General features: G+C 40.0%; 55 protein-coding genes (2 of these 55 cut by a window edge). 46 read left to right on the top strand and 9 right to left on the bottom strand.

All coding sequences use genetic code 11. From position 1 onward, the window contains the following. The 4 genes from rnpA to jag all read left to right on the top strand — a co-directional run. Positions 1-150: the final stretch of a ribonuclease P protein component gene (gene rnpA, locus EO113_RS05970; protein WP_062402236.1), read on the top strand. It extends 204 nt beyond the left edge of the window; 150 of the gene's 354 nt are visible here — the last part of the coding sequence; the start codon falls outside the window, past its left edge; the stop codon is at positions 148-150. Continuing rightward, positions 150-377 carry a membrane protein insertion efficiency factor YidD gene (gene yidD / locus EO113_RS05975; protein WP_126941000.1) on the top strand — a complete coding sequence of 76 codons (228 nt, stop codon included), beginning with the start codon at positions 150-152 and terminating at the stop codon, positions 375-377. Before rnpA ends, yidD begins: the two co-directional genes overlap by 1 nt. Positions 378-486: 109 nt before the next feature. Next, positions 487-1125, top strand: a complete 639-nt coding sequence (locus tag EO113_RS05980) for a YidC/Oxa1 family membrane protein insertase (RefSeq protein WP_009353949.1) — start codon at positions 487-489, stop codon at positions 1123-1125. A gap of 10 nt (positions 1126-1135) precedes the next feature. Beyond that, positions 1136-1900 carry an RNA-binding cell elongation regulator Jag/EloR gene (gene jag / locus EO113_RS05985; protein ID WP_127135802.1) on the top strand — a complete coding sequence of 255 codons (765 nt, stop codon included), beginning with the start codon at positions 1136-1138 and terminating at the stop codon, positions 1898-1900. 365 nt (positions 1901-2265) lie between these two features. On the opposite strand, the gene EO113_RS05990 is transcribed toward jag, so the two are convergent. The 4 genes from EO113_RS05990 to EO113_RS06000 all read right to left on the bottom strand — a co-directional run bounded on the left by EO113_RS05990 (position 2266) and on the right by EO113_RS06000 (position 4760). After that, positions 2266-2637, bottom strand: a complete 372-nt coding sequence (locus EO113_RS05990; protein ID WP_038145013.1) for a cupin domain-containing protein — start codon at positions 2635-2637, stop codon at positions 2266-2268. Positions 2638-2726: 89 nt separating this feature from the next. Next, positions 2727-2930, bottom strand: coding sequence for a hypothetical protein (locus EO113_RS08175; protein ID WP_009353953.1), 204 nt, complete (start codon positions 2928-2930; stop codon positions 2727-2729). A gap of 127 nt (positions 2931-3057) precedes the next feature. After that, entirely contained in the window at positions 3058-3246 is a 189-nt protein-coding gene (locus EO113_RS05995) for a hypothetical protein (protein ID WP_009353993.1), read from the bottom strand. A 176-nt stretch (positions 3247-3422) separates the two neighbouring features. Beyond that, a complete protein-coding gene (locus EO113_RS06000; protein ID WP_009353948.1) occupies positions 3423-4760 on the bottom strand; it encodes an MFS transporter in 1338 nt (445 codons plus the stop codon). Between the two features lie 314 nt (positions 4761-5074). Between EO113_RS06000 and EO113_RS06005 the strand changes: the two genes are divergently transcribed. From EO113_RS06005 to EO113_RS06055, 11 genes are all read left to right on the top strand, one after another. Next, entirely contained in the window at positions 5075-5761 is a 687-nt protein-coding gene (locus tag EO113_RS06005) for a Crp/Fnr family transcriptional regulator (protein ID WP_038145028.1), read from the top strand. A 72-nt stretch (positions 5762-5833) separates the two neighbouring features. After that, positions 5834-9508, top strand: a complete 3675-nt coding sequence (locus tag EO113_RS06010; protein WP_127135803.1) for a nitrate reductase subunit alpha — start codon at positions 5834-5836, stop codon at positions 9506-9508. Next, entirely contained in the window at positions 9498-10925 is a 1428-nt protein-coding gene (gene narH / locus EO113_RS06015; RefSeq protein WP_127135804.1) for a nitrate reductase subunit beta, read from the top strand. Before EO113_RS06010 ends, narH begins: the two co-directional genes overlap by 11 nt. After that, the gene (narJ, locus tag EO113_RS06020; protein ID WP_009353985.1) at positions 10925-11449 is read left to right on the top strand and encodes a nitrate reductase molybdenum cofactor assembly chaperone; all 525 of its coding nucleotides are present in this window, start codon (positions 10925-10927) and stop codon (positions 11447-11449) included. Before narH ends, narJ begins: the two co-directional genes overlap by 1 nt. After that, positions 11446-12117: a respiratory nitrate reductase subunit gamma gene (gene narI, locus EO113_RS06025; RefSeq protein WP_009353966.1), complete on the top strand. Its 672-nt coding sequence runs from the start codon at positions 11446-11448 to the stop codon at positions 12115-12117. The genes narJ and narI overlap by 4 nt, the downstream gene beginning before the upstream one ends. A 629-nt stretch (positions 12118-12746) precedes the next feature. Further along, on the top strand, positions 12747-13352 hold the full coding sequence (locus EO113_RS06030; RefSeq protein ID WP_127135827.1) for a hypothetical protein: 606 nt from the start codon (positions 12747-12749) through the stop codon (positions 13350-13352). A 430-nt stretch (positions 13353-13782) separates the two neighbouring features. Further along, positions 13783-15168: a tRNA uridine-5-carboxymethylaminomethyl(34) synthesis GTPase MnmE gene (mnmE, locus tag EO113_RS06035; RefSeq protein WP_127135805.1), complete on the top strand. Its 1386-nt coding sequence runs from the start codon at positions 13783-13785 to the stop codon at positions 15166-15168. A gap of 8 nt (positions 15169-15176) precedes the next feature. Next, complete coding sequence (gene mnmG / locus EO113_RS06040) at positions 15177-17051, top strand: tRNA uridine-5-carboxymethylaminomethyl(34) synthesis enzyme MnmG (protein ID WP_127135806.1); 1875 nt, start codon at positions 15177-15179, stop codon at positions 17049-17051. A gap of 1 nt (position 17052) precedes the next feature. Then, positions 17053-17766, top strand: a complete 714-nt coding sequence (gene rsmG / locus EO113_RS06045) for a 16S rRNA (guanine(527)-N(7))-methyltransferase RsmG (protein ID WP_127135807.1) — start codon at positions 17053-17055, stop codon at positions 17764-17766. A gap of 142 nt (positions 17767-17908) precedes the next feature. Then, the gene (locus EO113_RS06050) at positions 17909-18604 is read left to right on the top strand and encodes a vitamin B12 dependent-methionine synthase activation domain-containing protein (protein ID WP_127135808.1); all 696 of its coding nucleotides are present in this window, start codon (positions 17909-17911) and stop codon (positions 18602-18604) included. Positions 18605-18806: 202 nt separating this feature from the next. Next, positions 18807-21233, top strand: coding sequence for a homocysteine S-methyltransferase family protein (locus EO113_RS06055; RefSeq protein WP_127135809.1), 2427 nt, complete (start codon positions 18807-18809; stop codon positions 21231-21233). 225 nt (positions 21234-21458) lie between these two features. On the opposite strand, the gene EO113_RS06060 is transcribed toward EO113_RS06055, so the two are convergent. Next, positions 21459-21953, bottom strand: coding sequence for a hypothetical protein (locus EO113_RS06060; protein WP_127135810.1), 495 nt, complete (start codon positions 21951-21953; stop codon positions 21459-21461). A gap of 259 nt (positions 21954-22212) precedes the next feature. Here EO113_RS06060 and EO113_RS06065 point away from each other — a divergent pair, with 259 nt between their 5' ends. From EO113_RS06065 to EO113_RS06105, 9 genes are all read left to right on the top strand, one after another. Beyond that, positions 22213-22977, top strand: coding sequence for a ParA family protein (locus EO113_RS06065; protein WP_127135811.1), 765 nt, complete (start codon positions 22213-22215; stop codon positions 22975-22977). Then, a complete protein-coding gene (locus tag EO113_RS06070; RefSeq protein WP_164726342.1) occupies positions 22967-23836 on the top strand; it encodes a ParB/RepB/Spo0J family partition protein in 870 nt (289 codons plus the stop codon). Before EO113_RS06065 ends, EO113_RS06070 begins: the two co-directional genes overlap by 11 nt. Before the next feature lie 11 nt (positions 23837-23847). Next, positions 23848-25065, top strand: coding sequence for a [FeFe] hydrogenase H-cluster maturation GTPase HydF (gene hydF / locus EO113_RS06075; RefSeq protein WP_009353581.1), 1218 nt, complete (start codon positions 23848-23850; stop codon positions 25063-25065). 11 nt (positions 25066-25076) lie between these two features. Beyond that, on the top strand, positions 25077-25598 hold the full coding sequence (locus EO113_RS06080; RefSeq protein WP_127061616.1) for a DUF4446 family protein: 522 nt from the start codon (positions 25077-25079) through the stop codon (positions 25596-25598). A gap of 12 nt (positions 25599-25610) precedes the next feature. Further along, the gene (locus EO113_RS06085) at positions 25611-26561 is read left to right on the top strand and encodes a M23 family metallopeptidase (RefSeq protein ID WP_127061614.1); all 951 of its coding nucleotides are present in this window, start codon (positions 25611-25613) and stop codon (positions 26559-26561) included. Between the two features lie 9 nt (positions 26562-26570). Beyond that, entirely contained in the window at positions 26571-27149 is a 579-nt protein-coding gene (locus EO113_RS06090; RefSeq protein WP_009353587.1) for a cob(I)yrinic acid a,c-diamide adenosyltransferase, read from the top strand. Between the two features lie 63 nt (positions 27150-27212). Beyond that, the gene (locus EO113_RS06095; RefSeq protein ID WP_127061612.1) at positions 27213-28067 is read left to right on the top strand and encodes a hypothetical protein; all 855 of its coding nucleotides are present in this window, start codon (positions 27213-27215) and stop codon (positions 28065-28067) included. Positions 28068-28103: 36 nt separating this feature from the next. Continuing rightward, the gene (locus EO113_RS06100; RefSeq protein ID WP_009353763.1) at positions 28104-28454 is read left to right on the top strand and encodes a GerW family sporulation protein; all 351 of its coding nucleotides are present in this window, start codon (positions 28104-28106) and stop codon (positions 28452-28454) included. 152 nt (positions 28455-28606) lie between these two features. Continuing rightward, complete coding sequence (locus tag EO113_RS06105) at positions 28607-29062, top strand: OmpH family outer membrane protein (protein WP_009353765.1); 456 nt, start codon at positions 28607-28609, stop codon at positions 29060-29062. Between the two features lie 53 nt (positions 29063-29115). On the opposite strand, the gene EO113_RS06110 is transcribed toward EO113_RS06105, so the two are convergent. The 3 genes from EO113_RS06110 to EO113_RS06120 all read right to left on the bottom strand — a co-directional run bounded on the left by EO113_RS06110 (position 29116) and on the right by EO113_RS06120 (position 31334). Then, positions 29116-29397: a DUF1637 domain-containing protein gene (locus EO113_RS06110; protein ID WP_127135812.1), complete on the bottom strand. Its 282-nt coding sequence runs from the start codon at positions 29395-29397 to the stop codon at positions 29116-29118. Between the two features lie 94 nt (positions 29398-29491). Continuing rightward, entirely contained in the window at positions 29492-30145 is a 654-nt protein-coding gene (locus EO113_RS06115; protein WP_127135813.1) for a hypothetical protein, read from the bottom strand. Position 30146: 1 nt separating this feature from the next. Then, complete coding sequence (locus tag EO113_RS06120) at positions 30147-31334, bottom strand: DUF1858 domain-containing protein (protein ID WP_126940984.1); 1188 nt, start codon at positions 31332-31334, stop codon at positions 30147-30149. Between the two features lie 567 nt (positions 31335-31901). Here EO113_RS06120 and sfsA point away from each other — a divergent pair. The 21 genes from sfsA (at position 31902) to EO113_RS06225 (ending at position 55503) form a co-directional block, all read left to right on the top strand. Beyond that, positions 31902-33056: a DNA/RNA nuclease SfsA gene (gene sfsA, locus EO113_RS06125; RefSeq protein ID WP_127135814.1), complete on the top strand. Its 1155-nt coding sequence runs from the start codon at positions 31902-31904 to the stop codon at positions 33054-33056. A 154-nt stretch (positions 33057-33210) separates the two neighbouring features. Continuing rightward, the gene (gene gyrA, locus EO113_RS06130) at positions 33211-35685 is read left to right on the top strand and encodes a DNA gyrase subunit A (protein WP_127135815.1); all 2475 of its coding nucleotides are present in this window, start codon (positions 33211-33213) and stop codon (positions 35683-35685) included. Positions 35686-35934: 249 nt separating this feature from the next. After that, positions 35935-36852, top strand: a complete 918-nt coding sequence (locus tag EO113_RS06135) for a DUF2156 domain-containing protein (RefSeq protein ID WP_052847073.1) — start codon at positions 35935-35937, stop codon at positions 36850-36852. Positions 36853-37039: 187 nt separating this feature from the next. Then, positions 37040-37648 (top strand): LysE/ArgO family amino acid transporter, encoded by a 609-nt coding sequence (locus EO113_RS06140; protein WP_126940981.1) that lies wholly within the window; start codon positions 37040-37042, stop codon positions 37646-37648. Positions 37649-37769: 121 nt separating this feature from the next. Then, positions 37770-38960, top strand: coding sequence for an enhanced intracellular survival protein Eis (eis, locus tag EO113_RS06145; protein WP_127135816.1), 1191 nt, complete (start codon positions 37770-37772; stop codon positions 38958-38960). A gap of 180 nt (positions 38961-39140) precedes the next feature. After that, a complete protein-coding gene (locus EO113_RS06150) occupies positions 39141-42047 on the top strand; it encodes a DUF3427 domain-containing protein (protein ID WP_127135817.1) in 2907 nt (968 codons plus the stop codon). Positions 42048-42058: 11 nt separating this feature from the next. Next, positions 42059-42445, top strand: a complete 387-nt coding sequence (locus EO113_RS06155) for a (deoxy)nucleoside triphosphate pyrophosphohydrolase (RefSeq protein WP_127011167.1) — start codon at positions 42059-42061, stop codon at positions 42443-42445. A 91-nt stretch (positions 42446-42536) separates the two neighbouring features. Continuing rightward, positions 42537-43184 carry a hypothetical protein gene (locus EO113_RS06160; RefSeq protein ID WP_127135818.1) on the top strand — a complete coding sequence of 216 codons (648 nt, stop codon included), beginning with the start codon at positions 42537-42539 and terminating at the stop codon, positions 43182-43184. 134 nt (positions 43185-43318) lie between these two features. After that, positions 43319-44212: a peptidoglycan editing factor PgeF gene (pgeF, locus tag EO113_RS06165; RefSeq protein WP_127135819.1), complete on the top strand. Its 894-nt coding sequence runs from the start codon at positions 43319-43321 to the stop codon at positions 44210-44212. Positions 44213-44484: 272 nt separating this feature from the next. Next, positions 44485-45174: a YggS family pyridoxal phosphate-dependent enzyme gene (locus EO113_RS06170; RefSeq protein ID WP_127135820.1), complete on the top strand. Its 690-nt coding sequence runs from the start codon at positions 44485-44487 to the stop codon at positions 45172-45174. Between the two features lie 14 nt (positions 45175-45188). After that, positions 45189-45692: a cell division protein SepF gene (locus tag EO113_RS06175; protein WP_009353917.1), complete on the top strand. Its 504-nt coding sequence runs from the start codon at positions 45189-45191 to the stop codon at positions 45690-45692. A 16-nt stretch (positions 45693-45708) separates the two neighbouring features. Then, the gene (gene proC / locus EO113_RS06180) at positions 45709-46527 is read left to right on the top strand and encodes a pyrroline-5-carboxylate reductase (RefSeq protein WP_127135821.1); all 819 of its coding nucleotides are present in this window, start codon (positions 45709-45711) and stop codon (positions 46525-46527) included. Next, on the top strand, positions 46517-47302 hold the full coding sequence (locus EO113_RS06185) for an RNA-binding protein (RefSeq protein WP_127135822.1): 786 nt from the start codon (positions 46517-46519) through the stop codon (positions 47300-47302). The genes proC and EO113_RS06185 overlap by 11 nt, the downstream gene beginning before the upstream one ends. 13 nt (positions 47303-47315) lie before the next feature. Then, entirely contained in the window at positions 47316-47795 is a 480-nt protein-coding gene (locus EO113_RS06190; RefSeq protein WP_009353901.1) for a DivIVA domain-containing protein, read from the top strand. A gap of 64 nt (positions 47796-47859) precedes the next feature. Next, positions 47860-48495, top strand: a complete 636-nt coding sequence (locus EO113_RS06195) for a bifunctional precorrin-2 dehydrogenase/sirohydrochlorin ferrochelatase (RefSeq protein ID WP_082717758.1) — start codon at positions 47860-47862, stop codon at positions 48493-48495. Continuing rightward, positions 48464-49750 (top strand): glutamyl-tRNA reductase, encoded by a 1287-nt coding sequence (hemA, locus tag EO113_RS06200; RefSeq protein ID WP_062400922.1) that lies wholly within the window; start codon positions 48464-48466, stop codon positions 49748-49750. The genes EO113_RS06195 and hemA overlap by 32 nt, the downstream gene beginning before the upstream one ends. Then, entirely contained in the window at positions 49747-50685 is a 939-nt protein-coding gene (gene hemC, locus EO113_RS06205) for a hydroxymethylbilane synthase (protein WP_127135823.1), read from the top strand. The genes hemA and hemC overlap by 4 nt, the downstream gene beginning before the upstream one ends. After that, the gene (cobA, locus tag EO113_RS06210; protein WP_009353913.1) at positions 50682-52217 is read left to right on the top strand and encodes a uroporphyrinogen-III C-methyltransferase; all 1536 of its coding nucleotides are present in this window, start codon (positions 50682-50684) and stop codon (positions 52215-52217) included. Before hemC ends, cobA begins: the two co-directional genes overlap by 4 nt. A 13-nt stretch (positions 52218-52230) precedes the next feature. Beyond that, positions 52231-53205, top strand: coding sequence for a porphobilinogen synthase (hemB, locus tag EO113_RS06215; protein ID WP_009353881.1), 975 nt, complete (start codon positions 52231-52233; stop codon positions 53203-53205). Positions 53206-53226: 21 nt separating this feature from the next. Then, on the top strand, positions 53227-54522 hold the full coding sequence (hemL, locus tag EO113_RS06220; RefSeq protein WP_127135824.1) for a glutamate-1-semialdehyde 2,1-aminomutase: 1296 nt from the start codon (positions 53227-53229) through the stop codon (positions 54520-54522). A 165-nt stretch (positions 54523-54687) separates the two neighbouring features. After that, positions 54688-55503 (top strand): sulfurtransferase, encoded by an 816-nt coding sequence (locus tag EO113_RS06225; protein WP_127135829.1) that lies wholly within the window; start codon positions 54688-54690, stop codon positions 55501-55503. A 190-nt stretch (positions 55504-55693) separates the two neighbouring features. Here the strand turns inward: EO113_RS06225 and EO113_RS06230 are convergent, their stop codons facing one another. Beyond that, positions 55694-56893, bottom strand: a complete 1200-nt coding sequence (locus EO113_RS06230) for an MFS transporter (RefSeq protein ID WP_009353873.1) — start codon at positions 56891-56893, stop codon at positions 55694-55696. A 594-nt stretch (positions 56894-57487) separates the two neighbouring features. On the opposite strand from EO113_RS06230, the gene ileS reads away from it, so the two are divergent. Next, positions 57488-57671 carry the 5' portion of an isoleucine--tRNA ligase gene (gene ileS, locus EO113_RS06235; RefSeq protein WP_127135830.1) on the top strand. It continues 2651 nt past the right edge of the window, so 184 of the gene's 2835 nt are visible here — the first part of the coding sequence; its start codon is at positions 57488-57490; its stop codon lies beyond the right edge, outside the window.

Genomic DNA, 57671 nt, shown 5'->3' on the forward strand with positions numbered 1-57671 from the left:
GTGTATCGTCTGCATCAGCATGAATTGCGCGAAGGTCATCATATTGTAGTCGTAGGTCGAGGGTACTTGGCTAATGCTACGTATGAACAGGCAGAGCGTGAAATGATGCGTCTATTCAAAAAATGTAAATTAGTAAAGGATAGAAACTAATGGGTATTAGTAAACTTGTAAATTACTTGTTAATTGGATTAGTTCAGTTCTATCGATATGCTCTATCTCCTTTAAAGCCAAGTACTTGTCGTTTTTATCCCACCTGTTCGATGTATATGTTGCAAGCATTGCAACGGTATGGACCTTTAAAAGGTAGCTATTTAGGCATCAAACGGATTTTAAAATGTCATCCCTTTCATAAGGGTGGATATGATCCTCTGCCATAGCACAGTTTTGGAAATACCTGAGTACCTGTATGGATGAAAAATAGACCATACCATAACGTATATGGGTACACAAAGGTGTATACTACAGAGAACAAAAAAAGGAGTAGGCATGGAAATCTTTCAATATTTAGTAGATTTTATGAGAAGCCTTGTGGAATATTCGTTTTTGGCAACAAAATCGATGGGCTTCCCAAGTTATGGTATCGCGATTATTTTGCTTACCATTGTTATTAAACTTATATTAGCACCGTTGACACAAAAACAAGTGCAGTCTATGAAAGGCATGGCTGAATTACAACCTAAAATGAAAGCCATTCAAGACAAATATAAGGACAATCCACAAAAAGCACAGCAAGAAATTATGAAAATGTATAAAGAATTAGGTATCAACCCATTAGCTGGTTGTTTACCACTTCTTGTACAAATGCCATTCTTGATTGCTATTTTCTATGCATTACAAGGATATCCATATGATCCTCAATATGCACAATTCTTATGGTTACCAAATTTGAGTGATCCAGATCCAATCTATGTATTACCAGTATTGTCTGCGTTGTCTACGTATATTATGAGTAAACAAACATCTGCTAGTGGTAATAATCAACAAGCAAAGATTATGAACATCTTTATGCCACTATTCATTGGCTATATCAGTTTAAACTTTGCTAGTGGATTGGTAATTTACTGGGTAGTTTCAAATCTATTCCAATTAGCACAACAAACATTAATTTATCGTAATAACAAATAGGAGGCTAGGCATGGATTACATTGAAGTGTCAGCAAAAACGATTGAAGAGGCAACTTCACAAGCAACAGCGCAAATTGAATCTCAAGGTCGTGTTGTTACGTCTGTGAAAGTGTTAGAAGAACCATCAAAAGGTTTCTTAGGATTTGGTAAAAAAGATGCTCTTGTTCGCGTATACTTTGAAGAAGGAACAGCAGAGAATATTGCTGTTGCAGAAGAAGTAGTATCAGTTGTGGAAACTGTTACAGAATCAATGGTAGACACTGTGGAAACAGAAACTACTGAAATTCCTGTGGTAGTTGAAGATGGTATTACAAAAGCAGAACAAGATTTCATTGCCGATACAGGTAAAGAATTTTTATTAGGTATGTTTGGAAAGATGGGCTTATCTGTACAGATTGAAAAATTGACTACTAAAGATAAGATTACATTCCAAGTACATGGGGAAGACTTAGGTATTTTAATTGGTAAACATGGTCAAACATTAGATGCTATCCAATACTTAACAAACCTTGTGGCTAATAAAGAAGTTCGCCGTCGTTGCCAAATTGTTGTGGACGTAGAAAATTATCGTTCCCGTCGTGAAGAAACTTTGATTCAATTGGCACATCGCTTAGGTGCTAAAGTACGACGTACACGTCAAAAAATTGCTTTAGAACCAATGAATGCTTTTGAACGAAAAATTATTCACTTAGCATTGCAAAATGAAAAAAATGTCAAAACAGATAGCGAAGGACAAGAACCATATCGTCATATTGTGATTTATTACAAACGATAGACTTCTACTATATATCATCAACTTTTATATTGATGTATATGCATATCTGTAGAGATGACAATAGATGATTTGTGGCATATAGTAACAGATTATCTATAACTATGAAGTGGGCCCTTCGGGGTCCTTTTTCTTAGAAATATAGAAAAAAGCTATGAGTTGAATATATAAAATCAACTCATAGCTTTTTTAGTTTAAGGGGCTGTTTTGTTACAGCCCCTTTTTATATGGTGTATATATTAAAAAGAAATAATATAGTTATTAGGTTTTATATAGCTATTTAGTGGTTCAGTTATATCCACGGTTATTAATTTCCCATAGGGTGATACTGATATTGTCAAGATCAGTTCCTACTGTCTACAGACTCTTTACGGCTCGATGGGGAAATAATCCGCAGGGACGGGGGCAAGGATGCCAACAAAGACAAAGTCCTTCGTGCCTGTATTTTTCATCCCGTGGCACATGCCCTTCGCTGAGACGATGACATCGCCCTTCGCGATGGGGTGCTCCTCTCCGGGGGTAGGGTAAAAGACGCCCTCTCCCTCAATGCAAATCCATATATCATCTGCATTGGCGTGACCGTGCGGCTGAATCGTCTGCCCAGGCTTTATGACCCAGACGACACCGCTCGTTGACTCCGTGCTGTAGATTGGCGTGCGCGTTGCGACATTGCCCGCCTTTGCCACATTTGCCACGCGAAAACGTCGCGTTGCAAAATCGTTTGTGATTTCATTTACCATGATGTTTGCTCCTTTCAAAAATTCGTATTTTATATCGTTTTAGGGTGCTCAGTTAAAGTAATCATCGTCATATCCTTCGCTATTCAACTTCATTTTACAACAAACCAATCCTTATGACAACAATGGGATTTGATATTGTCAAGATCAGTTGACAAATTTTCTTTAGAAGAATACAAATGCTGTAACTCTTTATAGTCTAATTCCTTCAATACAGCATCGAGTAACCGCATAGGAGCTGTTTCTTTTATCATCAACATGCCATAATCCAATGGTAAAACTAGTTGGCGAGGCATTACTAGTTTAGTATAATTAAATTCATTGGTATATTATTTCTTCACATAAAAGGTGGCTTTCCCTTTTCCGTGTCGTTCAATGTACTTTTCTTCTACTAATTGTTTCAACATATTTTCTATGGTGGATTTACTTAGGATTGGAACTGCATTCAATACTTTGAATCTTAGCAATTTCTACTAGTGTATTTAGCACGGCAGGCTTTTGTTGTATAAATAGTTCCTGTTTTCCTTTGTGTTCATGGATCTGTACTAATAAATTAATAATTTCACTATCCCATAGAGTATTTTCATAGAGTGAATAATTAAAGATTTTCATTCGCCTACTCCTTTCTATATTCGCCTAATTATACCATGTTTTTAGGCGATTTAATATTAGAATAGGCGAATCAATGGCAAATTCTAGTAATTTTCAATACAACTGATATTGTACGACAGAATCGTTAAGCACACAAAAAAGCACGGCGTAAACCGTGCTTTTTTTATAAGATTCAATTATACATTCATGTTAGCTGCTTTACGAACATAGAACCAGTAACATACAAATACTGTTACGATGTTGAACGCAAGTAATACTGCAAATGCTGGGTGGATACTTCCAAATGTTGTGTATACATAGCCAAAGATTTTTGGTGTAATGAAGGCACCGTACGCCGCTACAGCTGCTACGAAACCAGCAATTAAGGAAGATTGTAATCCATCTGTGAAGATGTGAGGAATCATACGGAATGTAGATCCTGTTACGAAACCGCAGGATACGAACATTAATACAGTCATTCCAAAGAAAAAGTCGAAGTGATGCATATCCACGCCTACAGCGATTAATACAGTAGTGATACATAAACCAATCAAACCGATGAAAGTAATTTTTGTACCGCTATTGATTTTGTCAGCTAACCAACCACCTACTGGACGAAGGCTGGCAGATACTAAAGGTCCCACGAATGCGATGTGAGCAAATGGAATTTCAGGGAACTCTGTTTTAACAAGTAGACCAAGTGCTGCTGCATATCCAGAGAAGGCACCGAAGGAACATGTATATAACAATGTCATAGCCCATGTGTGTTTGTTGCTAAAAATTTGAGCCAGCGCTTTAGGATTAGGTTTTGCTAGTGGCAAGTTATCCATGTAACGAGTCATGCACGCTAAGATAATTACTAAAGGCACAATCCACATAAACGCCGCGTTGGCTAAGTATACTGCATTGCCTTTAACGATAGCTGGTGTGACACCGAAGATATTACCTAATGTAGCAGAACCCATAGCGAATGGAGCTAAGAAATAGATAACGGAGATCCCAAGGTTACCAATACCACCATTAATGCCAAGAGCGGTACCTTTTTCAGATTTAGGGAAGAAGTTACCGATGTAAGCCATGGAGGAGGAGAAGTTACCGCCGGCTAAACCGATCAAAGCTGTTAAGATCATGAATGTTTCATAAGATGTTGTTGTATCTTGTACAGCATAGCCTAACCATACTACAGGTACTAATAAAATAATTGTAGAAATAAAAGTCCAGTTTCTACCACCTATTAAAGCTGGCATGTAAGTATAAATAAAACGGAATGTAGCACCTACTAAACCTGGGAAGGCAGCCAGTGTAAATAACTGTTCTGTTGTGAAATGGAATCCAGCTCCATTTAATTGTGCTGCGATGGTTGACCATAAATACCATACGCAAAATGATAACGTTAATGCAATGGTAGAAACTACCAAGTTTTGTTTAGCAATTTTTTTGCCAAACTTTTCCCAAAATTCGGGATTTTCTGGTTGCCAGTTCGCAATAATTTCTTTGCGGCTCGCACCCACTTGAGGCATTTTCATCTCTGACATGAGAACACTCCTTTAATCCTTTCAACGTACAACTTGTGATACTTTTTGTATCACAGTAAATCGAAGACACAAATTAGTATAAAAAAATATTGACTTATGCCATACTTTCATTATAATATGTGCCTAAAATCACACACTTATTATATAAGATATAATATAATGTGAATGTGATAAAAAGCACAACTTATATAATTATTAATAAGTTATAATAGTAACATAGCGCAAAATTTAAAATGTAATTGAGAAATTGATATAGCTAAGTTTATATCAACTTCATAAGTATGGGATGTTACTGAAAGATGTATGGTGACAGTATGGAACAGGAGTTAATCAATCAATTGCTAGCATTGCCAGGTGAAGTAATTCATCTGAAAAAAGGAGAATTTTTATTTCACGAAGGCGATAAGGCAGAACATTTTTATATCGTTCAGAGAGGGCGCCTCAGTATTAAGAAATTTGAATCCACAGGACATATTTTTGCATTACGATTAGTAGGTAAGAATAATGTGCTTGGGGAAATTCCTTTGTATGAGACGAATACGAGATCGTATGTATTTAATGCCATTGCAAGAGAAGATTGCTCAGTCTATTGTATACGTTACGATGTATTAGAACCTGCCATTGCTAAGGATCATTCCTTAGCCATTGCGATGATGAAGATTTATACGCTTCATATGCGTCGACAACAAGCTAAGTATAGAGACTTATTATTATACGGTAAGAAAGGTGCATTTTATTCTACATTATTGCGTTTAGCTAATAGTTATGGTATTAAGCGGGATGACGGTATTTATATCGACATTGCATTAAGCAACCAAGAGTTAGCTGAATTTACTGCCACATCACGGGAAGGTTTAAACCGCATGCTAAGTGAGTTACGAAAGTTAGGCTATGTAGCCTATGATAAACACCATCTGGTAATCTGTGACTTTGATGCATTAATCGATTTGCTAGATTTAGATATAGAAACTATCGATCCTAATATTAGCAATATCGAATGATTAAGGTTATCCCCCCTTGCTGTGAGCACTACGAAGGCAAGGGTTTTTTTGTATTTTTAAGGAGGACATGAGATGAGTCTTTTATCTCAAAAATTTAAGTTTCTTCGCAAGAAGGACGTATCTCCAACAGGCCATCAAATCACAGAAGAAGGTGGTCGTGAATGGGAAAATTTTTATCGTGACCGTTGGTCCTACGATAAAGTAGTCCGCACCACACATGGCGTAAACTGTACTGGTTCTTGTAGCTGGAATATTTACGTAAAAAATGGTGTTGTAGCGTGGGAAAATCAAGCAACTGATTATCCTAAAACACCAGATGATATGCCAGATTACGAACCACGTGGATGCCCTCGAGGATCTACTTTCTCTTGGTATTTATACAGCCCACTACGCGTAAAATATCCATATGTACGTGGTGAATTGATCGAGCTTTGGAGAGAAGCGAAGAAAACTGCTAAAAATCCTATCGAAGCATGGAAATCTATTGTAGAAGATCCTGAAAAAGCAAAACGTTATAAATCTGCTCGTGGTATGGGTGGCTTTGTACGTTCGACTTGGGATGAATCTACAGAAATCGTAGCAGCTTCCTTATTATATACAGCAAAAACATATGGTCCAGACCGCAACGCAGGATTCTCTGTAATTCCAGCTATGTCCATGTTGTCCTATGCAGGTGGTGCGCGTTTCTTGAACCTTATGGGTGGTACTCCACTTTCCTTCTATGACTGGTATGCTGATTTGCCGCCATCAAGCCCACAAGTTTGGGGTGAACAAACTGATACACCAGAATCTGGTGACTGGTACAATGCAGGTTACATCATTACATGGGGTTCCAATGTACCATTGACTCGTACACCGGATGCTCACTTCTTGGCAGAAGTACGTTATAAAGGTACAAAAGTAGTCTCTGTATCTCCTGACTATGCAGAATCTACTACATTCTCCGATACTTGGTTGAATGTAAAAGCAGGTACAGATGCAGCGATGGCAATGGCAATGGGTCATGTCATTCTGAAAGAATACTATGTAGATAAAGAAACTCCATATTTCAAAGAATATGCGAAAGAATTTACTGACTTACCATTCTTAGTACGTGTAGAAGAAATCAATGGTGCTTTACAAGCGGGCCGTTTCTTGAACAATCAAGATTTAGGTAGCACAGAAGATGGCGCTGATTTCCACACTGTCGTTATCGATGAAATTACGAATACAGTAGTGGCACCAAATGGTACATTAGGTGATCGTCATACAAATCCTAAAAAATGGAATTTACGTCTTGAAAACCGTGCAACAGGAGAAAAAATCTCTCCTCGTTTATCTGTCATCGACCAACGTGATTCCGTAGCATTAGTGAAATTACCATACTTCGGTGACGAAGCTCATGAAGGTATTATTGAACGTGCTATTCCTGTTATGACAGTACAAACTAAAGAAGGTCCTGTACAAGTAACAACAGTTTACGACTTGATTCTTGCTAACTATGGTATCGATCGTGGTTTAGGTGGTGAAGTGGCGACTAGCTATGAAGAAGACACTCCATATACACCAACATGGCAAGAAAAAATTACTGGCGTGAAAGCAGACGTAGTGATTCGTACAGCTCGTGAATTTGCAGACAACGCAGAACAAACAAAAGGTCGCTCCATGATCATCATGGGCGCTGGTATCAACCACTGGTATCATGCTGACATAATTTACCGTACGATCCTTAACTTGATCATGTTCTGTGGTACAGAAGGCGTTAACGGCGGTGGCTGGGCTCACTATGTAGGACAAGAAAAATTACGTCCTGTAGAAGGTTGGGCTGGCATTATGACAGCGAACGACTGGAGTAAAGCACCTCGTTTACAAAATGGTACATCTTGGTTCTACTTTGCTACAGAACAATATCGTTCTGACTGCATTGACCTAGCAGACCGTGTATCTAAATTAGCCACACCTCGTTACAGACACCCTGGTGACTATAATGTATTGGCTGCGCGTTTAGGTTGGTTGCCGTCCTACCCTACTTTCAACCGTAACTATCAAGATTTGATCAACGATGCTCGTGCTACAGGCGCAGGTACTGAAGTTGAAATTAACCAATACATCGTACAAGCATTGAAAAATAAAGAGTTGAAATTCTGTGTAGAAGATCCTTCTGCGAAAGAAAATCATCCACGCAACTTGTTCGTATGGCGTTCTAACTTAATTGGTTCCTCCTCTAAAGGTCATGAGTACTTCTTAAAATATTTATTAGGTACAAAAAATGGCGTATTAGAAGATGAAGATGCACCAGTACGTCCAGAAGAAATCAACTGGCGTGAAGCTCCTGAAACAGGTAAATTAGACTTGTTGATCGACATCGATTTCCGTATGGCTTCTACGGCGTTATATTCCGATATCGTATTCCCTGCAGCAACATGGTACGAAAAACAAGACTTATCTTCCACAGATATGCATCCATACGTGCACGTATTCCAAGCGGCTGTTGATTGCGCATGGGACACTAAATCTGACTGGGATACATTCCGTACTTTGGCAGAAACTGTATCTCGCGTAGCGAAAGAGTCTGGTTTCACTGAATACGAAGATATCGTAGCACAACCATTGGGTCATGACAGCCCAGGCGAAGTGGCTCAACCATTGGGTAAAGTATTAGACTGGAGCAAAGGCGAATGTGAACCAATTCCAGGTAAAACTATGCCAAATCTTGTACACGTAAAACGTGATTACAGTAAAATCTTTGAAAAATTCATTGGCTTAGGTCCTAATATTGAAAATAAAGTAGGCGCTCATGGTTTAGCATGGGATGTAACAGATGAATATCAATCCTTATATGAACAAAATGGAACAATCGACCAACCAGGTTTCGTATCTCATGGTCGTCCTAGCATCTACGAAGCACGTGAAGCTTGTAATGTTGTGTTAACCTTGTCCTCTTGTACGAATGGTAAATTAGCAGTTCGTTCTTGGCAGGCTATGGAAGAAAAAACAGGCTTAACAGATCTTCAAAAGAATGCAAAAGGTCGTGAAGAAGAACGCATTACCTTCGACGATATGGTACGTCAACCACGCTTTATCATTCCATCTGTGACAAGTACAGGTAAAAATAATAAAGACCGTCGTTATTCTCCATTTACAACATCTACTGAGGATAAAGTTCCATTCCGTACGGTTACGGGTCGTCAATCTTTCTATTGTGACCATGAAATGATGCGTGACTATGGTGAGGCTATGGCGCTTTACAAACCAGTCTTGTCCTACGCACCAGTGAAAGGTGATTATGCACAAGAGGGGGTTCCTCAAATCACATTGAAATACTTAACACCACATCATAAATGGTCTACACATAGTATGTACTTCGATAGCCAACAATTGTTAACATTGTTCCGCGGTGGACAAACAATTTGGTTGAACGAAGATGATGCGAAAGAAATCAATGTCCAAGACAATGATTGGGTAGAAGCTTTCAATAAAAACGGTATCGTTGCAGCCCGTGCTGTAGTATCCCCACGTATTCCTCGTGGTATTTCCTACATGCACCATGCCCAAGACCGTCACATCAACGTACCTGCTGCACAAATTAAAAAACAACGCGGTGGTACACACAATGCACCAACTCACATTCATTTGAAACCGACACATATGATTGGTGGTTATGGTCAATTAAGTTATGGATTCAATTATTATGGCCCAACTGGCAACCAACGGGATATGACTATTGTGGCTCGTAAAATGAAGGAGGTAGATTGGCTTGAAGATTAAGGCTCAAGTATCTATGGTCCTAAATTTAGACAAGTGTCTAGGCTGTCACACATGTTCTATCACTTGTAAAAATACATGGACAAACCGCGAAGGTGCGGAATATATGTACTTTAATAATGTGGAAACCCGCCCAGGTGTTGGCTACCCTCGTCATTGGGAAGACCAAGAAAAATGGAAAGGCGGCTGGACTGTTGGTAACGATGGAAAATTAGCATTGGCTACAGGTTCTAAAACAAATCGTCTGATGAAATTGTTCTATCATCCAGAACAACCTGAGTTGAAAGACTACTTCGAACCATGGACATATGACTATGAAACATTGATTCATTCTGGTCGTAAAAATAACCAACCAGTAGCACGTCCACGTTCTTTGGTAACAAAAGAAAAAATGGAAATCAAATGGGGTCCTAACTGGGATGACGATTTGGCTGGTGGTGAGCACGCTCGCTCTGATGTTAACTTAGCTAAAATGGGCGAAGATATCGTGTTTGACTATGAAAAAGTATTCATGCGCTACTTACCTCGTCTATGTAATCACTGCTTGAATCCAGCATGTGTGGCAGCGTGCCCATCTGGTGCGATTTACAAACGTGATGAAGATGGTGTAGTTCTTGTTTCTCAAGATGTATGTCGTGGCTGGCGCCATTGCGTACCATCTTGCCCATACAAAAAAATCTTCTATAACTGGGAAACAAATAAAGCTGAAAAATGTGTATTCTGTTACCCACGTTTGGAAAATGGCTTGCCACAAATCTGTGCGGAAACTTGCGTAGGTAGAATGCGTTATGTAGGCGTTGTCTTCTATGATATGGATAAAGTAGAAGCAGCTGCGGCTACAAAAGATGATGCGAATATCTATGAAAATACAGTGGACTTGATTTTAGACCCTCATGATCCAGAAGTAGTAAAAGCGGCTCGTGCTGAAGGTATTGGTGAAGCTTGGATTAAAGCAGCGCAAAAATCTCCAGTCTACAAATTAATCAAGGAATGGAAAGTGGGCTTACCATTACATCCAGAATACCGTACATTACCAATGGTTTGGTATGTGCCGCCATTGAGTCCAATCGTACAACGCATTACATCTGAAGTATACTTACCAGATGCAAACGAAATGCGCGTGCCTGTACAATATCTTGCGAATCTATTTACAGCAGGTAATGCAGATGCACTAGCTCGCGTATTACAACGTGTATTAGATATGCGGGAATATATGCGTCGTCGCGATGTAGGTGGAGAGGCTCCTGAGCATCCAATCGATTTAACAGAAGATCAAATGTACGAAATGTACAAATTATTAGCATTATCTAAATACAATGATCGTTTCGTGATTCCTACAGATATCAAAGCGTCTCGTGAAGGTCGTGCAGATATGCAACATAAACGTGGTTTTGCCTGTCCTACAGGGGGATGTCAATAATGAATGATGCTCAGAAAATAGCGCTTATCGCGTCATTTCTGCTTCGCTATCCCGATGCCACTTGGTACGATGAATTACAAGAATGGAAGGGGGACGCAACATCTGTTGCGCACCCTCAACTCCGTCAAGCCTTGGTAGAATTTTTCGACTATGTGGAAGAAACACCTCGTAAAGAGTTTGAAGATCAATATGTGCGTACCTTTGACTTTAGTCAAAATACGAATATGTATTTATCTACTTATGAATTACAAGGTACAGGGGAACAAGCAGAAGAACTTGTTAAATACAAAGCATTTTTCCTTGAAAATGGCTATGACTTACCAAAAGAAATGCCAGACTTTGTCCCAGCTATTCTTGAATTATGTGCGCTTATCGAAGAAGAAAAAGCAAAAGAAATTTATGAATACTGTAAACCAAAATTAGAATATATTCGGGAGCGTTTCATTGAAGCGAAATTACCGTATGCATTCTTATTTGATGTTATTTTATCTGTTGCTAATGGATTGGAGGACGGTGTACTATGAGTTTATTTCTATGGGGCGCACTGCCTTATATCGCTTTCACCTTCTTTGTCGTAGGGACTCTTGTTCGTTTCTTTTACTTTGAAAGAAACTGGACCACAAAATCAAGTCAATTTTTAGAAAAGAAACAATTGCGTATTGCTAACCCATTGTTCCACTTTGGTTTGCTTTGCGTTATCGGTGGCCACGTGGTAGGGGTATTGATTCCTAAAACTTGGACTGCTATGATTGGTATTGATGACCATATGTACCATCAAGGTGCGTTGTATATGGGGGCTGTGGCTGGTTTCCTATTTATCGTAGGATTCTTAATGCTTATGAAACGTCGTTTCACAACACCTGAATTACGTGCTAACACATCTAAAATGGATGTATGGTTGTACTTGTTCTTTACACTAGCTATCGTAAGTGGTATGGCTGGTACCTTATTGAATGCGTCTGGATTCTTTGACTATCGTGTATCTATTGGACCTTGGTTCCGTAGCGTATTGATGGCTATGCCAGACCCATCCTTAATGGAAAATGTTCCTGGTATCTTTAAGTTCCATATGCTATCCTGGATGATTGTGGCTATCGTATTCCCATTCAGCCGTTTAGTACATTGCTTAAGCGTACCATTTAATTACTTAGCACGACCATTTATCGTGTATAGAAAAAGAGACCGTCGCTAGGTCATCACTTGTTCCGCTATGTAGCCTGTGGCGTTCGTAACTGAATATGATAAAGGGAAGAGCACGGCATACCCCCTCTCAAACGGTATTTTATAATGTTTGTTCGGGGGCACGCCGTGCTCTTCTTGTGTTTGTTCAATTTTGTCAGTAAGACCCGCCACAAAGGCTACTACTCGTAACGGTGTTCCTCAGGGGATTCTGTGTTTATGTCATTTAGGTAGTAAGAGAAAGCCACAAGGCTTTCTACGATAAAGGGGTGCTCCTTAGAGTTGTCACTTGTTCCGCTATGTAGCCTGTGGTGTTCGTAACTGAATAATATAAAGGGAAGAGCACGGCATACCCCTTCTCAAACGGTATTTCATAATGTTTGTTCGGGGGCACGCCGTGCTCTTCTTGTGTTTGTGCAATTTTGTCAGTAAGACCCGTCACAAAGGCTACTACGCCTAACTGCGTTCCTCAGGGTCAGTAATATGTAAATGATATGTCTTATCTAATATGAATGCGTAAAAGGTCTGTATATTATGAGAAATTCATACTCTTAGATTCTTTACAATGATAATTGATATTGTTATACTTTAACTGTATAAATTTTTATTTTGGTATTATAGGATAAGGAGTGTCATGTGACGATGGAAAGTTCAGGACAAAAACAGTTTAAGAGTAAGTACCATATTTTAGTATGGATTGCTCTATTATCATTAGCACTGATTGGTATGGTTGAGCATGGATATTATTTACAAAATAGACCTCCATTCAAATGGCAGATTTATTTAGGTTTAATTCCATTTTCATCTTGGGTAGTGTTGACGTATCTTGCGACAAAACCAAAATGGTTTACTACACGTTATAATGTAGGTGAAATGTATAAAGTGCATCGCATTGTAGGTGTTGTAGCTACTGCTATGGTAGGTGTTCATTGGTATGTATATTTTGGTAAGGCTAAAACAGCATTAGGCTGGTGGGGCGGCTACGTAGCTCTTGTAGGGATGTTTATTGCTTTTCTAGTAGGGATTTTATTCCTAACTCCTTGGTTTAAAGGTATCGCTACATCTATGCCTCGTAAAGTAGCTGTATGGATTCATAGATTGAATTTGGTAGCTTTAATTGGTGCTAATATCCACGTACATGGCTTTAAACGATTATCTGCTATGGTTCCATTCTTACAAGTATATGATATTCTTACATATGGGTTAGTGATCTATTACATCTATTGGATGTTCAAGAAAAGAAACTAAGTCGTCACTTGTTCCGCTATGTAGCCTGTGGCGTTCTTAATTGAATAGGGCAAAGGGAAGAGCACGGTATACCCCTCACAAACGGTATTTTATAATGTTTGTTCGGGGCACACCGTGCTCTTCTTGTCTTTGTGTGATTTAAGTAGTTAAGGAACGCCACAAGGTTACTACTCGTAATGGCGTTCCTCAGGGAGTTTTCTCCTATCTATCATTGATGTTACTTTGGTTGCGTGATATAATTTATATAAGGCCACAAGGCCTTTTCTTTTTATGTGAAATGGTATTACTCGATGTCAGGTATGTTTTTTTAGGAGTATCATGAAAGTGTCATAATGATATGTTACTGATACTATGTATATATGGTATCCCTATAAAGGATATGTACTAGATATATCTTAAAACGACGGCATTGATGTAGACAGGAGATACTATGTTTTTAGATGACACGATTGCAGCGATTGCGACGGCTCCAGGGATTGGCGGTATTGGTATTATCCGCATCAGTGGTCCTGAGGCGTGCGATGTTGTGAATCGTATCTTTCACAGTAAACAATCTGTGCCACTGGGTGAGCGCCAGACGCGAACGATCCATTATGGACATATTGTTCATCCTAAGACGGGTAAAACCTTGGATGAGGTCATCGTGGTGTTGATGAAAGGCCCTCATTCCTATACGGCAGAGGATGTAGTAGAGATTCAATGTCATGGCGGTTTTGTGTCAGTCCGTGAAATACTGAAAGTCCTACTTTCAGAGGGGGTACGTCAGGCAGAAGAAGGGGAGTTTACAAAGCGAGCGTTCTTGAATGGTCGCATTGATTTAACCCAAGCAGAGGCCATCATCGACATTATTGATGCGAAGACGGAGCAATCTTTGGAAGTGGCAGTGAATCAATTAGACGGTACCTTATCCAAGTATATTCGCGCCTTACGAGATGAGTTAATCGCTATGATTACCCACTTAGAGGTAACCATTGATTACCCAGAGGAAGATATTGAAGAGGTGTCAGCTCAAGAGGTGCGGACGGGGTTAGCTCCCATCCTAGAGAAGATGGATACTTTATTGGCAACGGCACAGCGTGGTAAATTATTGCGTGATGGTGTGATGGTGTCCATTATTGGTCGTCCTAATGCAGGGAAATCTAGTTTGATGAACGCTTTACTTCGTGAGGACCGTGCCATTGTGACGAACATTCCAGGCACGACCCGTGATAGTATTGAAGAATTTTTAACCATCCAAGGGATTCCCGTACGCTTAATTGATACCGCAGGGATTCGTGAGACCGAAGATATTGTAGAAAGTATGGGCGTTGAAAAAGCACGTCAGTACTTAGATAAAGCAGATGTGGTGGTCCTTGTTATTGATGGGTCTAAACCATTAGAACCGGAAGAACAAGAGTTGCTACAGCTCATTACGAATCGTCCAAGTATTATCTTCTTGAATAAAGCAGACCAAGCGCAATGTGTTAGCAAAGAAGAGATTGCGGCACTGGGGACTTTCACAGAGATTGTCACCATCAGCGCGGCCCAAGGGGAAGGTATGGATGAGATGGCGAGGGTCATTACATCCTTGGTGCAAGGAGGTTCTGTGCAGGCTAGTCATGAGGCGATGCTCAGCAATGTGCGCCACATCACCTTGATGGAACAGGCGAAAGTTAGCTTGGACCAATCCATTCTTGCCATAGATAGCGGTATGCCTATCGATTTAATCGTCACGGACATCCGCGCTGCTTGGGAGCTACTAGGTGATATTACTGGTGAAAGTTTACGTGAATCCATGGTGGATGAATTATTTAAACGATTCTGTTTAGGAAAATAGGAGAATACATGTATTTAGTAGATACGTATGATGTGATCGTCATTGGCGGTGGTCATGCTGGTTGTGAGGCTGCTTTAGCCACAGCTCGTATGGGGCACCGTACCTTGATGGCTACATTGAATTTAGATAACATTGCTCTTATGCCATGTAACCCAGCCATTGGGGGACCTGGTAAAAGTCATCTAGTGTGCGAGCTAGATGCATTGGGCGGTGAAATGGGCATTAATGCAGATGCGACAGCCATTCAAATGCGCATGCTCAATACGGGAAAAGGACCTGCGGTACATTCCTTGCGGGCCCAATCCGATAAAGTAGCCTACCAACGCCGTATGAAAGAAGTTTTAGAAAATACAGAGAACCTCAATGTGAAGCAAATCATGGTTAATGAGTTGCTCATTGAAGAGGGTGTTGTGAAAGGTATTGTGTCTGAATTAGGAGAAGTATACCAAGCCAAGGCTATCATCTTATGTACAGGTACGTACTTAAAAGGCAAGATTATTACTGGTGAATTGGCGTACACAGGTGGTCCTAATGGACAGCGAACAGCGGAATTATTGTCTCAATCTTTATTGAATCATGGCATTAAGTTAATGCGATTCAAAACAGGTACACCAGCTCGTGTCGATAAACGAACCTTGCACACAGAGAATATGGAAATGCAACCTGGTGACTCTCACCATAGAGCCTTCTCCTTTATGTCTGATTGGATCGACCGCAATGAACAAGTATGTTGGTTGACTTTTACAAATCAAAATACACATGATATCATTCGTGGCAATTTACATCGTGCCCCTATGTACACGGGCGTCATTGAAGGGACAGGCCCAAGATATTGCCCATCCATCGAAGATAAAGTGGTTCGTTTTGAAGATAAACAACGCCATCAATTATTCGTGGAACCAGAGGGCAATCACACCAACGAAATGTACGTCCAAGGTATGAGCACAAGCTTACCAATCGATGTGCAATATGCGTTCCTACGAACTATCCCTGGTTTGGAAGATGTAGAAATCATGCGTCCAGCTTATGCTATCGAGTATGATTGCTTAGATCCATTGCAATTGACACCTGCTTTACAAGTGAAGCATATCCAAGGTTTGTATTCTGCAGGTCAAGCCAATGGTACATCTGGCTATGAAGAAGCGGCCGCACAAGGCTTGATGGCAGGTATCAATGCAGCCTTATGGTTAGAAGGAAAAGAGCCATTTATCTTATCTCGCTCCGAAGGCTACATCGGTGTGCTTATCGACGATTTGGTAACGAAAGGAACGAAAGAGCCGTACCGCATGATGACGAGCCGCAGTGAATATCGCTTGTTACTTCGTCAAGACAATGCAGATATGCGCTTAACAGAAAAAGGCTATGAAATTGGACTTGTTAAGGAAGAACGATATAAAGCTTTCAAAGAGAAACAAGGTAAAATTGAAGCAGCTATTCAATTACTAGCGGATACACCTGTAAACCCTAGCGAAGAAACGCAACAAATCTTAGATCGTATTGGTACACCTCGCATCAAAACGGGCATCAAGGCTTACGATTTGGTGAAACGTAACGAACTATCCTATGGAGTAGTGGCAGAGGCATTCGGATTGCCTCGCTACGAAGCGCCGGTGGAAGAAGAAATTGATATTACCATTACTTACGATGGATATATAAAAAAACAAATGGAACAAGTAGAAAAGGTTCGCAAGTTAGAGGCTAAAATTATTCCTCAAGATTGGGATTATACAGCGATGAAAGGTATATCTTTAGAAGCCATTCAAAAATTGAACGCTGTGCGCCCCCATTCCATTGGTCAAGCAAGCCGTATTTCTGGGGTATCTCCTGCGGACATTTCTGTGCTCTTAGTGCAAATTGAGCAGTACTACCGTGAAAGAGGTTAATATGACATTTTCAAACTATGTGAAAGCCCACACCAACACCTATGGGTTGGACCTCACAGATGCACAAATTAACCAACTACAACGGTTTTACGAACAAGTGGTAACTACCAATGAGCACATGAACTTAACGGGTATTACAGAACCAGAAGAGTTTGCCTTAAAACATGTGGTAGATTCTCTATCTTGTTATGACCCTAAGTATTTTACAAAAGGTGCAACGGTCATCGATTTAGGGACTGGTGCAGGTTTTCCAGGTGTTCCCCTAGGCATCTATGATCCGTCCTTGCAAATTACTTTATTTGACTCTTTACAAAAGCGACTCCGCTTTTTAGATGGTGTTATTGAGGACTTAGACTTACAAGGATTACAAACTTTACATGGCCGTGCAGAAGATTTGGCACATCAAGAGTACCGGGAATCTTTCGATCTTCTCACTAGCCGTGCGGTGGCTCGCTTATCCATCTTATTGGAATGGGGACTTCCCTATGTGAAAGTAGGGGGTTATATGGTGGCATTAAAAGGCTCTATCGTGCAAGAAGAATTAGAGGAAAGTAAACGTGCTGTATCCATCTTGGGCGGTGAAATTGTAGAGGTCAAAGAAGTGACGTTACCGACCTTAGAGGATAAACGAGCTATTGTGTATATCAAAAAGGTAAAACCTACGGCTAAGAAATACCCTCGAAAACCAAAAGAGATTAAAATAAAACCTTTATAGCTATGCACTATAACTCATAATAAAATATAGAAAAATGCTTATAAGTTATATCTATGATATACTTAATGAGTACTCTTTACATGTGCGGTCACGTTGTGTTCGCACATGTTTTATATTTGCAATACAAGATTGAGGTGAGACAATGGCAATCTATAACGGACGATTACCAAAACTCAATGAAGATGAAATAAAACGATACTCCGGATTAAAGCATGCGGAGGGATTTCCAGAGCAGTATGTGAAAGAAGCTGCCCTAGAAGTACAATTAGTGGCAGAACCTCGTGGTGTGTACCAATGCTATGATTACGATGTGGAGACACATACAATCCTTAGTAACCCGCCTATGGTGCTGGATGCCACAGGCATCATTCGTCATTTAGGGAATGCTAAAAAAGTATATGTTCTCGCTGTCACAGTAGGAGAAGCCGTAGAAGAACGCAGTTCTGCTTTATTTAAAGAAGGCAAATCTACACTAGGTCTTCTTGTGGATGCAGCGGCTACAACCGCTGTAGAACAAGTGGCAGATCAGGTAAATGAACTCATCGACAGAGAGGCAAAAAAACAAGGTTTTAAAACGACATGGCGCTTTAGCCCAGGCTATGGCAATTGGCCTGTCACAGTACAACAAGAATTTGCTAAGATTATTAAGACAGAAGAAATTGGATTGACGGTGACAGACACAAGCATGCTATTTCCACGTAAATCAGTAACGGCTATTGTGGGCTGTCAAACAGTAGATGAAGAAGGACCAAAAACACAACGAGGTTGCACATCTTGTAGCCAAGTAGAGTGCGCATCTCGTAAGTTGCCAGAGAAGGGGACGACGTCGTGCATTTAAACAAACGTATCGTTTGTGATAGATAGTACTGAAAAGGTATCCTATGTGGGATATCCTTATGATAGTTATACTTTTTTTAAATAATAAATTGATGTATAGATAAGTAGCGTGATGTACTGATACTGGGGAAGAGTATAGTCATCGTTATACGAAGTATATTGCCTTGGGCGAGCAATGTGCCTAATACATAAGTGAGGGACATATGGTATATATTATAGATGGCGGCATGGGTACCATGCTGCAAGCGGCAGGTCTTGGTGACGGGGCTTGTCCAGAATTATTTAACGTAGAACATCCGGACGTAGTGGAGCATATCCATGCAGAATATTTACGTCACGGTAGTGATATTATTACGACTAATACCTTTGGTGGGACAGCATTAAAACTGGATGAATACCAACTAGGTCATCGTATGGATGAAATCAATCGTGCTGCTGTGAAAGTAGCACAAGCAGCTCGTGATAAGATTAATCCGAATGCAAAAATCGCAGGTGATATGGGTCCTAGTGGTCGTTTTATGGCGCCATTAGGGGTGGCTCAATTTGATGAGATTTATGAGACTTTCAAAGACCAAGCAAGAGCCCTTATCGATGCAGGGGTAGATTACCTGATTATTGAAACGATCATCGATATCCAAGAAATGCGTGCTGCCTTGTTGGGGGCTAAAGATGCTCGTGATGAGTTAGAAAAAACAAAAGAGGATGTAAAAATTATCTGTCAGTTCTCTTTCAGCGAAGATGGACGTACTATTACAGGTACACCACCAGAAGCAGCAGCTATCTTGATGGATGCTATGGAAGCAGATATCGTAGGTATTAACTGTTCCTTAGGACCTGAACAATTATTGCCTCTGGTAGAACGCATGGCAGCAGTAACGAACTTGCCAATTAGTATTCAGCCGAATGCAGGTATGCCACAACTCGTAGGGAAAGAAACTATCTTCCCATTAGGACCAGAAGAGATGGGCGAATATGCACCTCGTTTCCTCGACGCAGGGGCAACGTATTTAGGTGCTTGTTGTGGTAGTACTCCAAAACACATTGAATCTATTGCCAAAGCGGCACGAGCACATACACCGGCAGAACGACCACATGTAGAACCGTTTACGGCTTTCACAAGTCGTACTAGCGTAGTGAAAGTAGGTTTGCAAGAAAAACCAATCATCATTGGGGAACGTATTAATCCAACAGGCCGTAAAGTGTTAGCAGAAGAAATTCGCAAGGGTAGCTTCTTAATGGTAAAAAAAGATGCTTTAGCCCAAGTAGAAGCTGGGGCAGACGTGTTGGATGTTAACATGGGTGTCACAGGTGTTGATCCAGGGGAAACGATGAAACGAGCTATCGAAGAATTAACGATGCTTGTGGAGGTTCCTTTATCCATCGATACATTGGATCCAGTGGCAATGGAAGCGGGCTTGAAAGCCTATCCAGGTCGTCCATTGTTGAACTCTGTGAACGCAGAGCCAGAGCAATTGGAAGCAGTATTACCATTGGCAAAACGCTATGGTGCAGCGTTATTATGCTTGCCATTAGGTAAAAAAGAATTACCAGAAACGGCAGAAGAGCGTGTGTCTTTAGCAAAAGAAATTGTCTTAGAAGCGTACAACTATGGATTGCGATCAAATGACTTATTGCTTGACCCATTAGTATTGACCTTAGCAAGTAGCCAACATGCAGCAAGAGAAACATTAAAAACATTAAAACTTTATGCAGAAACTTTTGGATTCCCAACAGTGATGGGTTTATCTAATATATCCTTTGGCTTGCCACAACGGGCGTACTTGAATGCACAATTCTTGACGATGGCATTGAGTAACGGTTTGACTTGTCCTATCATGAACCCAATGAATGAAATCGTACGAAAAGCTTTCATTACAGGCCGCACATTTATGGGCTTTGACCCAGCTGCAGCGGATTTTATTGCTGAATATGGTGATGACGATGAAAATGCAGTGGTGACGAAAAAGGTAAAAGCTACAGCAGAAGCCTTCCATAGTGATGATCCTATTGAATGCATTAAACATGCCGTAGAACAAGGGGAAAAAGAGGCGGTTGTGCCATTGGTAAAGGAAGCCTTAGCACAAGGCCTAGATCCACTAGAGGTGACTCGTAGAGGTTTATCCGATGCTATGGCAGTAGTTGGTGAAAAGTTCGGCTCTGGTAAAGCGTTCTTGCCACAAGTTATGCTAGCAGCAGAAACGATGCAAGCGGCTTTCACAACGATCAAAGAAGTGCTGCCAGAAGGAACAGCAGAGAAGAAAGCGACGATTATCTTAGCTACGGTAAAGGGTGACATTCACGACTTAGGTAAAAACATCGTGTCTGCTTTATTAGAAAACAATGGGTACCAGATCGTGGACTTAGGAAAAGATGTATCTCCAGAAGAAATTGTAGCAGCGGCAAAAGAGCATAATGCCCCGATTATTGGGATTGCCTCTTTGATGACTACAACGATGCCGATGATCAATGAAACCATCGCAGCCATCCGTGAATCAGGTGTGGATGCGAAGGTACTGGTAGGTGGAGCTGTATTGTCACAAGCCTACGCAGATGAAGCCGGGGCTGACTCCTATGCCAAAGATGGTATCTCCGCGGTGAATATAGTGAAAGGCTTATTAGGTGATGAATAGTTAGCATACTATAACATTTAGTAGGCAGAATTCTCAGAAGAGTTACTCCATGAGATGAGGTATCTAGAAGGATTAGATGGCTTAAAATTCTTTATAAAAATATATAAAAAGGAACATGGCAGAAGAAATGCCATGTTCCTTTTTATTTGTATGTAGATATGCGTTGAATACGGACTCCACCGCACGTGTATTGTGATTAACCTGTAGGATGTTTCACGTGAAACATTACTGAGAAATACCGCTGAGTATTTTAATTCTTATGATAGAATTTCCGTTTGTAATAAACTCGATTCCTTTTCTATAATCGTAAGTTGGCATATACACGCCATAAAAAAGAACGTGAACGCCTTCTTTATTATATACCATACTAGGTTGACCATGTTTTGTATAAATGTCTGCTATACTATCTCCGACAGTGATACCTCTAGCAGTGACAGCATCTCGGTTGTCTATAGTTGTCATTGTTGTTTCCGGAAAGTGTTTGTTACTTACATGGAAGGTGATGCCTCCGTAAATTACTCTATTTGGTTTAAGAGCAGTAGGACCCCCCAAACTTTTATAAATAGCATCGGTAGTAGATCCTGCAGGGATACCTGCTACTACTAAGTCTGTTGCTGGTAGTTCATTTCCTTTTACATGCATCGCTTCTAATTGTGAAGTGGAAAAGAGAGAGAATAAAAAGGCGATAACAAGTATCCAAGGACGTAGTTGTTTCATCATGAGCCTATCCTTTCATAGTTACTATAAATCATATGAAAATCGTACTGTATATAAAACTATTTGTCAATGATTAAAAGTGTCTATATAGTGAGTTCATAGAGGGATTGTTTCACGTGAAACAATTAATTAGATAGAGGTCATAATGTTTCACGTGAAACATAAAAAATATATAAAAAGATGAAGAAATCCCCATAGCTTTCATATAAAATACAAAAATATATGTTATAATGTGATAAGACTATAAGAAAGAGGTGAAATAATGGCTAGAATTATTGCCGTAGCTAACCAAAAAGGTGGCGTTGGTAAAACGACAACTGCTGTAAATTTAAGCGCATCTTTAGCCGTAGAGGGAAAACGAGTACTCTTATTAGATTTAGATCCTCAAGGAAATGCTACAAGTGGATTAGGAATAGATAAAGAAAGCATTGAACAAGGCGTATATGAAATGCTTGTAGATGATGTATCTATTACAGATATCATAGAATCTACAGTAATAGATACCTTGCAAATTGCGCCAACAACGATAGATCTAGCTGGGGCTGAGGTGGATTTGGTAGCTATGGAAGATAAAGGTTATACTTTGAAACAGTGTATAGCACCTATCGTAGAGGACTATGATTATATCCTTATAGACTGCCCACCATCTTTAGGTATGCTAACCATTAATGCCTTAACCGCTTCTAATAGCGTGTTAATTCCTATACAAACAGAGTTTTATGCTCTAGAAGGGGTTAGCCAATTAATTAAAACAATCGAACTTGTACAAGACGAATTAAATGAAGATTTGGAACTAGAAGGTGTGGTTCTTACTATGTACAATGGACGCACCAAACTAGCCGTACAAGTGGCAGAAGAAGTAACAAATTACTTTGGAGAGTCTGTATATACAACAACAATACCACGAAATGTGAAATTGGGAGAGGCTCCTAGCCATGGTTTACCAGTTGTTATCTATGATAAACGATCCAAAGGAGCTGAAGTATATTGTGCTTTAGCGCGGGAGGTAATAGAACGTGGTGCTTAAAAAAACAAAAGGTGGACTTGGTAAAGGCCTAGGGTCTTTTGGATTGTCTGGTTCTTTTAAAGATGGTCATAAAAGTGGCTATGAACTGGATATTACTAAAATACGACCTAACCCGAATCAGCCTCGTAAACGCTTTACAGAAGAGGATATGGAAACCCTAGTGGCATCGATTCAGGCTCATGGATTAATTGCCCCTATTGCGGTTCGCAAAGTAGATGATTATTATGAAATCGTAGCTGGTGAACGTCGTTGGCGTGCGTGCCAACAAGCGGGATTGACTAAAATTCCTGTGGTGGTGCGAGACTACACGACAGAAGAAGTGAGTGAAATTGCTCTAGTAGAAAATTTACAGAGACAGAACCTAAACCCTATCGAGGAAGCTTTTGGGTATCAATATTTAATGGATACTTTCAAAAAAACACAAGAAGAAATTGCTACTATTGTAGGTCGCAGTCGTTCCTATGTGGCCAATATTGTGCGATTATTACAATTACCAGAGTTTTTACAAGAGGAATTGGAAGTAGGGGCGCTAACAGTGGGTCAGGCTAGACCTTTATTGGCATTAGCTGAAGAACATTTGCAACTACAAGCGCTGGAACGCATTAAGGAAAAAGGCTTAAATGCTCGTCAAATAGAACAACTTGTGAAAGAACTACAATCTGGGAAGAAACGTTTGACATCTACACAACCAAAAGCAACGGCGGAGTTACGAAAGTTAATGCAGAGACTCAAACATAGTTTAGGTGCTCCTGTAGATATTCGCTTAAAGAATACTAAAAAAGTGCAAGGTACTATTGAAGTTTCTTTTAAAAGTGAAGAAGAACTAATGCGTTTAATTAGCTATATTGAAGGTGAATAGAAAGGAAGTCTATGGTATTAGAAACAACTAAAGGGAATCGCTTGCACATAGGCTTTTTTGGGCGTTGCAATGCAGGTAAATCTACTCTGATTAACACGCTGACAGAGCAACAGATTTCCTTGGTATCTCCCATTGCGGGGACTACGACAGATCCAGTGTCTAAAGGGATGGAATTGTTGCCCTTGGGCCCAGTGATGATTGTAGATACAGCGGGTATTGATGATACATCGGAACTAGGTTTGTTACGGGTAGACAAAACGAAACAAGTATTATCAACGATGGATCTAGCAGTGTATATGATGCGTACTGATGTTGAGCCGATTCCGGAAGATATAGAGTGGTTACAACAATTAGAAAGTAGACATATTCCTACCTTAGTAGTGATTAACGAAGTAAAAGGATGCAAGGGATCTGATTTTATTAAATCCCATGGGGAATTACAACCTTATACATCACAGGTCATAGTAGCAGACGTGAGTGATAGTACAAGCCGAATGGCATTATTAGAGGCATTAAGTAAATTAAAACCAGTTGATGAAGAGGTACAATCTTTGTTAGGTGGTTACATTGAAGAAAAGGATGTATTTGTCTTAGTATGCCCTATTGATGAATCAGCTCCTAAAGGTCGTATTATTTTGCCACAAGTGCAAATGATTCGTGAAATTTTGGATCATCATGGTATGGCTATGGTGTGCCAAGTAGAGGAGCTGGCCACTACATTGCAGCAATTGCAGAAATCACCTAAATTGGTTATTACTGACTCCCAAGCCTTTGAGGCGGTGAGTCAAATTGTGCCAAAGGATATAGCTTTAACAAGCTTTTCTATTTTGATGGCACGATTTAAAGGAAAATTAAAAGATTTAGTGGCAGGTGTACATGCTATAGAGCAATTGCGAGCGGGTTCACATGTATTGATCAGTGAAGGCTGTACACACCGCCAACAATGTGAAGATATTGGAACAGTAAAAATTCCAAGATGGCTAACAGCAAAAGGCTACACAGACTTACAGTTAGAGTGGACCAGTGGTGGACATTTTCCTCATGATGTATCTAAGTATGATGTTATCATTCATTGTGGGGGGTGTATGTTGACACGTCGAGAGGTGTTACGACGTATTGATGTAGCCACTGTCCAAGGGGTGCCAATTGTTAACTATGGTGTTTTGATAGCCTCCTTACATGGCATCTTACAACGTGCTATACAGCCATTTGAACATGAATTAGAATAGAAAGGATTATTGTGTTAGAACAACTATTACCTTGGTTACCATGGATACTAGGAAGTATTGTTTTATTGTTAGTATTACATGCGTTCAGTTTACATATACGAGTAAGTCGCCTTACCAAACGGTATCGATATTTTATGGATGGAGAAAATGGACAAAGTATTGAGCGACGTCTTGCTATTGAAGTGAAAGAATTACGAGATATGGCAAGTACTTGGGAAACCATTTTATCAGAACAAAAAGTGATTCAATCTACACAAGCACAAACATTTCAGCATATTGGATTTGTGAAATATAATGCTTTTGAAAATATTGGCAATGAATTGTCCTTTTCCTTGACGTTATTAGATGGAAATTTCAATGGTATTGTCATCTCTAGTATATATGGACGAAATGAATCACGTATTTTTACAAAACCAATTGTAAATGGTAAAAGTTTAGCCAGTCTTTCACAAGAAGAGTTAGCTAGCTTGCAATCTGCTATGGGACAACGAAGCAATGGAGATGTGTTAGCAAGTTCTTCTGTGTCAGCATAGAAAGGATGTTATATGCAAATACCTAAGTGGTTGCAGTCACATCTGAAACAAGATGGTAATGACTGGAATTTGCAGTTTACAAAACAACAAATAAAGACGATAGCCATTATATTAATTGCCATTTTAGTTATCTTTTTGGGATTTGGTATCTGGGGGATAGCGCGACAAGTAGAAGTGTTGCAATTGCGCCAAGAAAATCAATTACAAAAAGAGCAATTACGATTATTAGACCAAAAAGTAGAAGTCTTGGATAAAAAAATGAAAACTCTTGATGAGCTAGATCAAAATATTAGAAATATGATCAAAGGCACAGAGTCTGGTACACTGCAGAAAGCAGATGGAACCACCCAAAATAAAGAAGAGAAAGAGGACCCTTCTCCCAAAAGCTCAAATAAGACTTTCACAACAACTCATCTATCTGCACGTATATCTAGCTTAGATCGTCAAGCACAACGTCGTATGGTATCTATGTATACCTTATATAATGTGCTAAGAGAAGGGGTAGGCAAAGATATTAGAGAATTACAATCTTTGCTAGCCATGGAAGGAGATGCTAGTGATGCTAATAGCCACATGCCATCAATCTGGCCGGCTAAAGGCGTCATCAGTTCTACCTTTGGGGCGCGACAAGATCCTGTTTATGGTGGTGGTGCCTTCCACGAGGGGTTAGATATTGCTAATGATACAGGAACAACAATAGTAGCTACGGCGGCAGGTACTGTAACTTATGCAGCCTATGCTGGAGGGTATGGCAATTTAATAGAAATTGATCATGGTAATGGATTTATTACAAAATATGGGCATAACTCAGCACTCTTAGTACAAGCGGGAATGACTGTGAAAAAAGGACAATCCATTGCACTTATGGGTAGTACTGGTAAAAGTACAGGTAGTCATGTTCACTACGAAGTGAGGGTGAATGGTGTGGCTACGGATCCATTATTATTTTTGCCCATTCAATAGGAGGCAATTATGAAATCCTATGTACAAGTTTATACAGGTGATGGCAAAGGGAAAACAACAGCAGCCATCGGCCTAGCAGTGCGTGCTGCAGGAGTAGGAAAGAAAGTGCTACTACTTCAATTTATGAAATCTAAGGTGTACTCAGAACATGCTGTATTAGATCAATTAGACCCTATCACAGTAGAAACAGTAGGAAAACCTTTTTTTATTATTCCTGAAGGCATGAAAAGCGATGAAGAGTTGCGTCGATGGGGAGATGATGTAGTCGTGTTTCCTAAGGGGCAGCCGCCACAAGAATATAAGGATTTGATTCACATAGGTCAAGAAAGAGCTCTACAGGCTGTGGCAACAGGCGATTTCGATATTGTTATCTTAGATGAATACAATATGGCTTTGTTTTTTGGATTAATTGAAGAAGCAGAAGGGCGTGATCTCCTAGCAGCTCGAAATCCAAATGTAGAAGTGGTATTTACAGGCCGTGGTGCCCCACAATGGCTTCTTGACGAAGCGGATTTAGTCACTGTCATGGAGTCATATCGTCATTATTATGATCAAGGCGTAGAAGCACGTCTTGGTATTGAGCATTAAGGGTAAAGAATGTTATAATTTAAGTATTAACATCGTATAACATACTGAAAGGTAGGTGGTATCGTGTCACTATGGATGATTCTATTGCTATTGGTAATAGCTGTCATCATAGCCATTCTATGTATTCCTATCACATATAGTCTGAAAGTAAGTTCACGCAAGCCCTATGAATTTGACTTCCGATTAGAATGGATGTACCGAGTGTTAAAGGTGCATCTCGCCTATAAGCAAGGCCATTCCTTGTTTAAGGAAGTTTATGTATTAGGGTCTATGAAAGTCGGCTCTGCCCGTGATTACGAGGATTGGTTAAATCGTAGGGTAAAAGAAGAGCTAGATCCCTTAGCGACAGACGACGAGCAAGATGATGTAGACACAAAACACGTGGAAGAAGAAAGAGATCCGTATCCATTATCTGGATATACGGGCCCAGAGCCAGTAACATCTGTACGATTTGATGCGAATGGACATGTCTTGGATTCAGTAGATTCTACATCACCACAAGAAGAAACGACGGAAGAGAAAGAAGATACAAAAGATTTACCAACATTTTGGTGGTGGAAACATGTATCAAACCCTAAACTCTATGAAGCACTGTTTATAGTTAGTAAGCAATGTGCTAGTCATGCTAGTCCTAGAGTATTCCGATTAGAAGGGGATTTTGGAATTCCTAAACCCTATGAAATGGGTCTCATTACTGCAACAGCCTATACAGTGTGCCCCAAACAAGTGGAACAGGTTAATTTCACTTATACGGAATTTGCCTATACAGGTAGTTTAGAAGTAAAAGGACATATGCAGCTAGGTGTATTTGCTTTCTATGGAACTCTATTTATAGTAAAAAAAGCAGTTAGAGAGTGTCTACTGGACAGCGTAAAAGCATTTGTACAGTATCGACGTCGTAAGCAAAGTGCAAAATAAAAACTTTCAGAAGTTGAAGAATAGTAGGAGGTCATGATGGATACTAAACTTACAAACTTAAAAGACAATTTAGAGCCTTTATTTGAGCAATTTAAAGAAATGATTCGTGTAGAAACAGTAGTGGGTGAACCTGTGCAGTTAGGGGATACTACGATTGTACCATTTGTGGATGTATCCCTTGGTTTAGGGGGATGCCAAAAAGCTGGCGGTGGCGGAGCAAAAGTTGAGCCAACAGCTGTGCTTGTAATCAAAGGGGAACGCATTGAATTATTCAATATTAAAGGATCTGCTAAATATACTGGCTTTGATCGTTTAATCGGCATGGTTCCAGAAATTATCAGTAAATTGAAAAAAGAAGAATATGTCTATGTAAGTGAGGATAAATAATAATTAACTTATCATATGGATGTGTAGAATATATTTCATTTAGATTTCATATATATAAAGTATAGTAAGGGGGCAAGGTGATTTGCTAATTGGAAATAACTTTGCTATACTAGATAAATAGATGAAAATATTTCTCACAGGGAGGCTTATACATGAACTTAACTAAAAAGATTGCAACTTTAGGTGCACTAGCTGTAGTTGGTGCTTTCACAGTATCTAACGCTGCTAATGTAGGCGTAATTAACGAAGAAGCTATCTACACGGGCTATAATGGCTTTGGTGCTATCCAAATGCAAATTGATAAATTACGTGCTGAATACGGTCCTAAATTAGAAGGTGAATTCAAGAAACTAAATAACTTTAAAACAGATGCAGAAAAACAAGCATATTTTGATAAAAGTGTTCGTGGCATCCAAGAAAAATATAATCAAGAAGAAGCAAGTGTATTAGCTCCATTGGATAAAAAAGTAGCAGAAGCAATTCAAGCTATTGCAAAAGAAAAAAATATCGATGTATTAGTGGCTAATCCAACATCTGCTGGCGCTGTTAAAGAAGGTAATCAAGTTATCGACTTAACTCCAGATGTAGTAGCACGTATCAACAAATAAGATATAAAGAAAACCCTCAGATCGCAAGGTCTGAGGGTTATTTTTATATTGGCTTATTTATGAATTAGGTTCACAATGAACTCGCTATCTTCCACCAATGTAGCTTGGATATAGTTGTTGCCATCGAAGTGCAATACTTCCCCTGGTGTTAAGATATGGGATTCCGTTTCATTAAGGAATACGTTCACTTTACCTTTTACCACAGTGAAGATAACGTTAGCCTCTGGATGATTGTGTTTTTCCACTTTGTCACCAGCGACGCCGCCTTTTTTCACGATTTTGTAGTTTGAGCCATCAAAAATTAAACCTAGTTCTTGTTTTACAGTTCCTGCCATAGTAGAACCTCCTATTCTGGGGACTTTCACAGTGGTGAAAGTCAATCACTGCAGCGAATGTGCTGCCATATATAATATAAAAAGGATAAGCTACTTAGCTTTTAGCAATTGTATATACAGGAATATCACCATCAAGGTTTACGTTGAACGCAAAGTCCGGTGCTACGTGACTGACGAAGGCACTGAACCATGCTTGGAAGGCAGCGGCCATAATAATTGGATTCACGCCCGCTGTTTTCCAATAAGAAATTTGATTTTGGTGATTTCCGTACCAACTAAAGGTAGTTTCGGTTTGCTCGATCACAGTATCGCTTGGGTCACAAGGCATACCATTTACATAGTAGTCTTGCATCACAGTGTAGATCGCTGGTGCTGTTTGAGCTGTCAGTTTTTCTTTCGCTTCTGTACCGCACATGGCACCTTGTTTGATAAAAGCTTCTAATACAGCGTCAATGCCATCATCGCCACCACAATCAGTTAAATCTTTGATAAAAGTAGCTTCACGAACAGAAGATGTTTGTAATTGGTTGTGTAACCAGCCATGAATATTATTATGGTCAATGATACGATCCAACTGACGATCTGGAGGAATTGGTTTTCCATACAAATCGATAGCGGTTGCATATAACTCATCTGCTAAATCGTCGAGGCGAGTGTGTGCCTCTTTTTTAATCAATTGTTCGCGTTCAGCGATAAGCTGAATTTTTTTGTATAACCAGAAATGAATGTGTCCCAGTACTGCTGACATGTTAAGCTCCTTTTCGTGCGACTTCTAATTTGGAAACAAGTTCATCCACATCCATGCCGTGAATGCTAGCGGCTTGCCATAATGGTTCCCCCGTGGAGGAAGGACAGCCTAGACAACCCATACCGATGGATTGCAACACAGGCACCGTTTGTGGATACATATCTATAATATCACGAATGATGGAATCTTTTGTAATAGCAATTTCAGATACATTGCGACCTGCATTGAGTTTTGCTACTAATTCATCGATGTCCATGCCGTGGATATTTGCCGCTTGCCATAGAGGTTCCCCTGTGGAAGAAGGACAGCCTAGGCAGCCCATTCCCATGGATTGTAAAATAGGAATCAATTCTGGATATACGTCGACGATATGACGAACGATAGTATCTTTTGTAATGAGTTGTCCAGGTGAAAGTGGAGTAGCTCCTTTGTCGTTAGCAGGTGCAGTAGCTTCTGTAAGTCCTGCATTGCCTTGACCTGGTAATTTGACCACTGGTTCAGCGGATGCTTTAGCAGCAGATGTTGGGGAATCCACTGTATCTAACACAGCAGCTCGGAATGCGTCGAGACCGATGCGGTCAATGAATTGGCCGATACGCTCGATTTGGGCATTTTCTTTGTAGTAGGCAATCATGCGATCGATGATAGTGAGTACTTCTTCTTCAGTAGCTACTTCTGTGATTAAGTCGCCTAAGCGTGGATGAGCGCCAGCACTACCACCTGCATAGATCTGCCAACCCTGATCGTTGCCGATAACGCCGATATCTTTGGTAATCGCTTCGGAGCAAGAGTTAGGACAGCCAGATACGCCAATTTTCATTTTGGACGGCATTTCTTTAGAAATGTATTTTCGTTCTAATTGCATACCCAAGTGAACACTGTCTTGTTTTGCCCGTTTACAGAATGTTGTACCAGGGCAAATTTTTACAGAACGCACACGATTGGATACAGTGTGTGCTGGTTCCATACCTAGCATTGCCCATGCTTTGTCCACATCTTCTGCATTTAGGTTGGTAATCATGATGCGTTGTGCACCTGTAATCTTTAAAGTTGCGTGGAATGTGTTTGCCACATCGATAAATTTTTGTAACATTTGTGGTTGTACGAAACCACCAGGTATGCGAGGGGTAATCGCATAGGTGCGTTTTCCATTACGGATACGCTGTAAATTGCCTGCCACTTGTGCCATGTGTATCTCCTTAGTATTGAGTAAATGTTGATAATTTTTATGTATGTCAAAGTTATGAAATATTATATATGACTAGGCGAAAGCCTATGCTCTTAGTATACTATAAGAAGTGAATCTTGTATGTAGCCGAGGCAACTGTTTTTATTCACAAATAATACACGGCTTATACACTGAAAATTTAAAGTTACACACAGAATTATCCACAAAAAGTGATTAAGTTAAGAGAAAAATAAATGTAAAATATAGTTAGTTACGTATTACACACAGAATATACACAAGATAATCACATGGTTATCCACAGTTCGGTATAATAGTTGCAATACTTAGAAGTTGCACACAGAGTATACACAAGATACCCACAGAATTATCCACAAATAGTGTATATATGGTTGGTAAAAAATATTTATAGAGTGTTTTATTTAAGTTAGTTATAGCATATTAGTATGTGGTTTAATTTATATATAAATAGTTGAAAATACATTAGCTAAATACCTTATGAAGCCCATAAGTGTTATAAGGAATTCACTATTGTATATGAAGTGATAGAAAAGAAAGATAAGGATATATATGAAAGTATTATATGAAAATGTACAGACTGCTACCTTTGTAGAGAGACCTAATCGATTTGTGGTCCATTTAGAATTACAGGGACAAATCATAGCTGCTCACTTACCGAATCCAGGTCGTATGTGGGAACTTCTTTTTGTAGGGGTGAAGATGTATGTGGTGCATCATCCAAAAGAAGGTGCGAAAACACAATATCGTGTCATCGGTATTGAACGAGAGGGTGTTCCCATTATGTTGGACACTAATTATTGTAATGACATGGCAGAGTACATGATCGAGGAACAACTGATCCCTGGATGGGAAGAATGGCAAGTGGTACGACGAGAGTACACAGTAGGTCATAGCCGCTTTGACTTATTGCTCACTAATGATAAGGGTGAACATTTTTTACTGGAAGTAAAATCTTGTACACTATTTGGCGATCAAGGGGCGATGTTTCCTGATGCGGTGACAGAGCGAGGTCGAAAACACTTACTACATTTGCAAGAGTTACAGCAAGAGGGATATCGTACGGGGATTCTATTCTTAGTGCAATGGGGACGAGCTCTGTGGTTTTCCCCAGACTTTCACACGGATTTGGAATTTACTAAGACATTTATTGAGGTGGCACCACAATTAGATTGGAAGGCCATGGCATTACAGTGGACTTCAGATTTTCACAGGCCTACGGTGGTACGAGAGTGCCTGTACAATGATGTGGTTGTGCGCATAGAAGCGGAGGACCGAGGCGATTACCTCATGGTGTTGCAGGTGGAAGAGCCAGTGACCTTAACTATCGGAAGTAAAGGAGACATGTACTTTGAATCCGGTTATTATGTGTATGTAGGGTCAGCGAAAGCCAATTTAGAAAAACGTATTGAACGTCACAAACGGAAGCGGAAAAAGAAACATTGGCATTTAGATTATTTGCGAAGTGTTAGTACTGTCATTGCTGCGTTACCGATTCGTAGTTCCAGTGATTTAGAATGCGAATTGGCGAAGGCGATGAAGGCTATTAGCGTAGACGAGGTGAAAGGCTTTGGCTGTAGCGATTGTCATTGTGATTCACATTTATTCAAAATGGATGTGAATCCTATCCATGATGAACGATTTATGATCGAGGTGGTAGAGCAATTTCGTATGAATCGATTGAATACGATGATGTTGGACAGGTAGCTATAAATCTGTGAGAATATTTATTCAATATATACGTTCACAAGTGTTTATATTTGAGCATATTGAAATTTTTGTGTAAAAAGATAGAAAAAAAGTGCATAAAATGGTATAATAATTTAGTTAATAGGTTCGTTTTTAAAAATGAGGTGATACAATGGAGGAAAAGGCTTGGAGTCATGGCAAGATTGTGCCAGTCCAAATCGATAAAGAAATGCGTAGCTCCTACATCGATTACGCCATGAGCGTTATCGTTATGCGCGCCCTTCCAGATGTACGTGATGGGTTGAAACCTGTACACCGTCGTATTCTATATGCGATGCATGAAACAGGCATGACACCGTCGAAACCGTACAAAAAATCGGCTCGTATCGTCGGCGACGTACTTGGTAAATACCACCCACATGGTGATAGTTCTGTGTATGATGCAACGGTGCGTTTAGCCCAAGATTTTAATACAAGATATCCACTGGTAGATGGTCATGGTAACTTTGGTTCCATTGATGGCGACTCCGCAGCGGCTATGCGGTATACAGAAGTTCGTATGTCTCGTATTGCTACAGAAATGCTAGCAGATATCGAGAAGAAAACAGTGGACTTCATGCCGAACTATGATGAATCTTTGGAAGAACCAACCGTGCTTCCTGCAAAGATTCCAAACTTGTTAATCAATGGTTCCGCCGGCATTGCCGTTGGGATGGCAACGAACATTCCTCCCCACAACTTAGGAGAAGTGGTAGATGGTCTAGTGATGCTTATCGACGATCCAGAGGTAGATGTGAATCAACTGATGACAGCTATCAAAGGCCCAGACTTCCCAACAGGGGCGTCTATCCTTGGCCGTGAGGGCATAAAAAAAGCCTATGCCACAGGTCGTGGTAGCATCAAAATGCGTGCGAAAGCTCATATTGAGGCTATGACGAAAGGTAAACACCGTATTGTGGTCACAGAAATTCCGTACCAAGTGAATAAAGCGCGCTTAATTGCAACCATTGCAGATTTAAGCCGTGATAAAGTGGTGGACGGCATTACGGCCCTTCGTGATGAAAGTGACCGTCGTGGTCTTCGCATCGTCATCGAATTGCGTGCAGACGTACAACCAGATATTGTGTTGAATAAACTATATAAACATACACAATTACAAGATACATTTGGCGTAATTATGCTAGCATTGGTGAAAGGCCATCCAAAAGTATTGACTTTGAAAGAAGTACTAGGTCATTACTTAACGCACCGTCAAGAAGTGATCGTACGCCGTACAGAATTCGACTTGGCGAAAGCAGAAGCTCGTGCCCATGTATTGGAAGGTTTGTTGATTGCTTTAGATCACATTGATGAAGTGATTCATACTATACGTAGTTCTCAAACTACAGATATTGCTCGTGCCGCTTTGATTGAAAAGTTCAGCCTTACAGAAATTCAAGCGAACGCTATCTTAGATATGCGGTTAGCTCGTTTAACAGGTTTGGAACGCGAAAAAATCGAAGAAGAACATGCAGCATTGTTAGTGTTGATTGCAGATTTAAAAGCAATCTTAGCCTCCGACGAACGTCAACGTGAAATTATCAAAGAAGAATTGATTGCCATGAAAGAAAAATATGGCGACAAACGCCGTAGTGAAATTACGATTGATACGTCTGACTTCGATGTAGAAGATCTAATTGCTGATGAAGAAATGGTTATCACATTAACTCGTCAAGGTTATATTAAACGCATGAATGCTAATGTGTATCGCAACCAACATAAAGGTGGCGTAGGCGTTGTGGGAATGAAAACAAAAGATGATGATTATGTAGCACAAATTATGCATGTGCGTACACATAATACATTGTTATTCTTCACATCCACAGGTCGTGCGTACCGTTTAAAAGCCTACGAAGTGCCAGAAGCATCTAGTCGTAATTCACGTGGTACAGCCATCATTAACGTATTACCTCTTAATGTAGGGGAAACAGTGACGAACATGATCGACTTAGAACGCATCTCTAGCGATGTGAACTTGTTTATGGTCACAAAACAGGGCGTTGTAAAACGTACGGCTATTGATGAGTATCGCAATATTCGTCGCGGTGGTTTGAATGCAGTGGCATTGGATGAAGGAGATCAGTTAATCTCCGTAGGATTAACCTATGGTAACCAAGATGTATTGCTAGGTACGAAAAAAGGTATGGCTATTCGCTTCCATGAATCTGATGTACGTTTAATGAAACGAGCAGCTCGTGGTGTGAAAGGTATTAATCTCAATACTGGTGACGAAGTTGTAGGCGCTAGCATCATCCACGGCACTGGCGAAGAATGCCAAGTCTTTACTATCAGTGAAGAAGGATATGGCAAACGCAATGTGGAAAGCTCCTATACAGTACAAAAACGTGGTGGTAAAGGGACGAAAAACTTTAAAATCACGGAAAAAACTGGTGAAGTAGTGGCCGTAGAAATCGTGAATGACAACGATGAAATGATGCTTATTTCTGAACAAGGCAAAATCATTCGCTTTGATGTAAATGATATTGCGGTGAAGAAAAGTAAAGCTATTTCTGGCGTGAAAACACAGAACTTAGATGAAGGAGATAAAATTGCCTCTGTAGCGGTTATCTCTGGAGAAGAGTTAAAAGAAGACGAAAGCTTGTTTTAATATCGGCTTTCTTGCCATTCTTAATTGAGTAGAAGGGAAGAGCACGACACATTCCTCTGCAAACTGATTCAGTGGTTAGGTTTGCTCCGGAACATGTCGTGCTCTTCTGTCGTTTGTGGAATTTTGTCAAATAAGGGAGCAAGAAAGACCAATTCTACAATGGCGCTTTTTCTGCATTGAATTTTATCGATGAATAGCATATAATAGTAATGTTATATCATAAAATCAGAGTATTAGGAGGCGAGTCCTATTTTAGACTTTAAGCGTTTTACCTTAGAAGATAAGCCCCGTATTGATGCGTACTTTGGAGAGCATCATTATGAAGCGTCAGATAATAGTTTTACTACATTGTTTATGTGGCAAGATATTTATGGCATTACTTGGGCAGAAGAAGAAGGTGTGTTATTTATTAAAGGTGGTGGAGTGACAGAATCTCCATTTATGTTACCACCGTTTGCTGGAAAAGATGCCAAGTTTGTAGATGGATTACAAATGGCGAAAGAGTGGTTCAAAGAGAACCAAATTCCATTTTTATTAAAAGGTGTTAATCCAATTATGATGGAACGGATGCAAAAGTTGTGTCCAGATTGTTATGAATTTACACCTGATCGTGATAACTTTGAATATATCTATCGTACAGAAGATATGATTACCTTAGCAGGTAAAAAGTTACGTCAAAAGAAGAACCATTTAAATCAATTCCGTATGCAATATTCTAATTATGAATATATGCCAATTGATGAGAATACAATTCCTTTATGTCGTGAAGCGGCAGAGCAATGGGTGGAAACACATCATGAAGAAGGCATTGAAGATGAACTAACAGCTATTAATTTACTCTTTGACCATTGGGATGCATTGGGCCTTGTAGGTGGTTGTATTAAATTGTTCGGACGAGTAGAGGCTTTCACCATTGGAGAAATGTTGAATGAACATATGGCGCTGATTCATATTGAGAAAGCAAATCCAACCATCCGTGGTTTATATCAAGCCATCAATAATGAATTTATTCGTCATGAGTTCGTAGATACACAGTTTATCAACCGTGAAGAAGATATGGGATTACCAGGGCTTCGCATGGCGAAAGAATCTTACAACCCAGATCATTTTGCTGAAAAATATGATGCTCGTTGTATCAAACAAGGCGCCTGTGAGGATAACGTGTAGCGAATAGTATATAATTCCTAGGGACATATGATAAGTTCCTAGGAGTTTTATTTTCTTTCTGACCAAGGAATCGTTTGTTTTTGCGATGTGGCCTTGCGTTCGCTTGCTGATACTGTGCAAGACCCACGTCAAGGTATATAATGACTAGATAGTAACGGGATTGATGTAGAGAATGAAAGGAGCCAATATGACCTATTTTTGGGAAGGCTTACTGATTGGGTTTGCTGTGTTGGCGCCCATAGGGATGCAGAATCTATTTATCATTAATACAGCACTGGTACAAAAGGTATCACGTATTATTACTACCATTCTAATCGTGGCATTTTTCGATCTTACCTTAAGTGTATCGGCGTTTTATGGCATTGGTGCTATCTTTGATATATGGCCTTTTTTGAAAGGCATCGTACTTCTTTTGGGAGGAGCGGTTATCTTTTACATGGGCTATACCGTGTTTAATTCAGAGCCGAATGTATCTCATGTGGATACGAATGTGACAATTTGGAATATTGTGACTACTGCCTTTGCGGTGGCATGGCTGAACCCTCAGGCACTTATCGATGTGACGATGATGTTCGGTGCTGTGAAAGCCAGCATTCCTGAGGAGTCATCCATCTATTTCTTACTGGGATACATCGTGTCTGCTTTTGCTTGGTTTGGAGCATTATCGACTATTATTCACAAATTAGCAAAGCGTATCAAAATTTCGCAACTCGTATGGATCAACCGTATCTGTGGATTGATTTTATTCGGATATGGAGCAAAATTGTTTATAGATGGAGTATTGCTGTATATATAGTAAACTTTCAGAAAAGAAGTGCATAAAGGGTCTAGCAGTAGACCCTTATTTTTTTATATAATACTAATATAAAGTATTCGAACTATTTTCAATGTACCATAACGATGGAAGAGGGATTATTTTGAAATTTAGAATAGCAAAAGATACGGACACAAAAGATGTAAAGCGTTTGTGGGCCTATTGTTTTGAGCCAGAAGGTCATCCATTTTTTAACTATTATTTTGATACTGCTTATGAACCAGAAAATACGATGGTTGGTATCGATCGTAGTTATTTGGTGAGTACCGTCCATTTACGACAAAATATTATACGTGTTCGTGGTGTGGACCTGCCTATGTCTTACATGGTGGGAGTTGCCACAGACCCTATTGTACGTCGTAGTGGGGTAGGCAAGAAATTACTGAAATCAGCATTAGGAGAATTAAAACAACGTGGACAAGGAGTCACTATTTTAATGCCATCGTATGCTGGGTTTTACCAAAAATATGGATGGGATTTATATGCTCATCAATGGGTACAAACCATGAAGCTAGATAATTTGGCCCCACTAGTAGAAACTACAGATAAAACGATGTCCTTTGGGATGTTACGGTCTCCACGGGAGTGGAAACGTTTAGCAGGAGTATATGAGACATATACCAAACCATTATCTGGCTATGCTGTGCGTAAAGAAAAAGAATGGGTTCGCTTATTAGAATCTATTTTTGCAGAAGGCGTGCAAGTAGGGTATGTGAAAAATGATTCTGGACAATTAGAGGGCTATTGTTTTTATCGCTTAGGGGAACCTGAGATTGCTGTGACAGAATTTGTGTATACTACGCGTCGTGCGCAAAAAGCATTGATGAACTTCTTGTACAACCATCGCTCCCAAGGTGACAGTGTACGGTGGAATGAAGGTATGCTGGATCAAGGTTATATCTTTCATCCTAACGGAAAAGTAGGACACAGTACTATGCCTTTTATGATGAGTCGTATTGTAGATGTCAAACTAGCTATGGAAAGTATTCCTGTACCAGTAGCATTAGAAGGGGCTATTCAGTTCGGTGTGAAAGATCCATTATGTGAGTGGAACCATGGTACCTATGTAGTGTCTTATAAAGAAGGTAAGGCGCAAGTAGTAAAACATAAAGAGCATGTAGATATTAATGCTAAATTAGTATTCTCTGTAGGTGCTTTGAGCTTACTTCTCATGGGTCGTATGAGTGCTACAGAACTTGCTTTTGAAGAAAAATTAGAAGGACCAGATGATATATTAGAAGTATTGAATCGGGCCTACCCAAGACAAAATACATATATAAATGAATGGTGGTAAGATACTTTTTAAAGTTGATACAATCACCATAAAATAAGAAAGAACGCTATGCATTTCTTGACAAGCTATGAGAATATTTTAGTTTGCTATAGGATGTGTAGTGTTCTTTTTATTTTTCTATTGATCTTATGTATAAGAGCTGGTACAGTGATCTTATATACATGTATATAGGAGATAGAGATGAGTGCGATAAATTTTACGAAATCATTACAATATAGTGGACCAGAGTTTGTATCGAATAATGCAGAAGAAGGGCGGAAGGTAATTTCCGCTATAGAGAGCGAATTAAAACGGTGTGAATCCTTTTTTATCAGTGTAGCCTTTATTACAGCAGGTGGATTAAGTCCATTATTAATGACGTTAAAAGAGTTGGAAGGAAAAAATATTCCAGGTCGTATTTTGACAACAAATTTCTTGATGTTTAATGATCCTAAAATACTAGACAAGTTAAGTCAGTTTAGTAATATAGAGCTCCGCATATTTGATGCACAAGGATCTGATGTAGGTTTTCATACAAAAGGATATGGATTCCATTTAGAGGATGAGTTTACTATTATCGTGGGCAGCTCTAATATGACGCTCCACGCATTGACAAGAAATAAAGAGTGGAATGTGCATTATAGTTCTCATAAGCAAGAATCTTTTGTGATGTCTGTCTTAGAAGAGTTTGAAAGCTTGTGGGCAGCAGATGAGACAAAGACTTATGTAGACTATATTGATACGTACAGAATGTTATATGAGCAATATAATGATTCTACTAAAAAACAATTACCAGCGGTGGTAGATACAAATATAAATGAATCTAATCAAGTCCCAAAAGTATTACAGCCGAACAGCATGCAGTCCTATGTGATGGAAAGGTTTACAGAGTTGTATCAATCAGGTGCTAATAAAGGATTGTTGATTTCTGCCACAGGAACAGGTAAAACTTATGCATCAGCCTTTGCTGTCAGTAGTGTAAAACCAAAGCGAGTACTATTTTTAGTGCATCGTGAACAGGTAGCGAGACAGGCGATGGAATCGTATCAACGGGTAATTGGCGACTCTGTGACATATGGTGTGTTATCGGGTGCAGCAAAAGGTTTTTCTGAAACCTATTTATTTGCGACCATGCAGATGATGTCTAAGCCAGATTGTTATGAACGATTTTCCCCTACAGATTTTGATGTGATTGTTATCGATGAGGCACATCGAGCAGGATCTGAAAGTTATCATAGAATTATGGAATATTTCAGGCCTAAGTTTTGGTTTGCTATGACTGCTAGTCCAGAGCGTACAGATGATTTCGATATTTATAAGCTATTTGATTATAATATTATTCATGAAATACGATTACAACATGCATTAGAGGCAGATTTACTATGTCCATTTCATTATTTTGGTATCGGACAATTATCTGATGGCATCACAACCTATGAGGGTGATGAAGCACAGAGCATTTTTGCCAATGAATGGGATTACCAAACAAGAGCTAGATTAATTCTAGAGCAATGTAATTTTTATGGATATTCTGGAGAGCGAGTAAAAGGGTTAGTATTCTGTCATAGTATTGAAGAAGCACAAGAGTTATCCAAGGCTTTTAATCAACTAGGGATGAGAACTATTAGTTTAAGTGGTGCAGATTCGCAAGAAATTCGGGAAGAGGCTATTCAGCGATTATCAGGACCGGATGCGAATGATGCGTTAGATTATATTATGACTGTAGATATTTTTAACGAAGGTATCGACATTCCAGAGGTCAATCAAGTTGTTATGGTTCGTGGTACAGAGAGTCCCATTGTGTTTGTGCAACAGTTAGGTCGGGGACTGCGTCGTCATAACAGTAAAGACTACGTGGTCGTTCTTGATTTCATTGGGAATTTTAACAATAACTTTATGATTCCTGTAGCACTATCAGGAGATGTAAGTCATAACAAGGATAGTTTGAGGTATTATGTGCAAGAAGGGACGCGAGTGATTCCGGGCGCATCCACGATTCATTTTGATGCGATTGCTCAAGAACGTATTTTTAAATCTATTGACACAGCTAAATTAACACAGATTAAACATATTCGACAAGCCTATAAAAACTTAAAATATAAATTAGGTCGTATTCCTAAATTGATAGATTTTGAAAACTATGGAAGTATCGATATTTCATTAATCTTTAATAGTAATGCAAAAACATATTATAAGTTTTTGGTAGACTATGAAAAAGACTACACGCATAGGTTTTCGTCGGTAGAAACGAAAATACTAGAGTATATAGGCCAGTATATGGTACTTGGCAAGCGAGTGCATGAACTCTATGTATTGGAAGGCCTATTGAAAGGTGAAGTTAATCCACTGATGTATATGAGAACACAGTTACTAGGATTAGGTATTCCTTGTACAACTCATACGGAAAGAAATATCATCAATTTATTTACAGGTCAGTTTAAGACAGGATCCTCCAAAGCTGGATTTAAGGATGCCCTGTTGTGCGATGAAGTGGTAGATGGATTGCAAATATCAGCGGTATTCCGTGAAGCTTTAGAAAATGAAGGGTTCCGTGATATGGTCGAGGACTATGTGAAAGTGGGCTTTCAAAGAAATCAAAAATACTATAGTCAAAGATATGAGGAAGCCTCTTTTACGCTGTATCAAAAATATACCTATGAAGATGTATGCCAGTTAATGGAGTGGGAAACTAGTATCGTACCATTAAATATTGGTGGTTATAAATATGATGAGGCTACCAAAACATATCCGGTATTTATCAATTATGATAAGGGCGAAGATATTGCAGATACTATTAGATATGAAGATAGATTATTATCTCCACAACAATTAATTGCTATTTCTAAAAGTGGTGTGGACCTTAGTAACAATTTGGTACAAAAAGCGTTACATGCAAAAAAAGAAGGTATTACTATGCATTTGTTTATCCGAAAAAATAAGAATGATGAAGATGGGGCAAAAGAGTTTTATTATTTAGGTCATATACATGCAACAGGGGAAGCAGAAGTATTTACCATGCCAGGTACAACGAAAAAAGCCGTTCGTATTATGTATGATTTGGAAACTCCGATACGTGAAGATTTGTACGATTATTTTGTGAATCATTAAAGGAGATATGGATGAAGACGATAGAAGTAGTAGCGGCAGTTATTTTGAAAGATAACCAAGTATTAACTACACAAAGAGGTTATGGAGATTTACAAGGACGTTGGGAATTTCCAGGAGGTAAAATTGAGTCTGGAGAAGATCATAAAGCAGCTTTATCTCGTGAGATACAAGAAGAATTAGATGTGCAGATTACAGTAGGAGATTTTTTAACAACCGTAGAGTATGACTATCCTAACTTTCATCTTATTATGCATGCCTATCAATGTGAGTTATTAGGAGAATTTCATTTACAAGAACATAGTGCAGCTCGTTGGTTAAACTTAGAAAACTTATATGATGTAGATTGGTTAGAAGCAGATTTACCTATCGTGGAATGTGTGAAAAGTTTAATTGCTTAGGTAGGACGTATAGAGGTATAAATGATATACTAATAATTAAATATGACAATATTAGAATAGTATATGATTCACAATGAAAGAGAGAGAGACCATGAAAAAACTAACTACATCTATTCTAGTAGCATTATTCAGTGTGACCATCTTCACACCAACCCATGTAGAGGCGAGTTGGTTGTCTAAAACGTGGAAAAAGGTTGAAAAATCATGGAATGAAGCGGGGAAACAAAGTGGTTCTACTGGAATGAGTGGAACATCTACGAGTGCGATTCGGTTGCCACAACGGTCGGAGTATCCGAGTAGATATAATCCAGGTCAAATTGTAGGTCAAAGACCAGATATGCAAGATCTTATTATTGCAGGTGTACCAGTGGGCGCTCAATATAGTGAAATACGAAGTGCTTTAGGTGCACCGACAGAAGAAAAAATGTATCAACCAGGTGTCTTTGGTGTTCGCAATATATTTATGCGATATGGTGGGATAACGTATGAAAGTGTTCATGGAAACTTTGATAGGGCAGGTTTAATTACAGTGGTGAATCGTGATGCTATAACTTACAGGGGGATTGCAGTAGGCGATTCGTTAGAAGCAGTGTATAAGGCATATGGTAGGCCTACCCATATTAATAGCAGAAATGATTGGTTCTACGGAGCTTTTATATGGGCATCAGATGCCAAAAGCGGTATTACTTTTGAAAATGATGGAGAAAAGGTAACTAAGATTAGGATTATTAATTCCTAAAAAGATGCTTATCAAGTTTATTTTCGTAATCTACATCTGAAATTAATAAAGTAAATTCTCATTTAATCTATTATGAATTATAACATCTAAATTCATAATGTATATTATTCAACCAATACACAAGAGGTCCCAGCATGAACACAACTAAATCATTCCAAACTTCCTCCTCTCTTCATCACACACCATTTTCTCAGGATAGCTCCACCAGTATTACCTATGAATACAGTCCGTTGTTAGAGGGGTTTCCCCTCGCTCATGGTGTGACTTACCGCTATGGTGGTGTCAGTGAAGGTAACTTTAATAGTTTTAACATGGGTCTGCATGTAGGTGATGATCCGAAAGCGGTGGCAGAGAACCGCAAACGCTTAGCGCAGGTGTTAGGTGTGGATTCAAATCATTTGACTTGTGGTGAGCAAGTGCATGGGGTAGGAGTGACGAGGGTGACGGAAGAGCTGGTCGGTCGAGGTGCTTTCAGTTGGGAAGACAGTATCCCAGACAGTGATGCGATTCATACGAATTTGGTGAATGTGCCACTCTTGTTGCTCGTGGCAGACTGTGTGCCTGTGCTTATCTATGATGCGGTGCATCATGCGGTGGCGGTAGTTCATGCAGGTTGGCGTGGTGCCATCGCTCACATTGTGGAGCGTACGATGGATAGTATGCACGATGCGTACGGAACGTTGCCATCCGATTGTTACCTCTTCATCGGTCCCTCTATTGGAGAAGACTCCTTTGAGGTGAGTGAAGAGATTGCTGAACAATTTCAACAGGATATGGGTAATTTGGGACTTTCACAGGTAAATGCAGTCGTGCGTTATCTCCAACGATTAGAACAAGCGACACCTACTCCACATATAGATCTGAAAGGATATATTGCAGCTTGTGTCGTACAAAAAGGTGTGCCTATAGATCAAGTGATTCTGTCTGCTACGGACACGATGATGACAGAAGGATGCTATTCATACCGAGGGGATGCAGGCAAGACGGGACGAATGGCTATGTTTGCAGTATTACGAAATCAAGGCTAATAGATGCAAGAGTTTCAATAGTTTTGTATATCTTAAGACCTTGTGTAGAACATGAGTAATACAGAATTTAGAGACACATTCTTAGGTATTGTTTGAGAATAGAATAAAAAATTATGACAAAGAATAAGAAAATCTTAAGAACTAGGCTTGAAATCATGCTTTTTCTATGTACTTTTCTTATTCTTTCGTTTATAATAAAAAAGATAAAGTATTATTTATTTTGTGAAGACCTTTCAGAGTGAAATGTAACGACGAAAAAAGGACTGACATATATGATTGCAACAGCATTACATAACGTGCAAGAACGCATAGAAGCGGCTAAGGCACGAGTGGGGAGAAGGGATTCTGTTACACTTGTAGCAGTAACGAAGAATCATCCTGTAGAGGCTGTACAAGAAGTAGCTCAACTAGGTGTAAGAACTGTAGGCGAAAATCGTGTACAAGAAGCAAAAGAAAAAATGGAACTCTACCAGGGACCGGAACTCCAATGGCATTTAATTGGACAATTACAAAACAATAAAGTGCGTAATGCAGTGGGTAAATTTTCTTTAATTCATTCAGTTCATAGCGTGAAATTGTTGGATGAAATCCAACGTATTGCTGCTAGAGAAGGACTTACACAAGAAGTATTACTACAAGTGAATGTGGCACGAGAAGAAAGCAAGTCTGGGATGGATGTGGAAGAGTTTCCAACCATACGGGAATATGCCAAATCATTACCCAATGTACGGGTAAAAGGGCTTATGTGTATGGCACCATTTTTTGATGATCCGGAAGAGGCTCGCCCTATATTTAGAGTCGCTCACGCTTTATTTGAAGATATGAAACTTCATTTTAATGAAGGTCAGATTGAATATATATCTATGGGGATGACCCATGATTTTGAAGTAGCAATTGAAGAAGGTGCAAATATTGTTCGTGTAGGAACAGCAATATTTGGAGAACGCCACTATAATGAGTAATGGAGGAATTAACGATGGCACTGAAAGATAGCTGGAATTCTGTAAAAAGTTTTTTTGGTAGTAATCAAGATGATCAATATGAATTTGATGAATATGATAATGAGATGTATGAAGAAGAGTCTCAACAACCAGTAGTAACAGCACCAGTAGCAGGTGGCAATGGACCAGTAGCATCTGCAGCACGACCAAAAACAGGAGGATATAATACAGTGGCACAACGTTCTAGCGGTATGAAAGTAGTCATCGTAGAGCCAAAAGCATTCGATGATTCTGAAAATATTACAAATCAATTGCGCGATATGCGTCCAGTAGTGATTAACTTTGAAAACACAGACCCTCATGAAGCAGCACGTATTGTGGACTTTGTAAGTGGTGCTACATTTGCATTAGATGGCAAATTAGAAAAAATTGGCAAAGATATTTTCATCTGTGTACCAGTGAATGTAACTGTAGATTATACAGATAAAGAGTACACAGAAATATCTGACAAATTAGCTTGGAAAGAACCACAAGCCTAAGCATTAGGAGGTAGCCATGCAAAAAATACTACTAATTGGTGTAGGATCGATGGGTGGTGCTATTTTACAGGGGGCTTTGGAACAAGGTGTTTGGGGTCCTGAGGAAGTAGATGTACTAGTGCGTCGCAGTGAGCAAGCATCAGAATTAGAGCGCACATTAGGTGTAACAGCCTTCACGGACTGTGATGCTATACCTGCTTTTGATGAGTACAGAACCATTGTATTTGGCGTAAAACCTCAAGTCTTACCGTCTCTTATGGAAGAGGTGGGACCACAAATCGAGGCGAGAACATTATGTATTTCCATTGCGGCAGGCATTACATTGGATACATTACAATCCTTTGCATCCCATGTACATTGGTTACGAGTTATGCCGAATACTCCAATTTTGATAAAAGCTGGCTTTACAGCGATTGCTAGTAGTGAACAAGTGACACCAGGTGAGCGAGAACAAGCTTTGCGCATTTTCGAAGCCTTAGGTGAAGCCGTGGTATGTTCAGAAGCTGATTTAGACCGTATTGGCGCTCTAGCAGGGGCAGGTCCAGGCTATATGTATACCATTTTAGATGCTATGGCAAATGCAGGTGTTCGGATTGGTCTCACTAGGCCATTGGCGTTGCAAGCGGCGGTACAGACGATGTATGGCTCTGGCTTGATTGCCTTAGAAACAGGCGCTCATCCAAGTGTGCTTAGGGATCAAGTGACATCTCCCGGAGGTACGACTATAGCAGGTATTGCAGCCATGGAAAAAGAAGGGTTGCGTTCTTCTATTATGGAAGGCATCTTAGCTTGTTATAAACGGTCAAATGAAATAGGAAAACAACGTGAAAGATAAAGAAAAGTTAATTCGATATTTTGAAGCATCTGGTAATGGCGAAGAGGCTAGACGTATGATTGATCTAGCGGAGCAAGTACAAGCAGGCCGACCTTACCGTGTGACAGATTTTATGTCACCTGCAGGCCTTGTCATTGCAGATGCAGTAAAAGCGAATTTTGGTGGTATTAATATCATTTCTAGTGGTGGTTACGAAGGGGCAGAACGCCTTCGAGTGGCCTTTGTGGACCCTCACTTTCAAGGAACAGTAGACTTACAAATTGCGGTGTTGAAAGTATCTTGGGATCCACGATTCCGATTATTGACACATCGTGATGTGTTGGGTTCCTTAATGGGACTTGGTATTGATCGCACTCATTTTGGAGATATTATCGTCACTAGTGGTGGGGCGCAGGTAATCGTAGATGCAACGATAACAGATTTTGTGATTCAAAACTTTACAAAAATTGCTATGGTCACGGTTACAGTATCACGGATGGAATTGAGTGAATTACAACCGAAAGAAGAAAAAATAAAAGAAGTGCGAACTACTGTTGCGTCTATGCGGTTGGATTCTATAGCTTCTTCAGGTTTTAGTACATCTCGTACAAAAGTTGTGGAGGCCATTAAGGCAGGATTAGTACAAGTGAATTGGCAACCTGCGAAAGGACCAGCGCAAGAAGTAAAAGAAGGAGATATTATTTCTCTTCGTGGCAGAGGTCGTATGCAAATAGAAAGTATTACCGGCACGTCTAAAAAAGGGCGTATTGGAGTACATCTAAAACGATTTATGTAAGGAGGCTGATCCTATGTTAACACCAATGGATATTCATAATAAAGAGTTTGGAAAAAGTATTCGTGGCTTTGATTGCGATGAAGTAAACGAGTTTTTGAATGAAGTGGTACAAGCTTATGAAATCTTGTATCGTGAAAACCGTGAAATGACTGATAAAGTAGAGCAAATGGAAAAACGTTTGAATCAATATGAATCAACGGAAGAAACTATGCGCAATACATTGGTGCTTGCTCAAGAGACTGGTGAAAATGTAAAAGAGGCAGCTCGTAAAGAGGCTGATTTAATTTTACAGAATGCGGAACAACAACGATCTACGATTTTAGAAGATGCCAATCGTGCGTTGCGAGAAGCAGAAGCTAAATATGCTACCATTGCGAATGAAATGGCCGTGTTCCGTGCAAAAGTAGAATCAATTTTAACAGCGCAACTACAATTATTAGATGGCATTGCTTTAGAGGAAACAAAACCTGTAGAGACAGAAACAGAAGTATAAGGTGAATTTCGGCTTGAGTATTCAAGCCGTTTTTGCCATTGTAGAGACATATAAGGATAGTAGGATGATAACAGTTGGACTTTCACTTAAAGACAGGCCTTGTCTTGTAGTCGGCGGAGGGCAAGTAGCGCTGCGTAGAATTGAAAAGTTAATAGACGAAGAGGCATCTATTATAGTAGTCAGTCCTGATGTATTGCCTGACATTGTAACATACCATAAAGCAGGTGTATTACAATGGATAGAGAAGCCTTATAGGTCAGAATATATGGTAGGGCAACAGTTTGTCATTATTGCTACGGATATTCCTGCTGTGAATGCGCAAGTCATGGAAGATGCTCAAGAAGTACAAGCTTTCATTAATCGGGCTGATGTGAAAGATGATTCTACTTGGGTATTCGGCAGTGCTACGGAGATTGGTGATTTAGAGATTTCTATATTTACCAATCAAGTGAGCCCACGAGTGAGTCGCTTGCTTAGACAGGATATAGAAACCAGGTACGGCATATTAGCCGAGTGGTTACCTCAGATTCGTCTATGGAGACAAGAATTACAGCATATATTAAATACGCCAAAAGAACGAGAGCAGTTCTGGCGTACAAATTTAGGAGAATCGGAGTTTATACAAATATTAGAGGGTCAAGGAGACTCAGTGAAGGAGAATATTGTACATGCAATTAGTCGTATTAGGTCTGAATCATAGAAGTGCACCTGTAGATGTACGAGAGAAATTTTCTTTTTCCAAAGAAGCTCTCGATCATGCTATGGATCACATCTATGCTCATGAAGAAGTAGAGGAATGCGTCCTTTTATCGACGTGTAACCGCACAGAACTCTATGTCGTCCTAAATGACATGGAGAATGTAAAAGAATATATGATACGTTTACTACTGCATCTGAAAGGTGAAGAAACGGTAGACGTAGATGAGAAATGGTTTTTCCTGTATGAAGGGAAGGCATGTATTTCTCATTTATTTAGAGTAGCATCTAGTTTAGATTCTCTTGTGTTAGGAGAAGGTCAAATTTTGAGCCAATTAAAAATGGCCTATATTTCTTCCTATAGTAAGGGATTAACAGCATCTGTATTTAATATTATTTTCCAAAAAGCCATTGCTGTAGGGAAACGTGTGCGTACGATGACGGGGATTGCGAATACGCCAGTATCTGTTAGTTATACAGCAGTCAATTTAGCGGAAGATAGTTTAGATATTCCTATCAGTGAGGCAAAGGTTCTCATTTTGGGAGCTGGTCAAATGAGTGAGCTCACAGCTCGTCATTTACAAGCTAAAGGGGTAAAGAGTATTTTCGTGTCCAATCGGACGTTCAAAACAGCAGAAGAATTGGCAAAGCAATTCAATGGTAAAGCCGTTGATTTTGACAATTTTGTAGAAGAAGCCAAAGTAGCAGATATTATTATTACATCTACTGGTGCACCTCATTATGTGATTGAATGGGAAGAAGCGGAAGAAATCATGGATGGCCGTGGTGGTAAACCAATTGTCATGATCGATATTGCTGTTCCCCGTGATATCAACCCAGATGTAACAGAAATTCCCGGAGTGTATTTGTTTAACATTGATGCCTTAGAAAGTGTAGTAGAAGCGAATAAACACCAACGAGAAGAAGAAGCTCGAAAAGCAGAGCCTATCTTAGAAGAAGCCTTACAAGAAATTGAAGAAAAATTACAATATTTATCGGTTCGTCCTATTATGGTCTTGCTTAGTGAAAAAGCAGAAGCCATTCGTAAACGTGAAGTACATCGCGCGATGGCAAAATTACCTAATGCCACAGAGCTAGAACGTAAGATTATTAGCAATATGTCCCGCATGTTGGTACGTAAATTATTGCGTGATCCAATGATTCATTTTGGTGAAGTAGCGGGTAAAGAAGAAGAGCGAGATTATTGGAAGTTATTCCAAGATATGTTTGCTTTGGAAGTGGAGGACGACACACTATGAGAGACATAATTCGTATAGGCACCCGTAGTAGTGCCCTTGCTTTATGGCAAGCCAACTATGTAGCAGATACATTGCGCAAACATTACCCACAGTGCAAGGTGGAGTTAGTCCATCACAGTACGAAAGGTGATCGTATTTTAGAAAAACCATTGGCTGAAATCGGTGGTAAAGGTTTATTTACAGAAGAGCTAGAAGCATCTATGCGTGATGGTAGCATCGATTTGGCTGTACACAGCTTGAAAGATATGCCTACAGAATTGCCAGAAGATTTGGTACTAGGTGCTATTACAGAGCGTGAAACACCATGTGATGCTTTGGTATCACCAAAATATAAAACGCTAGATCAACTACCACAAGGTGCTAAGGTAGGGACTAGTAGTTTACGCCGTCAAGCACAATTGTTGAATCAACGACCTGATTTGCAGATTTCTGTACTTCGTGGGAATGTGCAAACGCGATTGAACAAATTAGAAACAGAAAACTTTGATGCCATTGTATTAGCAGAGGCAGGGTTAAAACGATTGGGGCTGGAATCTGTTGTTACACAGACTTTCACTAGCGATGAAATGATTCCTGCTGTGGGTCAAGGGGCATTGGGCATTGAATGTCGCAAGGATGATACAGAAATGCTAGATATGTTATCTGTATTGCACGATGAAAATACTATGTGGGCTACTCGTGGAGAACGTAGTTTCCTTCGTCAACTCGAAGGTGGTTGCCAAGTACCGATGGGGGTACATGGGACGATTTATAAAGGACAATTAACGTTGAAAGCTATCATTGCTTCTTTAGATGGAAAAAATTGTTTTGAAGGTGAATTGTCAGGACCAAAAGAAAAAGCAGATATGTTAGGTCGTAACTTGGCGAAAGCTCTCTATGAAGAAGGGGGTAAAGCCATCATTGACGATTTAGTAGAAAGAGGAGTATTGAAATGACAGGCATTGTATATTTAATTGGTGCCGGACCGGGTGATCATAAATTAATCACTCTAAAAGGTAAGGAATGTATTGAAAAAGCAGACGTTATTGTCTATGACTATTTAGCAGATGCTCATTTCTTGTCCTATGCGAAAGAAGGAGCAGAGATCATTTATGCAGGTAAAAAAAGCAACAATCATACGATGCATCAATGGGAAATCAACGAACTTCTTGTAAAATGTGGCTTAGAAGGTAAAGTAGTGGCTCGTCTTAAAGGGGGCGACCCTCTAGTATTTGGTCGTGGTGGTGAAGAAGCGTTGGCTTTGGTAGAAGCGGGCGTGCCATTTGAATTTGTACCTGGTATTACATCTGGTATTTCTGCACCAGCCTATGCTGGGATTCCTGTCACCCAACGTGCCATGGCGACGTCTTTTGCTATTGTTACAGGTCATGAAGATCCAACAAAACCAGAATCTGGTATGAATTGGGATGGCTTAGCCAAATCTGTGGATACGATCTCCTTTGTGATGGGTATCTCGAATTTGCCGAGCATTGCCACAAACTTAATCAAATATGGTCGTCCTAAGGAAACTCCAGTGGCAGTCATCCGTTGGGGAACAAAACCAATCCAAGAAACGTTGGTCTCTACATTGGAGCATGTCGTAGAAGATGTAGAAAAAGCGCAATTGAAAGCACCAGCTATTGTTATCGTTGGGGAAGTAGTATCTTTGCGGGAGCAATTACGTTGGTTTGATAATAAACCATTATTTGGTAAAACTATCGTGGTCACACGAGCTCGTAGTAAAGCTAGCGCCTTATCTGAACGATTACTAGAATTGGGGGCCCATGTCATCGAAGCATCTGCTATCAAAACACAGGCATTACCTCGTACAGAGGAGATGGACGTGGCTTATGATAGCTTATCTTCCTACGATGGATTAATTTTTACATCTGCCGAAGGGGTGCGGTTCTTCTTTGATGGTTTATTAGACCGTGGCTTAGATAGTCGTGCGTTAGGTTCTATGAAAGTATGTGCTATCGGCAGTGCTACCGCAAAATCTTTATTAGATCGAGGCATTCGTGCGGACATCGTGCCACCGAATTACCAAGCGGAATCTGTGGTGGAAACCATTACAGTAGAACAGAGTCGTGTATGGCCAGAACGAGCGCTAGGCGATTTGCGCTTTGTGCTAGTACAACCAAAAGTGGCACGCGACGTGATTTATAAAGGACTTTCACAGGCAGGATGTGATGTGACGGTATTGCGTTTGTATGAAACGGTACAAGATACGTCCCATAAAGAATATTTAGAAGAAGCCTTGCGAGCAGGTGAAGTAGATTACATTACGTTCACAAGTTCTTCTACGGTGACGAATACAAAAGATATGCTTGGCTCCGATGCAGTGAATTTATTAGGAAACACGAAGGTTGTTTGCATTGGACCGATTACAGGTGCTACCTGTGTAGAAGAAGGGATTCAACCAGATTTAATTGGTGAAACTTTTACAATCCCTGCGATGGTGGATCTAATCTTGAACGATTGCAAATAGAAAGAGGCATAATATGGAATTACGAAATCGACCAAGACGATTGCGCATCAGCCCAGCTATGCGTGCGTTGGTTCGTGAAACAACATTACAAGTAGAAGACTTAATTTATCCTATATTTATTGTTCCGGGAACAGCGGTGAAAGAAGAAATTTCTTCCTTACCAGGACAATATCATGTGTCCGTGGACGAGGCTGTAAAATTGGCGAAAGAAGCCTATGACTTAGGTATTAAGGGAGTCGAAATTTTCGGCATTCCTACTTACAAAGATGAAGATGGTTCTTCTGCGTGGGATATGGAACAACCGGTACAGCAAGCAATTATGGCGATCCGTAAAGAAGTGCCAGAGTTGATCGTGATTTCCGACGTATGCCTTTGCCAATACACATCTACAGGTCATTGCGGTCATGTGGAACATCATGAAGTCATTAATGATGCTACGTTGCCATTATTGTGTAATGTAGCAGTGAGCCATGCGAAAGCGGGTGCTCACATGGTGGCACCATCTGACATGATGGATGGACGTATTGCTGCGATTCGTGAAGCCTTAGATGCAGCGGGATTTAGCCATGTATCCATCATGAGTTATGCGGCGAAGTATGCATCCGCCTATTATGGACCATTCCGTGATGCGGTCCATTCTGCACCGGGATTTGGAGACCGTAAAGGATACCAAATGGATGAGGCCAATCGTTTAGAAGCGTTGCGTGAAGTGGAACAAGATATCATCGAAGGGGCGGACATCATTATGATTAAACCAGCTCTATCCTATTTGGATATTGTACGCGAAGTACGGGATAACTTCGATTGTCCTTTAGCCGTTTACAATGTCAGCGGTGAATATGCCATGATTAAAACAGCAGCGGCAGCGGGGTTGGTAGATGAAAAACGCATTACTTTGGAAACCTTGCTATCCATGAAACGAGCAGGAGCAAAGATGATTATTACCTATCATGCCCTGGATGTGGCACGTTGGCTACAAGAAAAATAGTGTGGAAATATAGGAGCCATTATGTTTAGTTTAGAAAAATCAAAACAAGCCTTTACAGAGGCTCGTACATATATGCCGGGTGGTGTGAACAGTCCCGTTCGCTCTTACCGCAGTGTAGGGGGCAATCCTCCTTTTATCAGTTCTGCTAGCGGATCTCGCATTTACGATATTGATGGCAATGAGTACATCGATTACGTATTGTCTTGGGGTCCTATGATTCTAGGTCATGCGAACCCTGAAATTGTAGCATCCATTTTGGAAGCCATCCCTCGTGGTACTAGTTATGGAGCACCAACACTACTTGAAACAGAAGTGGCGAAAAAAATTCAAGCTTTCTATCTATCTATGGAAATGGTACGCATGGTGAACTCCGGTACAGAATCTACTATGAGTGCCTTGCGTTTGGCTCGTGGCTATACAGGTCGTGACAAAATTGTGAAATTTATCGGCTGTTACCATGGTCATAGTGATAGCTTACTAGTAAAAGCTGGTTCTGGCTTAGCGACCTTTGGTGTGCCTGACAGTCCAGGGGTACCAACTGGTGTGGCAGAGGATACGATTACATTGCCGTACAATGATTCTGATGCAGTTCGCCAATTGTTCGAGGCTCATGGTGAAAGCATTGCAGCCATCATCGTGGAACCAGTAGCAGGTAATATGGGCTGTGTACCTCCTGTGGAAGGATTCTTGGAGACTTTGCGTGAAGTAACGACAGAGCACGGTGCAGTCCTCATCTTTGATGAAGTGATGTGCGGATTCCGCTCCAGTTCTGGAGGGGCACAAAAATATTACAATGTCATTCCAGACTTAACATGCTTAGGTAAAATCGTAGGCGGTGGCTTACCAATGGCGGTATTCGGTGGCAAGAAAGAAATCATGTCTTCCATCGCTCCATCCGGTCCTGTGTACCAAGCAGGTACCTTGAGTGGTAATCCGGTAGCCATGGCGGCAGGTCTTGCTACCTTGTCTATGTTGCAAAAATATCCGAATGCATTCCGTCAAGTAGAGGAATCTACAGAAGCCTTATGCCAAGGATTAGAAGCAGCAGCGAAAGAAGTAGGTGTACCTGTAGTAGTACAACGAGTAGGATCTATGTTTACTCTCTTCTTCACAGATAAAGCAGTGCATAACTTCGATGACGCCAGCGCTTGTGATATGGAAGCGTTTAAAACATTCTTCCACTACAACTTGGAACGTGGCATCTATTATGCAGCCAGCCAATATGAAAGCAACTTCTTATCTACGTGCCATAGCGATCAAGATTTGGCATACACATTACAAATTGCAAAAGAAGCGTTTCAAGCTATTAAAGGGTAATATGAGTATTAACCTTTCTTATGAAGAGTAATGAAAACCGATAAAAATTAATAGTATGTCATAGCATACATGTATGAATAGAAATGCCATACACATCGAAACTAATCTATGTTACACTAGATTATATAGAGTGTATGGCATTCTTTTAATATAGGAGGTGTAATGATGAGTGTTTTAATTTCTCCGAAAGAATTACATGAACAATTAGATAGAGTGGTGGTCCTCGATGCTCGTGGCTTTGATGCCTATACAGCAACCCACATTCCGGGATCCTTTGCCATCGATATGGATGCACACATGAGTGGTTCTTTAGGCGTACACGGTGGTCGTCATCCCTTGCCAGACATGGCTGTCTTAGCAAATCGTTTGAGCGAATGCGGTGTGACCATGGATTCTCACATCGTGGTGTACGATGCGTGGATTTCCTTTACCGGTCGGTTGCGGTTCTTGCTACTATACATGGGTTTCACCAATGTGAAAGTCCTAGCTGGTGGCATTGAACGTTGGCATAGGGAAGGATACCCATTGACGCAAGAATCTACACCTACTATGGCAGATTCAAAACCGTTGGCCTATACATTACAAGACCATTTAGTGATGAGCCGTGATGAAGTGTTACACGCTAGCCAAACTGACAGTCATGTCATCATCGATGCGCGGGCTCCACAGCGATATGATGGATCGGTAGAGGATACGATGGATGGCATGACGGGACATGTACCAGGAGCAATCAATCATTTCTATGAATGGGGATTTACAGCTGATGGTGTACGTCCCATTGCAGAATTACAAACAGCGTATGGTGACTTAACTAAGGTGGAAAAACCTATCGTTGCCTATTGTGGTTCCGGTGTGACAGCAGCAAACTTAATGATTGCTTTAGCAGAAGTGGGTGTGGAACCAGCTATGTATGTAGGCAGTTCTAGCGATTGGGTGACTTATGAAGGGTTCCCGTTGGAAACAGGGGTTAATACATTATAGGTTTACACTGTCAGTATAGTAGATAGTGATTCAAAATGTTTTCAATATAACACGATAAAAAACAGAGGCCTTGATGATAGGACCTCTGTTTTTATATTCTATGTATTTTGTCATATGTGCATCATCATAAAGCATATGTAATGCATAGTATATAGGATGGAAAATTATCTTGTAGTTTATAAGAATAATGCTAATGACTGGCTGTTGTAGTGCGCCCTAATGTTACTTTCAAGAAGACTCCTGTTAATGCAATAATCATACCTGTTACGATAAACATGGTACTAAAACCCCATTGCGATACGATGGCTGAACCACCTACAGCGCCCATAAAGTAGCCGAAGAATAGAGTGGACTGGTTGTAAGCAAAAATTTGTCCAGCTAAATGTTTTGGTGTAATACTCGCAATATAGGTGTTGATTCCTGGCAATAGTCCGCCTAATCCAAAGCCTAGTAAAAATCGAATGATACATAAGACGATAATAGAATCTGTAAAGGCTTGTGGAATTGTCAGGCATCCTACATAAATAAAACTTGTCCAAAGAATGAATTGAGGGCCTAATTTGTCGATGTAGCGACCGAGTACAGAGCTAGCTAACATTTGAGCAATCCCTGTAGATGTGAAAGCTAAACCAGCTAGTAATGCGATGTGTTCGTGGCCACGGCCTACAATATGTTGCACGAATACAGAAAGTATAGGAGCTGATGCCATGGTAGTGAAGGCAAAAATGAAAGAAGCGATAGATACGAAGATAAGACCTTTCCAATTGGAGATAGATTGTTGTAAGTCTTTGAAAGAAGGAGCTGGGCCCTTTACTTTAGGAGTAAAGTCTTCTTTTATGAATAATAAGGAAGATAAAAAAGCTATGCCTAGTAAAGCGGATACGACAAAAAAAGCATACCGAATACCAAAGGTACTTCCCATATAACCACCAATCATAGGTCCTAATAAGGAGCCTCCTAAGTTGGCAGCGGATAATAGACCTAAGGCCCAACCAGTTCTGGACTCTGGAGTTTGGGTGGCTACTAACGTAATGGATCCAGAAAAAAATCCAGATACCATACCATTTAGAATGCGGATCATCACAACATGTTCAGGGCTTTGTGCGAATCCAAGAAGTGCATTGGTGACCATCATTCCAAAACTAGCTCGTAGTAAAATTAATTTTCTTCCTTTTCTATCAGCTAGTTTTCCCCAAAAAGGTGAGACGAGGGCCACCATAAGATAGGTGACACCCATGGCGATACCAGACCAATTGGCAAGAGATCCTTGATCGTGGACTCCTAGGTCCTGTAAATATAAGGGAATGAGGGGAGCTGCTTGACTGAGCCCCACCGATGCCATGAAGGCCCCGAATAAACAAACGTATAAGGTGCGTTTCCAAAGTTCCATACTGACTCCTATGTACGTGTAGGTGACCCTACTATAAAATTCCAACTATGTATGTATCTATGGTAGCATATCGGTGAGATTTATTATACCCCTAATCTAGGTATACCTCTAATAGTTTCTTGTAGGATTCCGAGTAGATTTTTATACATATGGTTCTAGCATTTATGATGTATGAGGAAGTACGACCGTTTGACTATATAATAGTGTCACAGTCAGAGGATATACGTTTCTAACATGGATAGAATGTGATTGGGTCTATTGCAACTACTCTGCAGATAGTATATAATTGTATCTGTATTTGACAACGATATATGTTAATACGTTGATAAAGACGGTCATGCAAGGTAGCTCCGAGCGAGTGAGGGATGGTGAAAGCCTCATGGGTGAATGCATGGCGGATCACTTTTGAGTATATGTTGGGGAGCCCGTACTGGGGGTACTCACATCGGTGGACACCGTTATATGTTTGAGCGATGATTCGTTGGGGGTAACTTTCACAAGAATCATCAGTAGGGTGGTACCACGGATTTGCATTCGTCCCTTCGGGGAGCGGGTGCTTTTTTTATTGAGAGGAGAAATACAATGTCTAATGAAGTGGATTATGGTAAGACCTTGCACTTGCCTGAAACAGAATTTCCTATGCGCGGTAATTTGCCAAAGCGCGAACCAGAATTTATCAAGTTTTGGGAAGATAATAAAATTTATGAAAAACGCTTAGCGAAAAATAAAGGTAAAAAATCTTTTATTTTGCACGATGGCCCTCCCTATGCGAATGGTA

The sequence above is a fragment of the Veillonella sp. 3913 genome (genome assembly GCF_003992235.1).
Taxonomy (GTDB): Bacteria; Bacillota; Negativicutes; order Veillonellales; family Veillonellaceae; genus F0422.

Excerpts from the sequence above, each read along its gene's own strand:
- yidD (WP_126941000.1), top strand. The coding sequence starts at position 150 with ATGGGTATTAGTAAACTTGTAAATTACTTGTTAATTGGATTAGTTCAG.
- EO113_RS05980 (WP_009353949.1), top strand. The coding sequence starts at position 487 with ATGGAAATCTTTCAATATTTAGTAGATTTTATGAGAAGCCTTGTGGAA.
- jag (WP_127135802.1), top strand. The coding sequence starts at position 1,136 with ATGGATTACATTGAAGTGTCAGCAAAAACGATTGAAGAGGCAACTTCA.
- EO113_RS05990 (WP_038145013.1), bottom strand. The coding sequence starts at position 2,637 with ATGGTAAATGAAATCACAAACGATTTTGCAACGCGACGTTTTCGCGTG.
- EO113_RS08175 (WP_009353953.1), bottom strand. The coding sequence starts at position 2,930 with ATGCCTCGCCAACTAGTTTTACCATTGGATTATGGCATGTTGATGATA.
- EO113_RS05995 (WP_009353993.1), bottom strand. The coding sequence starts at position 3,246 with ATGAAAATCTTTAATTATTCACTCTATGAAAATACTCTATGGGATAGT.
- EO113_RS06000 (WP_009353948.1), bottom strand. The coding sequence starts at position 4,760 with ATGTCAGAGATGAAAATGCCTCAAGTGGGTGCGAGCCGCAAAGAAATT.
- EO113_RS06005 (WP_038145028.1), top strand. The coding sequence starts at position 5,075 with ATGGAACAGGAGTTAATCAATCAATTGCTAGCATTGCCAGGTGAAGTA.
- EO113_RS06010 (WP_127135803.1), top strand. The coding sequence starts at position 5,834 with ATGAGTCTTTTATCTCAAAAATTTAAGTTTCTTCGCAAGAAGGACGTA.
- narJ (WP_009353985.1), top strand. The coding sequence starts at position 10,925 with ATGAATGATGCTCAGAAAATAGCGCTTATCGCGTCATTTCTGCTTCGC.
- narI (WP_009353966.1), top strand. The coding sequence starts at position 11,446 with ATGAGTTTATTTCTATGGGGCGCACTGCCTTATATCGCTTTCACCTTC.
- EO113_RS06030 (WP_127135827.1), top strand. The coding sequence starts at position 12,747 with ATGGAAAGTTCAGGACAAAAACAGTTTAAGAGTAAGTACCATATTTTA.
- mnmE (WP_127135805.1), top strand. The coding sequence starts at position 13,783 with ATGTTTTTAGATGACACGATTGCAGCGATTGCGACGGCTCCAGGGATT.
- mnmG (WP_127135806.1), top strand. The coding sequence starts at position 15,177 with ATGTATTTAGTAGATACGTATGATGTGATCGTCATTGGCGGTGGTCAT.
- rsmG (WP_127135807.1), top strand. The coding sequence starts at position 17,053 with ATGACATTTTCAAACTATGTGAAAGCCCACACCAACACCTATGGGTTG.
- EO113_RS06050 (WP_127135808.1), top strand. The coding sequence starts at position 17,909 with ATGGCAATCTATAACGGACGATTACCAAAACTCAATGAAGATGAAATA.
- EO113_RS06055 (WP_127135809.1), top strand. The coding sequence starts at position 18,807 with ATGGTATATATTATAGATGGCGGCATGGGTACCATGCTGCAAGCGGCA.
- EO113_RS06060 (WP_127135810.1), bottom strand. The coding sequence starts at position 21,953 with ATGATGAAACAACTACGTCCTTGGATACTTGTTATCGCCTTTTTATTC.
- EO113_RS06065 (WP_127135811.1), top strand. The coding sequence starts at position 22,213 with ATGGCTAGAATTATTGCCGTAGCTAACCAAAAAGGTGGCGTTGGTAAA.
- hydF (WP_009353581.1), top strand. The coding sequence starts at position 23,848 with ATGGTATTAGAAACAACTAAAGGGAATCGCTTGCACATAGGCTTTTTT.
- EO113_RS06085 (WP_127061614.1), top strand. The coding sequence starts at position 25,611 with ATGCAAATACCTAAGTGGTTGCAGTCACATCTGAAACAAGATGGTAAT.
- EO113_RS06090 (WP_009353587.1), top strand. The coding sequence starts at position 26,571 with ATGAAATCCTATGTACAAGTTTATACAGGTGATGGCAAAGGGAAAACA.
- EO113_RS06100 (WP_009353763.1), top strand. The coding sequence starts at position 28,104 with ATGGATACTAAACTTACAAACTTAAAAGACAATTTAGAGCCTTTATTT.
- EO113_RS06105 (WP_009353765.1), top strand. The coding sequence starts at position 28,607 with ATGAACTTAACTAAAAAGATTGCAACTTTAGGTGCACTAGCTGTAGTT.
- EO113_RS06110 (WP_127135812.1), bottom strand. The coding sequence starts at position 29,397 with ATGGCAGGAACTGTAAAACAAGAACTAGGTTTAATTTTTGATGGCTCA.
- EO113_RS06115 (WP_127135813.1), bottom strand. The coding sequence starts at position 30,145 with ATGTCAGCAGTACTGGGACACATTCATTTCTGGTTATACAAAAAAATT.
- EO113_RS06120 (WP_126940984.1), bottom strand. The coding sequence starts at position 31,334 with ATGGCACAAGTGGCAGGCAATTTACAGCGTATCCGTAATGGAAAACGC.
- sfsA (WP_127135814.1), top strand. The coding sequence starts at position 31,902 with ATGAAAGTATTATATGAAAATGTACAGACTGCTACCTTTGTAGAGAGA.
- gyrA (WP_127135815.1), top strand. The coding sequence starts at position 33,211 with ATGGAGGAAAAGGCTTGGAGTCATGGCAAGATTGTGCCAGTCCAAATC.
- EO113_RS06140 (WP_126940981.1), top strand. The coding sequence starts at position 37,040 with ATGACCTATTTTTGGGAAGGCTTACTGATTGGGTTTGCTGTGTTGGCG.
- EO113_RS06150 (WP_127135817.1), top strand. The coding sequence starts at position 39,141 with ATGAGTGCGATAAATTTTACGAAATCATTACAATATAGTGGACCAGAG.
- EO113_RS06155 (WP_127011167.1), top strand. The coding sequence starts at position 42,059 with ATGAAGACGATAGAAGTAGTAGCGGCAGTTATTTTGAAAGATAACCAA.
- EO113_RS06160 (WP_127135818.1), top strand. The coding sequence starts at position 42,537 with ATGAAAAAACTAACTACATCTATTCTAGTAGCATTATTCAGTGTGACC.
- pgeF (WP_127135819.1), top strand. The coding sequence starts at position 43,319 with ATGAACACAACTAAATCATTCCAAACTTCCTCCTCTCTTCATCACACA.
- EO113_RS06170 (WP_127135820.1), top strand. The coding sequence starts at position 44,485 with ATGATTGCAACAGCATTACATAACGTGCAAGAACGCATAGAAGCGGCT.
- EO113_RS06175 (WP_009353917.1), top strand. The coding sequence starts at position 45,189 with ATGGCACTGAAAGATAGCTGGAATTCTGTAAAAAGTTTTTTTGGTAGT.
- proC (WP_127135821.1), top strand. The coding sequence starts at position 45,709 with ATGCAAAAAATACTACTAATTGGTGTAGGATCGATGGGTGGTGCTATT.
- EO113_RS06190 (WP_009353901.1), top strand. The coding sequence starts at position 47,316 with ATGTTAACACCAATGGATATTCATAATAAAGAGTTTGGAAAAAGTATT.
- EO113_RS06195 (WP_082717758.1), top strand. The coding sequence starts at position 47,860 with ATGATAACAGTTGGACTTTCACTTAAAGACAGGCCTTGTCTTGTAGTC.
- hemA (WP_062400922.1), top strand. The coding sequence starts at position 48,464 with ATGCAATTAGTCGTATTAGGTCTGAATCATAGAAGTGCACCTGTAGAT.
- hemC (WP_127135823.1), top strand. The coding sequence starts at position 49,747 with ATGAGAGACATAATTCGTATAGGCACCCGTAGTAGTGCCCTTGCTTTA.
- cobA (WP_009353913.1), top strand. The coding sequence starts at position 50,682 with ATGACAGGCATTGTATATTTAATTGGTGCCGGACCGGGTGATCATAAA.
- hemB (WP_009353881.1), top strand. The coding sequence starts at position 52,231 with ATGGAATTACGAAATCGACCAAGACGATTGCGCATCAGCCCAGCTATG.
- hemL (WP_127135824.1), top strand. The coding sequence starts at position 53,227 with ATGTTTAGTTTAGAAAAATCAAAACAAGCCTTTACAGAGGCTCGTACA.
- EO113_RS06225 (WP_127135829.1), top strand. The coding sequence starts at position 54,688 with ATGAGTGTTTTAATTTCTCCGAAAGAATTACATGAACAATTAGATAGA.
- EO113_RS06230 (WP_009353873.1), bottom strand. The coding sequence starts at position 56,893 with ATGGAACTTTGGAAACGCACCTTATACGTTTGTTTATTCGGGGCCTTC.